Here is a 57,671-nt window from a genome sequence, read left to right as displayed (position 1 = left end):
AAGCAAGGTCTGCTCACCAAGATAATTGGCTTTCAGTTGTTTGAAGACATATATGGTTTCTATGGTATGTGGCTTGGCTACACCATCTATACCTTACCAATAGCCTTTTTACTGCTTAACAATACCTTTCAATATTTGGATAAGAAGTTCGTGATCGTATCAGAACTGATGGGCGATTCACGCTTACGCCAGATAGATATGACGGTCATTCGTCCCTTAATTGGTACTTTTGCAGCCGCTATCATTCAATGCTTCTTTTTGGCCTTTACTGACTTTGGTATTCCAGCCTCTATTGGTGGTCAGTATAAGGTTATAGCCACTGAGCTTTATACCCAAATACTGGGTGCATCTCCCTCGTTTGAAAAGGGCTCTGTGGTTGCCTTGTTCATGTTAATCCCCTCTGTCTTGAGTATTCTACTGCTTTGGTATGTGGCTCGATTTAATGTCAGGTATGACTCAGTAGAGCATTTTGACTTGCCTACCTCTAAAGTCAAAGACAGGATTCTTGGGGTATTGTCCAGTGGCATTTTGATTTCACTGTTATTCGTATTTGCTGTGATATTCATCATTCCATGGATTAAGACATGGCCTTACGAGATGGCGTTTAGTACAGACACCTTTACTAAGGTGATCGAGTCCTCGAACCTAATGCGAGTGTATAAGAACTCACTTATTGTCGCGACCTTAACGGCTGTTTTTGGCACTATTATTACCTATGTTGCCGCGTTGATATACGAGCGCTCAGGGTTATTCAAGATAGGGAAGTTAACGATCGAAAGCTCAGCATTAGTAACCAATACAGTTCCAGGTATGGTTATTGGTATTGCTTACCTGATGGTTTTCTCAGGCTCATCGATATCGAACACCATCTTCATTATTGTGATTAGTAATATCATTCATTACTTCTCGACACCTTATCTCATGAGTAAAAACGCACTATCAAAAATGAACCTAGGTTGGGAGACCACAGCTTCTTTACTTGGAGACTCATGGCTACAGTCTTTACGCCGAATTGTTGTACCCAACTCAATATTTACGCTTATCGAAGTAGCATCGTACTTCTTTATCAGTGCGATGGTCAGCATCAGTGCTGTGATATTTATTTCAGGTGCAAAGACGATGGTGCTTACTACAAAAATTGTTGAACTACAGCACTTCGCCCGCTTTGATGAGATTTTTATATTGTCGCTGATGGTACTACTCACAAATATCACGGCATTAATATTCTTCGCAGTGGCGCGATATCTTTATACCAGAAGCATTAATGGCACAACAAAAATAAAAGTGAAAAAAACCACAGTGACGACGGTCGCTTAGATATTTCAAAACAGTTTAGGCCTTAATGTGATGAAAACTAATTTAATTTTTAACTATTCAAATAATCAGGGAAAACAATGAATTTATTTAAAACGATAATAACGGGATTAACTTGTGGAGTTTTAGTAGCAGGTTGTGGGTCGCAAAGCTCGGGAGATACGGCTGGCGAGGAGGTGATTATTTATAGTAATGCTGATGAAGAGGCAGTCGAGGTTATTCAAGAGGTGCTTGATGAGGCAGGCTTTGAAGGACAATACATATTTCAATCATTCGGAACAGGTGAGCTTGGTGGACGACTATTAGCAGAAGGAAAAAATATTGAAGCTGATATGGTGACAATGAGCTCATTTTATATCGAAAGTGCTCAAGCAAAGAACCCAATGTTTAAAGCGTTAGCATTTACGGCAAATCCACAGATTGCGACGCCTAATTATTATGCACCGATCCTCAGCTTTACGGGTGCCATCTTACTCAATACCAAAGAGATGGAAGCCAATAATCTCCCCATACCTACCAGTGCCAAAGACTTAGCGAATCCTATTTATAAAAATCAAATTTCTATGGTTGATCCAAATGGTTCATCAACTGGTTGGTTGTTTGTACAAGACATTGCTGCTGAATATGGCACCGATGCTGAAGGTCAACAAATCATGAATGCTATTCGTGAAAATGCAGGACCTAATTTAGAGCTATCTGGCTCTGGTCCTCTTAAAAAGGTAATGGCAGGTGAGGTGCCTATCGGTTTCGGTCTACGTCATCAGGCAGTCGCTAATAAGGCAAAAGGTTTACCAATTGATTTTGTTGATCCTAGTGAAGGTAATTACACATTGACTGAATCGGTTGCTGTTATTGATAAAGGAGAGAAAACCAATCCTAAAGCAATGAAAATGGCTGAGTTAATTGTCACTAAAGCTCGCCCACGTTTATTAGAAATTTATCCAAATATTGTGTATGACGGTGAGACAGTAGCTGCTGAAAATCAGATTGATAACTCTAAGACCTATCCAGAGCCATTAACTGCCGAGCTGTTAGATAAGCACCGTGCTTTTTTCCATGGTGAGTAATTTTAGTTGAATCAAAATAATGCCCATTCATGCTTAGCTATATTAGTTCATAGGTTAAGCAAGTAGAGGGCTAATTAATAAAGATATATGGGAAGAGCAGGTATGACAATGAGCAAAATACTTTCTGATAAAACATACGATGTCGTTGTAGTAGGTGGGGGTATCGTTGGGCTGGCAAGCGCCTACGCCGCCGTTAAAAAGGGGCTGAGTGTTGCGGTTGTAGAACGCCAATCTCAGAACAAAGATGCTTCTGTTCGTAATTTTGGATTTGTGACCGTTAGTGGTCAGCGTCGAGGTGAGCATTGGCAACGCGCCATGCACTCTCGTAATGTTTGGGCCGATATTGCGCCAAAAGCAGGTATTCAGGTAGAGCATATCGGTCTGCATATGTTAATGCAGCGACCTGAAGCGGTAGATGTTGCACAAGCTTTTTTAAAGACAGAAATGGGTGAGGGGTGCCGACTACTGACACAGTCTGAAATTAATGAAGCCGCGCCTTATCTGAACAAGGGAAAAGGGGTGTTATATAGTCCTCATGAGCTTCGAGTGGAGTCTAATACTGCAGTCGCTAAGCTGGCTCATTGGTTACAAGAGACGCAGAGTGTGAATTTTTACAACCATACTACAGTGACTTCAGTGGAATTACCAAAAGTGCATACCAGTCGCGGTGTACTTAATGCTGAGCACTGTGTGGTCTGCCCCGGAGCGGACTTTACTGGCTTATATCCAAACGTGTTCACTAAGACAAAGGCTAAAATGTGCACGCTAAATATGATGCGAGTCATGCCCAAAAAAACATTTAAATTAAATGCTGCTGTCATGTCAGATTTAAGCTTTGCCCGTTATGATGGATTTGCTCAGTTACCTGAAGCTACGGTACTAAAAAGCTTACTTGACGATATTCAAAGTGTAGAGCGTCAAGCAGGTGTCCACCTAATTGTGGTTCAGTCTGAAGATGGCTCACTAATCATTGGCGATAGTCATGATTATAGTGATAGAGAACTACCGTTTAGAGACACTCAAATTGATGATCTAATCATTAATGAATTTAAGCAGGTGATGGATATTGGTGAGATGGATATTACTCAGCACTGGTTGGGTGTATATCCAAGTGCAGATGACGTGGTATTTAAGGCATCACCTGAAAAAGGCGTGGTGGTCGGTGCAGTCACCAGTGGTACAGGGGCATCAACAGGTTTCGCATTTGGCGAAGAGTTAATTGAATTGGTATTGGAATCAAAGTAATGAATACAGCAAATAATAATATAATGAGCAGCAGCTCACATGGTGATAGTTTAAACAGTATTAAAAACAAATTTTTTGATATTAAGCTCTGTGTGTTTGATATGGCTGGCACAACAGTAAATGAAGGTAACCTAGTCTATAAAACCGTATGTAATGCCATCAATGAAGCACTGAATAGCGCTGGCAAGTCAGATAAACAAGTGAGTCTTGAGTTATGTTTAGAATATGGTGCAGGGAAAGAAAAACGCAACGCCATCCGCGATATTTTAAACAGGTTAGATTTATCTGATGCTTGTATTGAGTTGTTAACGGATACTGCGTTTGCTACCTTTAAAAACAGTCTTGCAACTGCCTATAGCAAGGAGACCTTATCTGAGTTTGAAGGCATGTCAGAGTTGTTCGAGCAGTTAAAGGTGAGCGGTCGTAAAGTGGTATTAAATACAGGATATGATGCTAAGACTGCTAATAAAATTTTAACTATCTTAGGTTGGTCTGTGGGGGATCAAGTAGATGCATTAATAACAGCCGATGATGTAGACAATGGCCGTCCAGGCCCTGATATGATTACTCTTGCAATGAAACAGGTTAATATTGATAACTCACAGCAGGTGTTAAAAGCAGGGGATAGTGGTATCGATATTGAAGAAGGTAGGAATGCAGGGTGTGGGCTAGTTTTAGGTGTGCTATCTGGTGCACAAAATGAGCAGCAGCTGTTAAGATACTCACCTGATGCAGTTTTAGACAAGCTGACTGAATTAAAAGAGCTTATTTAGCTTAAAGCTAGGTCTAAGCTTCAAAATATAAAACAGAATAGTAAAGCCATAAAAGCAATGACTTTTATGGCTTTTTTAATTTGGATAAAATATCTCAGATTCTGTGTAATTGACGTTTAGGTTAAAGGCTTACTGATACAGTCATCAAACATAAAGCGATCTAAAACAGACGTCCAGTCACGGATTGAACCGCCCCGGAATTGTCGGAGACTCAACATTCTGAGAGAATACGACAATGAAAAAACAAACCTACACTCCTGAGATTAAAGAACGCGCCGTTCGCATGCTGATAGAAGCGTTGGGCGACTATCCCTCCACATGGTCAGCGATTCAAGCCATTGCCCCTAAGATTGGCTGTACGCCTGAAACCCTGCGGTCGTGGCATAAAAAACACATCGATCAAACTATTCCTGCATCGGTGCAAGCGCAAAGTGATAAAGAGCGCATCAAGGAGCTTGAACGCGAATGCAGAGAGCTCAAGCAAGCCAATGAGATCATACGTAAGGCTGCCGCTTTTTTCGCCCAGGCGGAGCTCGACCGCTGACTAAAATCATGATTCAATTCATCGACGATCATAAGAATAATTATGGGGTCGAGCTGATCTGTAGAGTATTACCGATTGCCCCATCAACCTATCACCGTGCTAAAGACTTGGAGAGCTACCCTGAAAAACGCTCACTGCGCAGTCAGCATGACGACTACTATCTCAGCGAGATTAAACGCATCTGGCAGGACAGCAAATGCCGTTACGGTGCGCGTAAAGTATGGCAGCAGATGAAAGCTGACGGGTTAAAGGTTGCTCGGTGTACCGTAGAGCGATTAATGAAGCAGTATGGCCTACAAGGCGTCTGGCGTGGCAAAGGCAAGATTACCACCAACAGCCGTGACGACCAAAAGCGCGCTGATGACTTAGTCAATCGTAACTTTAGCGCTTATCGTCCTAACCAGCTGTGGGTTGCAGATTTTACCTATATCAAGACGACAAGCGGCTGGGTCTATACCGCTTTTATTATTGATGTGTTTGCCCGTGCTATCGTTGGTTGGAAGGTATCTAATCGTATGAACACCGATATGGTGATGGCGGCTTTAAATCAAGCAATAGCAGATAGAAACCATCCCAAAGATATCATTCATCACAGTGATCGAGGGGTTCAGTACTTATCCATTCGCTATACTGATAAAATGACGGATTCTGGCGTGATTGTCTCTGTTGGTACAACAGGCGACTCTTATGACAACGCATTGGCTGAAACGGTCAATGGGCTTTATAAGTCTGAGGTGATTCATTATTTAAAGCAAAACTGGACTGGTGTGAACGATGTTGAACTGGCAACCCTTGAGTGGGTGGACTGGTTTAATAAAACACGACTGCATAGTACGATTGGTTATGTGTCACCTTTTGATTTTGAAAAGCGGTATTATGATAATTTAACCCTGTCAGGCATCGCTGCCTGACTCAAGTAAATCACTCTCCGATAAAGTCGGGGCGGTTCAGTTTCCTCAGCATAGCTCAGTGATTACTCAATATGGCATTAAAAAACCGAACGTCTGCTTTAAGGCGCGTTCGAATTACATTGATGACCATGTATGTCAGCAACCATTCAATCTAAATGACCGTTACACCGTTTCTTCAGCATAATTTACTTGTCGAATGACCCTTTTAAAAAATGCAAAGGCATCTTCAGCTCCTTTTAATGCTTGTTGGCGTTGTGTTAGTGTCAATTCTAAGCCATCTAATTGCTCTTTAAATTTACGCCAATGCACCATTCTGCCATCTTTATGTGCAGATAGGTGTTTTGCACCATGAGTACTTGTAAGTTCAATTTTTTGAGCTTCTTTATATAAAATTGCGGCGCCTAAATTTGAACCTTCAGAGCAATAAAGCCAACCAATAGATTCAAACTCACTTGGACTAGGTATAGCCTCATCGACTAACATAGTCTTAACGTGAAGGTCTTGCATGTCCATGGCTACTTGTTCTAAGCGTGATAGACTATTAAGTCCCTTAATCTTAAGGTTTAAGCTGGGATTCTCATAGATAGGTTTCAAAACTTCGTGAAAAGCATTTTGTGCTTGTAAAAATTTACTGTAATTTTCTATAGAGGCAAATGGTTCCATAGATAAAACGAGCATGTCAACACTATCATGTGTTTGGCGGGAGTGCTTTTTTAATGCTTCACTAAGAGGTAAGTTCATCACTGTTTCCTATATTTATTAATTTAAGGGGCGCTCTCCCATTTCATCCTATTTAGTTAGCTTTTTTTAGATTGAGCGCACGCCAAAATATTTTTGGGTTTTTATTGATAGTTTTTTATGTATTTTATCCAAGACATATGGGCTAAAATTCGTAGGTTAACCCTACTTTGTAATTTCTTCCTGGTGCCGTAAATCTTTCAATGCCAACCCCTTGGTCATCTACCATAGAGTTGACGTTTAATTCTGCTAACGAACGCAAGTTGTCCCATGGAACATATTTAGCATTAAATAAATTAAACACCCCTGCTGATAGTTTTAAATTAGAACCTAGTCTTTTACTGCCATAAACATCATATACATAAGCCGATTTAGACTTATCAATGTGCTTATAAGGAGCAATGACATTTTCATAAGGCATGTTATAACCATTTGATTCTAAGGTAGCTACTTTTGCGTCTTCAGCATGTTTTCTGCCTAAATACCTTAGATTCGCAGACAGTTGCCAATCCTTTTTAGGGGCTTCATAACCTAACCCGAATGTGACATTCAAAGGCTGAGTCGCAAGTAAGTTGGTTCCTTTATCAGTTTTATCTTTGGCATAACTTAAATTAGCAATTACTCGAATATCTCCTTCTAGGTCAGCAAGCTGTCCAACATCCCATACGCCTCCTAAACGCAATCCATAAGTCTCTGCGTCACCAATATTTTGGGCGCTGAGTATATTTATAGAAAGGGGTGAACAAACCGATTGGCCGGTCGAAAAATCTTCATAGCATCGTTGTTGTTCCTCTTGAGAATTCAACAAACTGATAAAGTCACTATATTTAGTATAGAAACCTATAGCTGTAAAACTTAAATCTTGAAACTGGCCAGACAAGCTAAGTTCATGATTGATAGATTTCTCAGGCTTAAGATGAACATTGGGCGTCAAACTGTTTCCCATCATCTCAAATGCTGAATACATTTGGCTGGTAGCGGGTGCCATGAATCCTGTAGATAGCTGATACTGGGTCTGTAAATATGGGCTAAGTTTGTAGTTTATGGAAAACATCCCTCCTATATTGTCCATTTTATTATTGTGATCAAACTCGCCATTCTCATAATCAATACGTACCGGATAATATTTGCTCGCCTTCTCGATGCCTTTTTTATTGATTTCATCCATATAGGGTTTGTAGTTATAATTGTCATACCGAAGTCCAATCGTCGTATCGAGCTTTTCCGTTAAATTTATTTTGTCTTGAATGGCCACATTGAAGATATCTTGCTTCACTGAGGGCCCAATAAAATCGTACCAAGAACTGGGGTTGCCTGAAGAAGGAATATAAGTTTCTTCTAAGGTCAATCTATGGTCCGTCTTTGCATATTTTGTATTAACTGACAAAGTATGAGAGCCTAGCTTCTCAGTTTCTAACGGTAAGCTTGTTGCCTCTATACTTAGTTGTATGGTTTTGTCCTCTTGAGGCCGATGCTTCACTCCATCTACCCTATAAGAGTCAGATCCCCATACTTGGCTATAAGTTTCTGTATTAGCCACTCCTGTAATTTTTTGCTGAGTTAAAGTGGTATTGACCTCATCTATGAACTCACTAGTAATAGGTAGGTATCTATGACTGATGCCATAACTTTCTAATTCTGCAGTATCCTTACCAATTCTTGAAGCAAAAGTCTGTCTGGTAAAGTTATTGGATACTCTATCCGTTTTTTGTTTAGTGGCATGAAAACCTAATCGGTTTTCTTCGTTCAAATGGAGGTATAACTTTGCTAACGTTGCCTCTGTTGTATAACTTAATGGGTCAGGTAATATTGCTGCTGTATTAGATCTGTATCCTGTAGAGGGATATTTATAGTCTGGATCATTGATAAAATCATAGGCAGGATCTAGTTTGTTTTTATCGAAATCTAACATTCGGTGATTTTTTGTTTCATGTCCTTCACGATGCACATAATTAATTATTGCCTCAACCTTATCGTTTTTCCCTGCTAAACCAAAAGCGTTACTAAATTCTTCATTGCTATTGCTATAACCTGTTTTGATATAACCACCAAGTTGACGATCAGGTCTTATTAAATCTTCTGGGTCTTTGGTCTTGAAACTAACAGACCCTCCCATTGCACCACTACCAGAATTAAAAGAGTCCGCCCCGACTTCAAACTCCACCTCTGACAGAAGCTCTACATCGGGTGAAAATCGACCCTCAAACATATATCCATAAGCTGAAAATATTTCATTGACTTGCTTATCTGGCAAGCTAACGCCATCTAAGTTTAAAGCTACCCTATTGCCATCTACCCCTCTGATGGCGTAGCCATTGCTACCATATCTTCCTGCATCTGCCACACTTATATCAGGGTTATAACGGACTAAATCTTTATCACTGTCAATTAGGTTGTCTGATATCGTCTTGGCCGTTTTAAGGTCGTCCCCTACATTTATAGGGGGCTGCTTATTAGCATAAACAGTTATCGTGTCCATATGTAACATCGGTAAGTTTTCTTCTTGGTGCTGAGTATCCGCAATGGCTGATTGATACATCAAAGTTCCAACAAGAATACTTAATAGGGTTTTAGACTTACCTTTAAGACTAGGTATATATATCGACTTCTTATAAGTTGAATCCTCGTGCATTCCAAATTTCCTATAGTAAAAATAAGCACAATTTTCTTCACATCAGCCTCGTCGTCAAAGGAAATAATATTAATTGTTAATAACATTGCTGATAGTTTCTTCATATAATAAAACAATATAGTTACATTGTAAACGATAATCATTAACAAATAGGAAAATATATTATCTTAGAGTATTTTACTTTTTGCAAAGGCTTAGCAAGGAGTCAGGAAAACGTCTTGTAATAGTAGGAAAAATTAAGCGTCCGGCAGTCGAGACATCCACACAGTAACAGTGATGCATATTGCGCATGTAACCCAAGCAAGCCACTGCAAACTATCAGAAAATCGGTAAAACAACATACCGCATGACATAGCCATCATTGACCAAGCCAAATATTTTGCCTTACGAGGAATAGCTCGATGCTGCTGCCAGTTCTTTACCATTTCACCGAACACTTTATGTTTGAGAAGCCACTGATTGAATTTATCAGACCCTTTAGCCCAGCATGCTGCCGTTAGTAAAATGAAAGGGGTGGTAGGTAATACTGGAAGAATAATACCGACTAAGCCTATGAAGAAGAAAAAACCGCCTAGCGCCATAAATAATATTCGTATTATGCGGTTATGATGAATTTGGTTGAGCATTACTTTTTTTTGTAAATTCGATGAATTTGTTGAAGGTTGCACATTGTTCATAAGAAAGTAGCTCGATAATTAAAGAGTAGCAGCCAGTTATTTAGCGAACTGCGAATATTTTTATTAGAGAATAAACTGTATTTGCAGGTAGTTTTTTACAGATTATTGTAAATGACAATCATTCAATTATCAAAATTATGATGTGTTACTACCCCAATCATTCCAATGAATGAGTGTTTTACGATTTATATTGAATATTTTTGATAAAAGTAGGGCAGTATTTTTTTATGTGAACTAATAGATACTTATATTACAGACCTATACTATCAATCCTGTAGAACTTGACTTAGGGGGTTTTATTTACGCAGTCTGATAATGAAAGTCAAACCACATTTTTCTTGGCGTTCTATAGCTTAAACGCTATTGAATCCTACTGCTAGCATAGCCACTATCTTGCCTCGGGGCGTAATACTGCTTCGCTTCCTCCTTCCTCATTTAAGAAGTCTCATTCATCCTGAGCTGCCTAGCTACTTTGCCGTTGTCGTTGTCATCTGCTAGTTTTTGACAGTTTCAGTCATAAAAGCGGCACTATGAGTCCTGGTTATCTTAGTCATGATAAACGCTCTATTAAGTCTTTAATTTACCAAAACGGGTTCTACAGTTTTTTCAGCATAGCTTAATCCCTGCTTGATACGCTCTCTACGCTTGTCGTTATCAAGCTTTGCCATCGTTGCTAACAAGTCGATCAGCATATGGTTAATCACTGTTAGGATATCACCTGTCATGCCCATACTTACCGTATGCGTGGTTGGTAGATCAGCCACCACCAATCGTAAGCCTTTATCTTTGATACGCTGCTTTAAGATCGCAAAATCATCTTGAGATAGCCGGCTTAATCTATCCACGCTTTCAACCAGCAGAATATCGCCTTCTTCAGCATCATTGAGTAACAGAGTGAGTGCTGGTCTATCAAGCTTCGTACCACTGAAATGCTCAACGTACTCAACATGGTTATCATCATAGCTTTGGCTAAAGCTAATCAAGTCAGACAACGCTCTCTTAGCGTCTTGATCCTTAGTACTGGCTCTCACATAAATACGAACGGTCATAACGCCCCCTCTATTACTTAGACTTAATCATTAATGTTTATTGATAATAGCAGGATATTACTATCATTTGATAATAGAAAAAAGTCTAATGATAGATAGATTATCATTTAAAGGTTTTATATTTTGGGTATAGGCTAATGATAGGAAAAAAGCACAGCAGCCAGTCTTATAATTCAAAAGTCTGTTATAGATAGTTCCATGCTAACAGTCTGCTTTGAATAGTCTGTCAATAGCTTTGAAGAGTGAAGTAGCTGGTTCCGCTAGGGTATACCCATTGAGATCATTTGTGCTGCAACCAAAGGTTCAAGTCTTTAACCAATCAAGTAATCAGTGATTTTATTGTCAATAAGCTATAGTAGGTAGTGTTTCTGCACATAGTGAACACATAACTCATAGAAAGCCTGAGCAGGCGGAGAAATAGATTTATCAGCGAGTTTAAAGATACCAATCTGCCTGTTTAAAGTGGGCTCAATTAAATCTATCCAAACTAGTTCCGGCTCATTCGCAGGGAAGGCAAGCTTAGGCAAGGTAGTGATACCCAGATCATTACGTAATAAAGAAAATAGCGAGGTGATGTTTTCTACTGTATATCTGGCCCTGCGATTGAGCGCTTCGGCTGGCGTGTTTTCGAGCAATCTGCAAGTGCCATTATAAATAAACGGCTGCGCCATGAGTTGCTGCCATGTTAGCCCTTGCGTTTGATTTAACTGGTTGTTCAGCTCATTGCTTTTCAGACAGACCACGCCAATCGGGTCTGATATGAGTAAAGTAAAATCGATGTTCGTTTGATCAATACTGGTGCAATTACCCAGTGCCAAATCAATTTCTCCGGCTAACAATCGATTGGCCACACCGACAGAGTTATCATCTATCAGTACAATCTCAATATCAGGATATTTTTTTGAGTATTCAACCAATACGCTAGGTAACAATTTAGTCACTAGCGACGGTACGCTTGCAATCCTAATCTTACCTTTTTCGCCAGACGCAGAAGCTTTTAGGTCGTCTTCTAGCGCCTGATAAACGCTAAGAAACTGCTCAATCTTTGGTAAGCAGGTTTCACCGAAAGGCGTGAGCAGGGCTTTGTTTCCTACTTCAAATAAACGCTGTCCTAAGGTTTTTTCTAACTCCTTTATCGATGCTGACAAAGCAGCTTGCGAGCGATTGGCACGATCAGCCGCCGCACGAAACCCTCCTTCTTCCACGACAAATAAGAAATGACGCAATTGCTGTAGCTTCATACTCAGACCATCCAAAACTATTCTTTAATAATCTATCCTAAATGATAGATTAAATCTATCAAAATCCAAATTTAATTAGTTAGATTTATCGTGCCTACTTGGGTAGGATACGTCTATACCAATTGCCGCCCAATCATAGATCAAAGGATATGACGACATGACGACTCACTCAACCAAACAAGCCATCAAAACCTCACTTTATGCGTCTAAAGCCCCTTTAGAATGGGCAGTTACCAGCAATGGTACATTGTACACTGCGCAGATTCCTATCGATGAAAATGGTGATGTGGTTGCAGGTGGTATTGAAGCGCAAACCCGTCAAACGTTAGACAATCTCAAGCACACACTAGAATGTGCCAATGTTGGCATGGATTCGGTGCTACAGGTCATGATCTATGTGACCGACCGCGACTACCTAAAAACCGTCAATCAAGTCTACGCCGAATATTTTGAAGCACCTTACCCAAATCGTGCAGCGCTCGTGATAGCAGGATTGGCTCGTGAAGAGATGCTGGTTGAGTTGGTCGTATATGCCGCTGTGCCTTAAATTTTGAATGTACTCTAGTCAATAAATCAAATATTTAATACTTTATCAAGGAAGCTCTTATGTCAGCTCACACCGCCCAACAGATATTACAGCAAGACCCAACCAAATCACTTTACATCAACGGTGAATGGCAGGCAGGCGTAAATACCATTGCCAATATTAACCCATCTGATATCACTGACACTATCGGTGAGTTCGCCCAAGCCAGTGGCGATCAAGTCAAAGACGCTATTGCTGCCGCCCGTCACGCTCAGCCAAAATGGGAAGCGACTCCTTTAGAAAAAAAGCAGTCTATCCTACAAGCAATTGGCGATGAAATGATTGCTCGCTGTGATGAGCTAGGTACGCTGTTGTCTCTTGAAGAAGGTAAGCCGTTTGCGGAAGGTCGCGGTGAGATTTATCGTGCGGGTCAGTTCTTCCATTACTATGCAGCGGAAGTATTGCGTCAAATGGGTGATACGGCTGATTCAGTGCGTCCTGGTGTCAAAGTCGAAGTCACCCGTGAAGCAGTTGGTGTGGTCGCGATTATCTCACCTTGGAACTTTCCAACGGCTACCGCTGTGTGGAAGATCGCGCCAGCGCTAGCGTTTGGTAACACAGTCATTTGGAAGCCTGCGAATTTAACACCAGCCAGCGCAGTGGCATTGGCCGAAATTATCCATCGTCAAGGCCTGCCAGAAGGCACATTTAACTTACTATTGGGTGGCGGCTCGTCAGTCGGTGATGCGCTCATCAATTCTACAGATATTGATGCCGTCAGCTTTACGGGCTCTGTACCAACAGGCCGCAAAGTTGCGGCTGCTACTGCGCCAAACTTTATCCGTTGTCAGCTTGAGATGGGCAGCAAAAACGCCTTGGTCATCGCTGACGATGCCGATTTGCAAGTTGCTATCGATGCAGCAGTGGCTGGTGCGTTTGGTGGTTCAGGGCAGAAATGTACGGCTTCTTCACGTCTTATCGTGATGGACGGTATTCACGATGCGTTTGTAGACGGTGTGATTGCCAAAATGAAAACTTTGAAGGTCGGCCATGCGCTTGAAGACGGCATATTCATGGGGCCTGTCGTCGATGATAAGCAGCTGGCATCAAACATGGATTGGATCGAAAAAGCCAAGCAGTCTGGAGCTCATTTAGCGTTTGGCGGTGAGCGTTTAGAGATGCCACATGACGGCTACTATATGTCGCCGACGTTGTTTACTGAGACGGACAACAGCTGGGATATCAATCAAGAAGAGGTGTTTGCACCGCTAGCGTGTGTCTTACGTGTCAAAAATCTAGAAGAAGCGATTGCGATGACCAATGATACGCGCTTTGGTCTGACGGGCGGCATCATCACTCAGAGCTTGCGTAGCAGTGCGATATTCAAAGAGCAAGTACAAGCAGGCTGTGTCATGGTCAATCTAGCAACTGCGGGTACGGACTATCATGTACCGTTTGGTGGCCGTAAACAGTCAAGCTTTGGCCCGCGTGAGCAAGGTCAATATGCCAAAGAGTTCTATACCATCGTCAAGACCGCTTATCAAAAAGCGTATTAGAAACCTTATTGATAAGCATGTTAGCCGCTATCGAAGCGACAGGGTGTAAACACGCACTCAATAGCAAATGATAGCGGTCACTTATAAAAGTATTAAAGGGAATTGATATGTACCAAGACCATATCGTCATTGACGGATTACAGTATAGCCATTGGGATCGCGATTATTTTAAGATGCTGCAAGCCAGTGGTATCAATGCGGTACATGCCACCTTGGTCTATCACGAAGACGCTCGCCAAACCACAACTCGCTTTGCTGAATGGCATGCACGCTTTGAGCAAAACTCAGATCTTATCTTGCCCGTGTACTCAGTTGCTGATATCAAGATGGCAAAAGATCAGGGTAAAGTTGGCATCTTCTTTGGTGCGCAGAATTGCTCACCAATCGACGATGAAATTGGTCTGATTAGCGTGATGCGGCGTTTAGGTCTATTGATTATGCAGCTGACTTACAACAACCAGAGCTTACTGGCGACAGGGTGTTATGAGCAGAATGACAGCGGCATTACCCGATTTGGTCAACAGGCCATCACTGAGATGAACCGTGTCGGTATGATTATTGACATGTCACACAGCGCAGAGCGTTCAACGCTTGAGGCGATAGAGGTATCATCGCGCCCGATATGTATCAGCCATGCCAATCCGACCACGGCTCATGAGGCCTTGCGTAATAAATCAGATACGGTCATCAGTGCCTTGACCCAAGCAGGCGGGTTGTTAGGGTTTAGTTTATATCCATTCCATTTGCCAAACGGTAGTGACTGTACGCTTGATGATTTCTGTACTATGATTGCTAATTGCGCTGATAAGTATGGCGTGGAGCATTTAGCGATTGGCAGTGATTTATGTCTTAATCAACCACAAGCTGTACTTGAGTGGATGCGTAATGGACGTTGGTCAAAAGCGATGGACTATGGCGAAGGCAATGCCAGTAATTCAGGTTGGCCAGATACTTTGCCATGGTTTGCAGGTAAAGACGGTATGGAAAACATCTATAACGGTCTGCTCAAGCATGGTTTTAACGAAAGCGATGCTGGAAAAGTCATCGGTCAAAACTGGTTTGATTTTTTAGAGCAAGGTTTAAAGCCTTTGGCTTAACTAGCTATTTAAAGAGTCATTTTAATCAATGGTTGCTCGAAATCGCTATAAGACGACAGTCGTGTTATAGCGCATATCCATTTGAAGTAGGTAATTTAAATTAGATAGGTATATATAGTGAGGTCGTTTGATCACATCCTCATTGCTACCACTCTGATCTAAAACGCAACGTTAGCATAGTATATGGAGCCACATCATGGCCGACTTAAAGGGATTTAATCAAAATGAGCAAGGACGCTCAACTCCTGTTAATCAAGGAACAAGTGAGTCCGAAGCCGCCACTATTTCTACCGACACATTAGGCCTTAAAAATCCTGCGTTTTGGTACAGTGGCGGATTCATTGTAGCCTTTGTTTTGATGGCAATTTTTGCAGAAGCGCGTTTGGCAAAAATAGTCGAAGTGGGCTTCTCGTGGTCCGTCAAAATATTTGGACCTTTTTGGCAAATATTGCTACTAGCGACCTTTGTTATTGCTTTGGCAGTCGGTGCTGGCCGTACAGGTCGCGTGATTTTAGGCAATCTACCCGTACCTGAGATAGACAGTTTCAAATGGATGGCTATTCTTTTCTGCACACTATTGGCTGGGGGCGGGGTTTTTTGGGCTGCCGCCGAGCCAATCGCGCATTTCGTTTCAGCACCTCCTTTATACGGTGAGTCAGCCGATCTACAGCAACGCGCTTTTAACGCATTGTCTCAATCATTTATGCATTGGGGGTTTTTGGCGTGGGCGATTGTAGGTAGTTTAACCGCGATTGTGATTATGCATCTGCATTATGACAAAGGCTTACCGTTGAAGCCTCGTACGCTTCTTTATCCTATGTTTGGTGAGCGTGTACTCACTGGCCAAACGGGCGCAATCATCGATGCTTGCTGTATCGTTGCAGTGGCTGCCGGTACTATCGGTCCTATTGGTTTTTTGGGATTGCAAACCAGCTATGCGCTGAATGAATTGTTCGGTATTCCCGATACGTTCACCACTCAGCTAATCATCATTGTCTTTGCCATCGTACTCTATACGTTGTCTGCGATCAGTGGCCTAACTCGTGGTATGCAGCTACTCAGCCGCTTTAACGTCATTTTGGCTTTTGCGCTGATGGTCTTTATTTTGATATTTGGACCGACCAATTTTATTGTCAACGGCTACATTCAGGGTGTGGGTACGATGATTGACAACTTCGTTCCAATGGCAACCTTTCGCGGTGATGAGGGTTGGCTGAGTTGGTGGACGGTATTCTTCTGGGGTTGGTTTTTAGGTTATGGTCCGATGATGGCGATATTTATCGCTCGCATCTCACGTGGTCGCACTATTCGTCAATTGATTACCACCGTCTGTATCATTGCGCCGCTTGTCACCTGCTTTTGGTTCACTGTCGTTGGTGGCTCTGGTCTAGCTTTTGAAATTGCCAACCCCGGTAGTGTCAGTAGCGCCTTTGAGGGTTTTAACTTGCCAGGTGCGCTATTAGCCGTCACGCAGCAACTGCCATTTCCTTTGATCACCTCGATATTATTCTTAATTTTAACTACAGTGTTTATCGTTACTACGGGCGATTCGATGACTTATACCATCAGTGTCGTCATCAGTGGCGAACGCGAACCAAACGCCATGATTCGTACCTTTTGGGGCATCATGATGGGTGTGACGGCGATTGTTTTAATCTCTCTAGGTTCGGGCGGTGTGACCGCGTTGCAGTCTTTTATCGTTATCACCGCAGTGCCAGTCTCTTTTGTATTGTTACCTTCGTTATGGAATGGGCCACAGATTGCTCAGAAAATGGCACGAGAGCAGGACTTGTATCGTCCTAATAAAGTAGAGGTAAGGCACAAAATCAGTGAAGAGAAACAGGCTAAGAAAAAATTGGCTGAAAAAGTTAATTGAAGCACTAAATCACTGAACGGTAAATAAGAAACTAGCCCTCATCTATACCGCTGACTTCTTATTTATCGATAGATATTATCATTGAGATTATTAACGAAGCTGCTGGCTCAGTATATTAGGTAAGGTAGTGAAATTATGAATATGGTTTATGCAAGTAACGAAAACATTAACCTCAAACAACCTTCGCTTAGTACGGGTTTTCGTACTCGTGACGTGATTATGAATGCTGAAAGGTTAGGCGCAATGCACCAGACTCGTATCAGCTTCGTGCGCACATTACTCCGTAAAGTTGACAAAGAAAAATGGACACTCAGCACGCACTTGTGGGATTTGGATGAACAAGGCTATGGCAAAGTTATCTATCGCCTAAATACCCCAGAGCACCTGTATCATCTGGTGGTGTTCTGCAATGAGTTGGCTGATGAAGAACGTAACGATAGAGTGATTGCCCGAAAGTGGGATGTGACATTTGGTCTGGTCTTTGGTGAGATAAGCGAAGTGTTGCTAGATAATTTGCAAGCTAATGTGCCGCTACAAGAAGCAGGTCGCAATTCTAATATGGTGATGGTGCTGGCACGAGCAAATAAGAGTGTACGAGTTTTTGATCATATCGTTAGCTCACTCGCCGTTGGTCGGCAACCAGATTTAGATGTATTAGCTCAAGTCGGCTACATCCTGCGTACCACTGCCGTCTATGGCAACGGTAAATTCGGTATTTATGACTTTAAACCGTTAGATCATAGTGCAGACTTTGATCAATCGTTTCGAGCGCAGATGTGTGCCGTGTATTTGCTACGTGAGTTTAGTTTAGATTGGGTTGATTATTTGGCACAGCAAAAAGGTGGCAGCAACGCAGTCAAGCTGCATCCAGAGATTAAGCGTTATTTGGGGATTGGTAATGCCACTGGTTTGGGTATGGCGCCGTATTTGATTAACCACCCTTGTGTGGTTGATCAATGGCTGACCACCCGTGAGGAAGCACTGCAAGCGACATTAACCTGTCAGATTGAACCCAAAGAAACGGCGCATTTTGCCAGTTTAATCAAACGTGCTATTCAGCACTTTGGCGAGATTGTCACCATCAATGAGCAGCAAATAGAACGCAATGAAACGGTCGTCACAGAATTAATGGTACTACAAAACAATTTGATGACTACTATCAATCACTATGTGACGTGGGCGGAGTTCTTGCAAGTGCACCATGATTTGAGTCTTGAGAGCCAAGAGGTCATCATTTCTTGCTTGATGGAGCTGTATCCTGAGCGTGTTGATGCGTTTCAAGAGAAAATAAATGCCGATGAAAGCTTGTCGTTACCGAAGGGCAAGGTGATTCAAGATTTGATTGATGTACTGGAGCGACACTATCAGTGGGCGATCAATATTGATTTTAGCCAGCCTGATAATAGTCATTGGTTTTGGTATCGTTCGGTGGATAAAGAAGAGCCACGCCTAGGTGTGCGTGGGCAAGAGGTAGGCGCAGATCGTGAGCTTGCACTAGACATCGCAAGGCAAGCAAACAAGCTGTACTTCGCGCTCAAACAAGTCAACGCTCAACAATTGATATCTGAATTTATTTTAAACCAACCAAAGTACCGCTCAATTGCGCGCCGTGTTTGGACAATGGGGCATAAACAGTTGGGTGATATTCAGATGAATGTCTTACATAAAGACGCGTTACCTATGCATCTGTTACGGTGTAAATTGTCTATGTTTGGTGCGACCAAGTTTGATCCGAGATCAGATCGCTGGGTCAGAATCACCTTGTTCCAAGGCGCACCTTTATTTGCAGAAGTGCATAGTGATGAATGGCTGTTTCCTCTATTACCCGATTTGTCGACAGAGCAGGGAGGTTTGACTCATGATCGTATCGCATAATGAAATCGTAGCAATGGTGTATAAAGCCTTTACTGGGATGCATCGAGAAGTTGGGGAGGCTGATGTAATCGCTACAATGGTTGCTGAATTACAGATGGCAGGCTTGGATGGCGTCAGACACTTTAACAATGCCAGTCCGTATATTTTAACCGAGAGCGATACGCCAATTGATATCGTCCATCAAGATGCTAAGGCGATGCGTTTAGATTTGCACGGTAGTAGCTTGGCGTGTCACTTACCGACGATCATCGATTACGCTCTTGAAAAAATGGGTGCTTCTGCACACTTTCATATTTACTTGCAGAACTGTCATAATCGCTGGCTGGCCTATAGTGAGCTGGTAGGGCTGGCGGCCAAAGGCTATGCTTGTTTGGCCAAATGGGATAACGGCTCTGTGCCCAAGCATACGTTATTTACGTTGAATCAAGGGTTTGTCTATCCTGACCTTTACTTTTTTGACAAGGCACAGTCAAATTACAATACCAATGATATGGTCATCGAGATTGCGACTCAAAACTTCGATATCGAACATGATATCCAGCATTTCGACCGTAAAATATCGACAGATGAGCTGTTTGAAACCCATCAGCGCGCATGGAAAGAGGGTATCTATGTCGATGACGAACAGTGGGCGATACTCAAAAAAACAGCAGCAGCTATATTAGTTGAAAATAGCGAAGCATCTAGTCGCGGCGCGGGTGGAGTATAGGTTATAGTGTGTCGCAACAAAGGTATAATTCTATGAATATCTAGCATTGCTCAGCCTCTTCACTCAAGAAGACGACACTCTTCACTCAATGGTGGCCAAGTAAATTCTTCATTATCACAATTCATTAAAATGGCATCGTTAGTAATCCCATCTATTGTACCCCTTAGCTCTTGTAGGCGTATTCTCAAAGAAGTAAGACTGCAGTGAGCATTTTGGTAGCTCTCTGATTCTAGACTAGATAAAGTTTGCTCGACATACTGATTGATGCCATCAATCATTTCGTTGGCATCTTTTTGCCATTCAAAGCTGTAGTCAGCATCAAGAGAATCCAGATCATCAATTTTTTTTAGATTGATTAAAGTATCCATAAGTCTGCGTAGGTTATTAAAATCTAGGCTCGATATAGAGGTTTGTGATTTACTGTTGTGCACCAAGGAAGCTCCTACGAATGTTATTGACTAATAAAAATAATATTTTTTGTGGTATCGCCATCAGGCAAATCTATAAGTCATTATGACAAAGGACGCTAGTACAAGAAGCTTAATTCGCAATAGATAATGTTTCATCTGTAATCAGCATCATATGCACAAAAAACCGTAGTAGTGGTGAGTATTGCCACTTGTTAGTCCGTTCCCTATGGTCTTGACTAGCAATACCGATATGGAGAGCATTTTTCGAATCATTAGATTGCTGCTTAATATCTCGATAGTCAGTAGATGACATAGTTTTCATCAATAAATCTTCGTTGCTACTCACTAGCCAACGCTTCAAAGGTAGCAGTTTCTCAGCAATACCAATGAACCGCTGCAACTCCTTCTCATCCTCTGTTCTAAATGGTAGGTATGCTCTGCTAACAGATAGTTTTTCACGACATATCTCAATAAACCAAGTCCAATCAGTCTCTGATTTTTCTCGTAGACGGTAAGCATTACTTAACAAAAGCGATAGCAATCTTAAGTCACTTTGGTATTGAATGTTCAGTGGACTCAGTACAGGGGTATTTGAATCTGATAGCTTAACAAAGCGAGGTTTGCCGCGTTTGGTAGTGATGTCGATAATCTCGCTGGCACGTTCTATTAGAACCTTTGCATCGTGAATAGAAATATTTGCTAACTGGGCTGCCTTACTTAATGGCATCTCTTTATCATAAGTCTGTAACAGCAGCTGTACTCGGTTTAGACCATAACGACCAAACAATTCATCAGCGGCTGGCGTATTGGTATTCAAGAGAAGTTGCTTATCACAGCTTTCGACCGTAAACTTCGGTGACTTGCGTTTGCCTTCTATAATATTTTTAAATAAGAGTGTACGAATACTAGGTATGCTGACGCTACTATTACGAACAGTCGCATTATTCTCCTTAAGCTTTTTGTTCGTAAAACCTGTTACGTTATACAGCGTCCGCTCTGGCAATGTTATATCTGCTTTACTAAGCGTATAGGTCGCCATCAGTGTGGCAAAATGGTTGTAATACTCAAAGCTCCGCTCAGGCGATAAGTGGCCCATAATACCTGAGAGAGCATACCAGCGATCTTGTGCATTGATATGCTCTCCGAGTATGCCTTGTTTGATGCGGAGTACGTCGCTTTCGTCATAATCGGTAAGGGCTTCTACGAGATCTGAATGGCCTACTAGCACCAGAGATAGGTTACTCACTGCCGTATGCCTAAACCCATGAAAAGTATGGTCTGTAACATTATCATCTACCGATATGTCTTTTAAGGTTCGTTTGAGTAACTTTAACGGAACATGGTCATCAATAGGGCGTTGCTCTGATGATAAGGTAAAGATAAATTTGCTTGAATTGCCGCCGATATTACTTTGCACAAAGTTAATAAAAAAACTCAGTTCATTAGGCTTTAATAGGGCAAATAAGGGAACGCGGCGAATACTACTTTGAGTCTTAGTTGGACGATAGCTATTGGGCCTGATCACCACTGAGGGTGTGGCTGCCTTTAGACCTTCGATGTCATTATACTTAAGTCCTAACAGCTCTTTTTTGCGCATCCCAGTACGATAGACTAAGATAAATAAAAGCGCGAACATCTCCCGCTCCAATATATCTACAGAACCCAGTATCTGCGTAATAATGGCTTGGTACGCTTGCGGTGATATCAGCTCCGCACGTACACGCCGACCATTTTTGGAATGTTGGAAGTTCACGGAGGGTAGGTTGTATTTGGCCTTAGCGAAATTGTGCATACTCTTCAATAAATTGGCAGAATATACAATGTCAGTATTATTACGTACGACAGCTTTGTACTCTAAAATATCTTCATAGAGCTCTTCAAAATCTTCCTCTGACCAAATATCAAGCGGCTGCGCTGTTGTGAAATATAACCATTCATAGCCTATAGCTCTAAGATATTTCAAAATAGTTACGTTGTTCGGTGGTCCTTTTCGGCTTAGCAAACTGAGTACCCAATCTAATAAAATCTTTTCACTTAAGTCATCGTATTGCTTATAACGTTTTTGTACTCTTTCGATAAGGGTAGGCGGCTTTTTACTGGTTTTTTGCTGTGTCTGTTTTTCATCCATTTTGAAGTCTTTAGTCAGATTTACAATCAAATCAGACTTTCTAACCTCTATCTTTTTGGTGGAAATGTTAGTTTTTTCTTTTTGATTAGTAGAGTTTTTGCTGATAGACAGCGTTAAAATATGTTCTAGATCATAAGGTTCATTTGTATGCTGATATTTCTGATTCAAAAACCGATAAAAGTCCTGCGTACTCAGTCCTGCAGTGTTATGCATACCTCGCAGTACCCCAACTGAGGCATGATCAATATCAGCGTCATCGAGACCCTCCCAGTAATAACTGGCGTAACGTAAAAACCTTAGAAAGGGAAGCAAGTCAATATTTAAAGGCTTGATCAAATCAGACAAAACCATGGTCAAGTATTGTTTGATCTTATCTTCTGACAGCTTGGCAATGATATGTGTGGTCTCTGCTGGACTGCTGCTTTTATGGTAATTCATCAACCAACACTGACTGACCATATCTACAACGATTTGCTTGGTGTTATAAAGCTTGTCACTACCTTCTTCGCGCTCGTTACCAAAGCGCTTTTGCACAAAGCGCGGCGAGACCATTATCCTTTCTTTGATAAATGGCTGATACTCTTTGGCGAGCAATGAGGTAAGCCACCATTGTAGCATTTGCACCTCATTGATACCGCCATATACAATTCCTGAGAATATCAGCCAGCCAATAATCTGATCTTGGCTATAATCGGCTGTTTGCTCCCAATTATGCTCTACTGCGCGAACAATTTTGACTAGCACCTTACCGTTTTTAACCCAGCTTTTATCAGTAATTAATGGGTTAAACTTTATAGGCTGTGGCGCGATTATCTTAGGATAGTGATGCTCAGCAAGCATATAGTGCTTATTTTGATAATCGATAAACTGACTAACGGTTTGCCATGCTTGTTTTAGTGTTTTGGTAGTTTTATAAGCTTGAGAAATTTTATTCTGAACAATCTCTTGAAACTTATCGAACCCTTCGCCCGATAAAGGCTTTAGCTTATTATTAAAATCACGCTGAAACTGACCTAGCATCTGGCTTTCTGGTAACCATAACTCATCAGCAAAACTTACAGGGTTCGGTATAGCTAAAAAGGTGCGACTATCTGGCCAAAGTACTTGTTCGTAGTGCCCGTAATATTTATTAAAAGATTGGACGAACCTAATGTTGCCAGGATGTATTTCAAGTAAGAGTTCCCACTGGGTCTGTAGATTTACTAATAGCTGTAATTCACGTTTTCTTGCAGGGTTACTATCGTTAAGTAGCGAAGGATATGGTACATAGCGCTTTTTTCTACCATCAAATTTTGCTAAGCCATCAATAATTTTTGGCAGCTGTATTTCATTTATTAGCATGGTCAACCTCTGCAGTGCTTGTGCCAACATGATTTGAATTAGGGTAATAATTGATTGTGACATCTGATAACCCAAGCTGTGCTGCGATTTTTTCAAACACGGACGCTACACGCTTAATATCTGCCTTACTACTTGATGAGAAACGTCCCAATATTTCTTGACGAGCTTTTTCATGACCAATAATGGTGTTGATGAGTGGAAGCTGAACGCCACGTTTCTCAAGCTGAGTACGTACAAAATGACGTGTCCAATAAGGGTTGGCGTCAATGATGTGCTTAGTCATATGATAAGCATCGCCACGCTTAATGTCTTTAAGAGTAGGGGAGTTAGCACTAGGAGCTCGCTCATATAACAGCTTTAATAGTGCTTCATCATTACCCAAACGGATATTGTCAATAATAGCGCTGATGTCATGATGACCTTGGTGCTTTGCCTGATAATTAATCAAATACGCTCTATAGTCTGTTAGATGGCGTATAAGTGTGGGGCATAGCGGAATGAGACGATCACTTTTGACCTTCTTGACAGGCTTGTCATTGATGAGCAGCCAACCCATATCAAGATCGATATCGTACATCTTGCCAAGACCGTTATTTGGTCGCACGCCCGTTAAAAGGCAAAAGACAAACCATACAAAAATACTGGTTCTATTAAAGTGCTCCTCATCGTTTGAACTTTGATCAGTCCAGTACTTCATCTCATTTACGATGTCGCAAACGGTTTCAATCGTTAGCGCAAACGCTGAGCCTACCTTATATTTATGCCAAGGGGTGATATAAGTTAAGTCAAAATCACTGTTGCTATTAAATATGCCCAGTACTGATTTATAGTGTGTCATAAGTGCTTCGCTGGTGTGGCTACTATAGTACATTGCAGGAGCATGGGACGCAGGCGTGCGACAGATGATATCGGCGATATGTGCATGACAATTAGGTGTATAACGAGAGAGCATGACATGTAGTGCGGTCTCTATACGATTGACGGACAGGTACGGCAATCCAAGGTTTCTACGCAAGTCGGCAAGATAGGCCGTAAAGTCTTCTTTTGATGGCAACTCGCTAGCAAGTAAATCATATACAAGCCACAATGGCAGTGGAACTTTGATGGTATCCAAAGTATTTTCATAACCCTTTTCGGGCAATGTTTGGCTTGTGGACCTTTTAGTAATACCTAAGCTATGTTTAATGTAATACTTTTTGCCTTCAAGATTGAAAATTCTAGGATGACCGATATAGCCGGGTATTAGTAAGGACTTAACTGGCAGCCCGGTAATCATAGATAACAGTAAAATACCCGCACACGTTTTATCAATCTCTGATTCTGGTAAGGTGCTTGCATCTTGGTTGAGCGCAGCAAATAACGCTTGGTATCCGGCAAGGGAGAGTAAGCGCGTGTTAGAGTTAAGCGCTAGATTGCGCTGAGACATGTAGTTTTGCTGTAGCGATAAATCTATAGTTTGGAGCGGTATAGAGTTTTTGATCAACGGGTTTGGATATTCGCCATAGCTGACATAGGGTGCTTCATAGTGGTCAATACGCTCTTCAAAACTAGTGGTTAACCCTTCATAGCTTTCAGTATTAGCGTCTAAAAATGCAAGATCTATGGCGATAGCGCTGTGTTCTATATCATCACGTGTGTTAACCCATGCATCATTGCTAGGCGTGGTATTCCAGTTGTGGCTCGTTGCAGTAGAGTCTAAGGGCAATCTCGATGTGTTATCTGCTAAGTTGATAGCTGTAATTTTAATATGTTTAGGTGGCTTCTTACGTTTGGGTCTACGCTTACGTAGTGTCTTCTTACGATCGGGTTTAGGCTTGCGTAACGTATGCGCATTTTGATAGGCAGTCGTTATTTTTTCTATTTGGCTCAGTTTGGCTTTTTCATCAGATTCATCTTTTTTTACTTTCTCACTTTTTTTCTGCTTTAATAGATCATTGAGGGTGTTAGATATGTACTCTACACTTATGGTCATCTGAGGTAAATCGGGTAGTTCACGCCAAATCCACGTTCGTCTTACAGAGCTTGAAAACTGAGCCTGTTTAAACTGCATTAATATATTATCAGTGTCAGTTTTTCTATTGTGAAAGATAAGTAGAGCTGCTGTGTGCATCGCTATGGATAACCAAACTAGTTGTTGCACTGCTTGACCTAACTGCCGTTTAATGACGATATCTTGCATTAGGATAAGCAGTTGCATCATCAATGGTTTTTGTGCCAAATCTTTACGATTGATTTGCATATACTGATCGTCAACTGGCCTTTTTTGTAGTGTTTGTATGACAGTTTCTGATAAATACTCAATCGCATCGTCATCTCGTTCATAACTACCATCTACTGTAGCAATAATGGTAGAGATAGCCTTTAAGACAGATTCTGGGTAAACAAGTGCTTTATTATTCTTTATATGAGCAATGGTCTGTGCCGACAGCAAGTGTTCTTCATTGGGAGAGGTATCATCATTCTCAGTCATAAAACAGCCTCAGAAGGTCGCTTGTAATAAGTTTGCTCACTTATGTTTATAAGCCGACAAAATGTAGTAATAGCAAAAATATTTTTGCCAAATAATTTTTGGTTTATCTCTTGATCCAAGCTCTCGTTTAGCTGCGTGTAAATGAGCTTGATATTTATTTTTTTGTTGTATTTTGCGATGAGATCAATAAGCTCGTAAAAACTGATGTCAAAATTAGACTGTTTCTTTGATATATATTTCACGGCTACTTCTTCTCTTAATAGATCAAAATCAATATAAGGGCTTTTTGCCATATGAAATAGCTCAAAGTTATTGAGCAAGAACCACTTTTCCTCCTCTTTTATAAAGCAGGTAAGTTTTAAGCAAGCATTACTTTGCTCAAGTTCGATAGCCTGGCTATTTAGAAGTGGTCTGATATGGCAGGTATAAATATCAAACAGACTAATGATTTCTGAATATACAAGCACATTGAGTGTTTGTAGCTTAGCAATCGATAGTGATTTCATGTCTTTCCCACTAAGATATCGAGTTGATGACTTGGTCGTTATATCCTGTGTATTGACCTCCACTAATAATTTACGAGTATTAGCAAACAATTGAAAGCCAATTTATGAGGTTTTAAGTCAAACACTTGAATTAAGCGACAGCAAATGACGTCTTGCTACGCTTTTAAGCTTTCATAGACAAAATTGATGACAATCCTATTTATAGACTGAAAGTCTTAATGTTAAGAATTTAGAAGGTGTTTATGATGAAATAAGAAAGCTAGGAGGTTTTACTAAACTGGTAAGAAAAGTGTGTTATATGGCTTTGAGACACCATGTGGCTTTGATTTTTGTGATGCTATTTTCCAGCTATCAAGCGATAGTGCGTGCTATTACTTATACTTATTGATAGAGCTTTATCGAAAAGAGCAGTTGTAGCTAAGACGTATGGTAAACGTCCATAGCTACATAGACAGGAAATCGCACTTTCTAAAAAGATCCGAATAGGGTACCGAGTATGATGACTAGAATGAGAGCAATTAAAGGAATGACCACAGCAGTAGCAAATATGTCTTTATAGGACTCTCTATGAGTCAAACCACAAATGGTTAGCATTGTTATTATTGCCCCATTATGTGGTAATGAATCCAAACCACCGGAAGCCAAAGAAGCAATACGATGCATTAATTCGGGGTCAATATTATATTGTTCTGCCAATTGCATATAGCTTGCGCCCATAATTTCTAACGCTATACCCAAACCACCTGAAGCTGACCCAGTAATACCTGCTAAAACGTTAACCATGATTGCTTCTGATATGAGAGGGTTTCCAGGTGAAATGCCCATGAGAGACTGTTTGATAATCGCGAAACCTGCAAGAGTTGCAATCACAGAACCATAGCCTACTTCTGAAGCTGTATTAAAAATAGGCAGTAAAGACCCGGTAGCACCTTTGTTTAAACTTTCTGCCACACTATCTATTCTTTTGAAACTCGAAGCAATAACAAACACACAAGCTAAAAACAACGATAAAATAATGGCCCAAATGCCAATAACTGAACTTAACGCTACACCACCAAACTTTTCGTCAGCTAAGTAACTGTTGTTCCATAGCGGTATTATAATTTTTGAAAAAACATAGTTGCCTATTATTACAATGAGAATAGGCGATAATGCGAGCCAAAAATTGGGTATGTCGATACCTGAATGAGGCTCTTTTTCATTTAGCGTATGATTTCCATAACCTTCATTATTTGCACTTGCAATGCGCGTTTGGCGATTCATCCACAACATACCTCCGCCTAGCATGATTATCGAGGCAATAATGCCTAAACCGGGAGCTGCAAATGCATCGGTTTCAAAATAAGGCATCGGTATAACATTATGAATGGCAGGTGAACCTGGCAATGCCGTCATGGTTAAGGTTAGGGCACCGATGCAAATGGCTCCAGGTATCAGTCTTTTAGGTATGTTCGTCTGCTTAAATAAGGCGGCAGCAATGGGGTATATTGCGAAAGTAACGACAAAGGCTGATACACCTCCATAAGTCAAGATTGAACAGGCTAAGACGACGGCTAACAAAGCATGTTTGTCACCCAGTTTATCCACGATGTTGCGTGCGATGCTATAGGCATAACCAGAATCTTCCATCAACTTGCCGAAAATCGCACCTAAGATAAATAGTGGGAAATATTTCACAGCAAATCCGCCAAGCCCCTGCATGAATACTTCAGTATAAATACCCATGGTTTGACTACTATCACCACTTAAAACAACAGCTAAAATAGCGAGTAAGGGCGCTAAGACTAATACACTGACACCTCTATAGGCAAAATATATTAAGAGTGATAAAGACAAAAAAATAGCAAAGATGCTCATAGTTTCAATTTCCTTCCATGGAAAAATACGCTGTAAAATTATACTTTGTGAACAAGATAATACTTCTGATAAACAGAATTTAGTCTAGTTATTACGTGATAAAAATTTCTAGGATCTTCTTCGTAGTTGCTATTTAGACGGGAACATGTCGTAGTGAGTAATGAATGGATGAAAATATCTTATGCCATAGCGTAAAGGGTTACTAATATCTAACTATTTCTTAGATAGAGCATTAGGGCTAATGCCTAGCATATTTATAGCGATATATATGACTCGAATTATTCTCGATATTAAAGCGTACTCATACATTAAACACACACTATTAGGGCTTTATAGCTTAAGTTAATACTATTTGATCGGTGCCTGAAGAAGTTTGGTTTATAAGAGTGAACTGATTGAATGGTTGTTCATAATTGCTATCCTTAGCAGGAATGAAATACGATTAATACAACTGTTATAACAATGTGATGTGCAAACACTGAAAGGTTTGCCATTGTTTAAACACAGTTATATATAAAACGATACATTATGTATCGAGTTAAAATCTAACAGAGATATAAACAAATATCAACTACTAGACCTTAGCAGTCATTAAATAGTCTCAGTGGTTTACTATGAAAAATAAGACGGTACTATATTGAAACGATCGTAGAGACAAATTTGATAAATTGATGATGAATGTGCTCTACTTGATTTGCTTGTAATAGGTCACTTTATAAGTCACCTATGCGGTGAGGAAGGGTTGACCTGGCAAAATCACTTCTTGATGGTCTTTCTAAGTCACCTATGCGGTGAGGAAGAACTGAGCGCGTTCTAAGTCCGTCAAATCATCTTTCTAAGTCACCTATGCGGTGAGGAAGCATTCAAATTTTGTTGCGCGTGAGCTGATAGTTTTCTAAGTCACCCATGCGATGAGGAAGCAAAAGCAACTACCAGTAACGGGTTTTATGATTTTCTAAGTCACCTATGCGGTGAGGAAGATTAATGCAAGACGCTGATTTGCACCGTGTTATTTCTAAGTCACCTATGCGGTGAGGAAGTAAACAGCCCAAGGTTTAATGCCCAGCCTGTATTTCTAAGTCACCTATGCGGTGAGGAAGAGTGCTCTGTAAACTGTATCGGCTGTCTTATATTTCTAAGTCACCTATGCGGTGAGGAAGTGAGCGATGATGACTATTCAGTGTGGCGATTATTTCTAAGTCACCTATGCGGTGAGGAAGTGCTAAGTAGAGGTTACTTCTTAAACATCATTTTTCTAAGTCACCTATGCGGTGAGGAAGCACTTCTGAAAGTGTCACCACCTGCACCTGTATTTCTAAGTCACCTATGCGGTGAGGAAGTATTTAGTAGGGTCTTCTGCTACATTCTTACATTTCTAAGTCACCTATGCGGTGAGGAAGTATTTTTACCGTACTCTTTAGTAACCCTACTATTTCTAAGTCACCTATGCGGTGAGGAAGGTGTGGCTGTTGTACTCAGTGTTGAATACAACTTTCTAAGTCACCTATGCGGTGAGGAAGTTTCATGACCGTTCTGCCTTGTGTCTGCCAATTTTCTAAGTCACCTATGCGGTGAGGAAGTTTGGCGTACATGGCAAGGGTAAAGGCATCAATTTCTAAGTCACCTATGCGGTGAGGAAGCCCTCGTGATGTGACACCACGCACAAAGAATATTTCTAAGTCACCTATGCGGTGAGGAAGTGGGCGGTATCGCTATTGAGTCGCGTCGATACTTTCTAAGTCACCTATGCGGTGAGGAAGAAGAAAGAGTTACCGAGTTAGTGTTATGTCTATTTCTAAGTCACCTATGCGGTGAGGAAGAATTACCTCGCTTGTTAAGTAAAGCCCTGTTTTTTCTAAGTCACCTATGCGGTGAGGAAGACCACCTGCGAATAACGCCATAGGGTCAAATGTTTCTAAGTCACCTATGCGGTGAGGAAGTTATGTTTGGCTCAACGTAAACAATTTCGTCATTTCTAAGTCACCTATGCGGTGAGGAAGCTAGTGTGCTGGCGCTAGGACTATCGTATTCATTTCTAAGTCACCTATGCGGTGAGGAAGACCCATGAATACACCGATCAACGCTTTTGCTATTTCTAAGTCACCTATGCGGTGAGGAAGCTAAGGTATTAGAAGCTGTAGGTTTAGCTGTATTTCTAAGTCACCTATGCGGTGAGGAAGCTAACGTCATAGACGGTGCATTTGAATACACATTTCTAAGTCACCTATGCGGTGAGGAAGCAATCTACAGCAGCTAGAGCAGTCTTTGCTATTTTCTAAGTCACCTATGCGGTGAGGAAGATAGACTAGATACTGAATCTTTAGCTATTTTATTTCTAAGTCACCTATGCGGTGAGGAAGCAAGCGATTACTTCGCTCGCGATTACGGTATGTTTCTAAGTCACCTATGCGGTGAGGAAGTTTTAAGCCTTGCGCGATAATGCCGCACTGTTTTTCTAAGTCACCTATGCGGTGAGGAAGTACTAATCCTGAACTAGATCAATGTAGTGGACTTTCTAAGTCACCTATGCGGTGAGGAAGGGTTAGTAAGAACGGAAAGCGGTTTAGGGCTATTTCTAAGTCACCTATGCGGTGAGGAAGCGCTTCATAACCTTGTATCTCTCTGAGTTTAGTTTCTAAGTCACCTATGCGGTGAGGAAGGGGGAAAGGCCAGTGCTATATTTTTTATCAAATTTCTAAGTCACCTATGCGGTGAGGAAGAAAGATGAACTAGGGAAGCCCCCAAAGCGCAAATTTCTAAGTCACCTATGCGGTGAGGAAGCTAAAGTACCTGTAATAGCTAACAGTGGTACGTTTCTAAGTCACCTATGCGGTGAGGAAGATAAGAAATCTAAAGAATGGTTCGATACTTTATTTCTAAGTCACCTATGCGGTGAGGAAGTCATCTTCTGAACTCTTAACATTAGCATTAAATTTCTAAGTCACCTATGCGGTGAGGAAGCTAGGGCAGAACTAGGTTATAAGCCTGTAGAATTTCTAAGTCACCTATGCGGTGAGGAAGGATGCAGATGTGGCTATTCAAGAGCTTTTTGATTTCTAAGTCACCTATGCGGTGAGGAAGTTCGCCACTGCCAAGCATCGAAGTATCGTTCATTTCTAAGTCACCTATGCGGTGAGGAAGTCCTATTTTGAGTTGGGTTGCAGCTGGCAGTTTTTCTAAGTCACCTATGCGGTGAGGAAGTTGCTGAAGACTCCTTCAGGTCGCCCATGTGATTTCTAAGTCACCTATGCGGTGAGGAAGTTTAGCTTCATCAACGCTGTTCAGCGTCTTGTTTTCTAAGTCACCTATGCGGTGAGGAAGGCTTGTGTAGTGCCGTCCCTGCTGCCATAGCATTTCTAAGTCACCTATGCGGTGAGGAAGTCGTTGATACTAGCTATCAATACATCATCTTTTTTCTAAGTCACCTATGCGGTGAGGAAGTACCCAATGTTTATCGAATCACAGCCAGCTATTTTCTAAGTCACCTATGCGGTGAGGAAGATGGTTTTTTGACAAAATACGATTTAGTTAGATTTCTAAGTCACCTATGCGGTGAGGAAGCAAGAGGTGGTGAACGGCGATGATAGTACACATTTCTAAGTCACCTATGCGGTGAGGAAGGCCTCATGTATTTTTCATCATAACCATACTTATTTCTAAGTCACCTATGCGGTGAGGAAGGACTCCGTGGACTAGCACCGCATTGGCAGCAATTTCTAAGTCACCTATGCGGTGAGGAAGTCGCTGTTATCATCATTAACCCATGCACCATATTTCTAAGTCACCTATGCGGTGAGGAAGGGGCACAAATCAGATGACATTGACAAACGTGAGTTTCTAAGTCACCTATGCGGTGAGGAAGGACTTGATAAGCGCACAGGGCGAGCAGTCAGATTTCTAAGTCACCTATGCGGTGAGGAAGACAATATTCATAGCCTTTCTTGACGCTCTGTTTTTCTAAGTCACCTATGCGGTGAGGAAGCGTAGACCGTAGGTTCGTACTGCGCTTTGTGCGTTTCTAAGTCACCTATGCGGTGAGGAAGTAAAGGGCGATACCGGCTTAAAGGGTGACAAATTTCTAAGTCACCTATGCGGTGAGGAAGTGCAACATTGGTGATTCAAGTAACGGTTCATCTTTCTAAGTCACCTATGCGGTGAGGAAGCGTAGACCGTAGGTTCGTACTGCGCTTTGTGCGTTTCTAAGTCACCTATGCGGTGAGGAAGTAAAGGGCGATACCGGCTTAAAGGGTGACAAATTTCTAAGTCACCTATGCGGTGAGGAAGTGCAACATTGGTGATTCAAGTAACGGTTCATCTTTCTAAGTCACCTATGCGGTGAGGAAGACCGGTGCGTTATAGACGATAATATCTTTGTCTTTCTAAGTCACCTATGCGGTGAGGAAGATCATTTTATAATTCCTCATCAATATACACATTTTCTAAGTCACCTATGCGGTGAGGAAGCAAAAAACCATACGGGGTTTGCTGTTGCTGTCTTTCTAAGTCACCTATGCGGTGAGGAAGGCTAACGAAATCACAGGGCTTGATGAAGTGCATTTCTAAGTCACCTATGCGGTGAGGAAGGTATGGCAAGTCAGCACCTCGGTATTGCCAACTTTCTAAGTCACCTATGCGGTGAGGAAGTGGATGGAGTTTTAAGGTTTGATATTGTCAAATTTCTAAGTCACCTATGCGGTGAGGAAGATTGCTATTAGATGCGAGTATTTAGACGACACTTTCTAAGTCACCTATGCGGTGAGGAAGATTAACAAGATGGTTTATCGCTTCTTTTATTTTTTCTAAGTCACCTATGCGGTGAGGAAGGCTCACGATACGAGCTATCTATTTATTAATGATTTCTAAGTCACCTATGCGGTGAGGAAGAGATTGATACAGGTATGCGCGTCATTTGGAAATTTCTAAGTCACCTATGCGGTGAGGAAGTTATGGTAGTCACGGTAACTGATGCAGCGCAATTTCTAAGTCACCTATGCGGTGAGGAAGAAGCGTTAAGGCAGGTGCGGCGAGCTACAAAATTTCTAAGTCACCTATGCGGTGAGGAAGAAGAACAGCAGTTGCTCAACGGTGATAATACATTTCTAAGTCACCTATGCGGTGAGGAAGTTCAACTGTTGCAAAGCCAGTGGCTGGTTCAGTTTCTAAGTCACCTATGCGGTGAGGAAGATGACTAACTTACGACGACTGCGGATTGACCATTTCTAAGTCACCTATGCGGTGAGGAAGCTATCAAACACCCAGCCGACTTCTTAGCACTATTTCTAAGTCACCTATGCGGTGAGGAAGGTCCATTTACATATGCTGATATATTTTCTTCATTTCTAAGTCACCTATGCGGTGAGGAAGGGCTATGAGCAGACGAACGTAGATTACTATAATTTCTAAGTCACCTATGCGGTGAGGAAGAGTCAGGCTTAACATACGGCTGCATCTTGTGATTTCTAAGTCACCTATGCGGTGAGGAAGTAGAAGTCACAGACTACGAGCCAAAGATTGAATTTCTAAGTCACCTATGCGGTGAGGAAGCATTGAACCAACACTGATACCACTTCATTGTTTTTCTAAGTCACCTATGCGGTGAGGAAGATGTCACAGCATGGCTCTGAGGCCTTATTTATTTTCTAAGTCACCTATGCGGTGAGGAAGGCATGGCTGTGATATCAATTGTTTGCATGGTATTTCTAAGTCACCTATGCGGTGAGGAAGGCGCTGATTGATATGCAACTAGCTCACAAGGTTTTCTAAGTCACCTATGCGGTGAGGAAGAGGAATTATACCTCAAAAAACTCAGTTACAATAAGGCGTGGAGAGTGAAATACCCTATCTTACCCTCCGTTTTTCGACCTAGTGTAACTGATTGATTTCATTATAAGTTTTTAAATAGCTCAAAAAAAGGGTTTTTTGTCCCAATTTTTGGGTAATTCGTCATTACCTTATAAGTAGCTTACCAATGGGGCACAGTAACCTTAGCTACCGCATTGTTAATGCCATAGCTGTTAAACGACCCTTGAGTTTCGTTATCTGCCATTTCTTGAATGATAGATAATGCGTAGGGTTGATTGTTGCTGATGCTCCTTAAGTTGATATACGGATAGGGCTTATTATCCTGCTTGTGTTTGGCGCAGTGTATCAGTGCCGCCTCCAGCGTAATGCCTTTGTGCTCAGCGAATGCTTCAGCTTGCTTAAGCACGTTTTTATGGCGGTAGCGTCTGATCATAACGTGACCTTTGGCTTTGTCACCAACCTCATTGATGCGCTTCACATGCACATAGTCCGTCAATCGCTCTAGCCATTTATTGAGATCTAAAGTCTCTAAATCCTCTTTACTGGGAGCAAAGACTCGAAGTTTTAGACCAAGCTTGGATGATTTACCCTTTTCGTCATAATGATAGTCAGGAAAGCTGACACCGACGGAGTCGATGCTGTGATCATTTTTCATCTCCGCTAATGCAATATGAAATTGGGTAAATAGTTTGCTCCAAATGAAGTGAGGGGCAATCTCAGGGTCAGGGATGATGGTGATTTCTTGGAAATGGGTCATCTGACTCATAAGTTACTCCTTGCCGCTGGCACCGAATACGCCGCCACGGATAAGTACGCCCATGACATAATGCTGCTGGTTTACGTCTGGCGATTCACCTTTTAATACCCAGTTATCAAACAGGCTGTAGAAGTCCATTTTATCTTTAGGTTGGCGAAACGCTGTACCCAAAGTCGTGACCGCACCATAAGGTTCGATAGCGATAGGGAACTCGGCTTCAGGATACCAGTCATCGATAGTGCGAATGGCATTGCTGACTTTTTGAGAGTGCATGCCTGCTTTGCCATTGATCTCATACAAGATTTTACTTTTGCTCTTGCCCGTATCGAGTACCAGTTCTTGCGAAGGATAAACTTCTTGACCATAACCCATTATGGCAGCGGCTTTGACGTATAAAATGATAAAAGTGTCGCCATTTAAGCCCTTTTCAATCAGCTTAGCCAATTCATTGATTTTGCTATCCTCTGTATGGAAGTCTTTTAGTGAAATGGACTTTGCATCAAATTCGAAGTCGTGTTCAGTGCCATCAATATCACATTTAACATTAACCTTAATGCTTTCAGCGCCTACACGATTGCGCCACAACCAGCGGGCATTGGCAATATTACTAGCGTAGCGATGAGCCAACTCATTAACGCCTTGGTTATCCAAATAATCCTGTACCGTTGAGACTAAGACCTGTTGATAATCTTGGTCGTTACAGACGCTTGGTTTACCGGTGAACGGCAACACCTTACAGCTCCACGTTACAATCAGAGTATCATTGGTTTCATCTAATGAGGCTGAATCTACCGTTTGTAGATTGGCTTTTTGAATCTCGGCATCGAGCTTGGCAGGGTCTTTAGCAATGGCGCTTTTTTGACGGTTGCTAATCGTACCTCTGACAGATTTTTCGTTAATGGTTACAGGACTAATTTTAGCGTTAGCAGTTTGGCTGTCTGTTTGTGCAAAGAAACCATCTGAGATATCAAGGTTACGCTCAAAGGCTAGGACGGATGCAGTTTTTAGGGCTGTTTTTGACATATTATTCTCCATGATTGTAAGAAATTAAAAGTTAATTGAACGGGTTATTGATTAGAACAAAGTAAAATTAAAACTCTCGATTTTGAGTGACTAAATAAAGTGATTCATCAGCATCATAAAGGTAATGCCAAAACGCATTAGCAATATCATTATCACCGCCGACACTATTTAGACGCTGCGGATAAACCCACCTACCAAGGCTATATATAGCTTCAACATATTGACTAGGATATTCAGGATTGCGCACGTTTTGCATCATGCCAGCGTCATATAAATCAGAGATACCTTGATAACCTATCGGCATAGGGACTAGCCAGCCATGTCCGCTTTTACGTGAGGTAGTTAGCCACTTTGTATCGCCGTTTTTTTGGGTTTCAGGAATATGATGTAGTGTACAAACATCTATCAAAGCGTCTAGTGGCGTCGCGTCTGGGTTGTCTGCTTGCACCTTATCGATAATCTCGGCAAAGTCGTCCTGCGCGTCCATTAGTACAAAAGCCGGCAGTAATTGCGCAGTAATAGAGCTGACGTCATCTTTATCAAAGAATTGCACGGGCTCAAACCTTGCCAAGCCTCTTACGCTACCACCAGCCATACGCTGCTGCTGTAGCCACTGCTTGGTTTTTTGCATGGCATAATCTTGCTGCTCATTAGTTAAGGTATCTGTACCTAATATCTCGACTACAAAGGTCATCACCAATCGGCATTTGCCTTCTTCAATTATAGAGGCGGTTTTGCCATCTTTTTTGATGGGATTGCGCGTTTGGTTAAAAGTGTAGTTGTTATAACTATTAGGACGATACATTTGTGGTTGGCAGTCGTGACAGGCAAGCAGTACACCGCCTAAACAGACATCAGAGAGCAGCTCATCATCTACCATTTTTCGTGACATCGCATGAAAGCTACCCAAAAACCCAGTGATAGCGGGGAAGCCATAAGTCAGCGGACTTGAGATAGTATTCGCTCCTTCAATGACGACCTTTTTAAACATCAAATAGCCAACCACACCAATACTATTGTCATCATCTATGCGGCTCATAAAAATACTCCTTTGCCTGCGCGCTCGTAGCGTTTTTTCATATCCTCAATCTCACGCTCCCATTCCAAATGCTCAGCATCACCAAAATCGCTGGCTATTTGCTTAAATTCAGCTTGCATTAAGGTATTGAGCCAACGCGCAAAACGATGAATAATTTGACTATGCCAAGCGTCATCTTCTTCACGTTCTGCTTTGAACTCAGCTTGACCATCAAGGTCGGCGCGTTTGGGATCGAGCCAAAGCTTCTCAATGTGGTCAAGCTCATAGTCTGTTGACCAGCCAGCATGTAGGGTATTGCGTATATCTTCTGCTGCGGCAAATATCTGATATAACACTTCATCGATAGCTCGTTTGCGCGCGTCTCTGACATCGACAATATTGCGCGTATCATTAATGGACTTAAAAATATTTTGGATGGCTTCGCGGGCATTATATTCCATGCCAGTGCTAAAGATACTATTGGCAAATTTAGACAACTTAAAAGCGCGGTCTTGTTTAATGATGGGAGGCAGAGAGGGGAGGAGGTAGTGAAAACCGCCTTGAACGTTATTTAATCTACTTACATTCTGTGCATTTTCTCCCCCTAATTTAATCACTGCTAAATTAAGAATATCTCTATAAGCTACGATTTTTCCCTTTTCATCCTTACTACTAAATCTAACTTTCCTTGCTTCTTTCGAAGCATTGGAATACTTTATTTCATTTATATTTTGATGCGTATAATGCGTTAAGGATGACGGGAACAAAGGAATGACACAATGATATAAGTTGTTTTCTATTGGAAATAAGGTTTGTTTATTTCTACCGTCTGTTATTGGTCGCTCAACTTTGAAGTTAAGCAAATTTACTAGGTAGTTAAAAAACTCCATGGTTAGTTTTTGTTCGAAAAAAACTTGTATATTAGGGTTTTTATCTTTAATTAATGAATAAAAACGTCCATCTAAAATTTCTATATTTAGAAAATTTATTATGATTTTGAGGTGTCCAGCATGACTACCTGTATTATTACTATTGGCATCTAGTTTAGGATTTGGTACACAATAAGAATTAACAAACCTAGAAGAAGTTGTAGCAGATTCTTCTAGTAGTAAGTTATCGCTTCTAACTGCTGAATGTATTCCCTTAGAGATATGTGTAGCCAGACTCAAGTCATGGTTTTGCATAAACTCTAGAGAGTCTTGTAATGATAGTAACCATAAGCGGTACTCAAAGTCTGGTTTGAGCTTAGCTCTTTTATTATCAATAGATTTTTGAGTGGGTATTTTATCTTTAAACGCTTTCATCGTTTCCAATTCGAGCTCATATTCAAGATATTTAACTATCGAGTTATGAATTTCTTCTTGGGTTGCCTCTGGGGGTATATCGTTCAAGATTAGCTCCTTTTATCATTTGCAAAGTTTAGTCATTTAAATTAGTAATCTGTGATGCTGTCTTTAGCTGAAGTATTTGTAATTATTAGCAAAAAATAGAAAGTATTTACTTAGAATCATGCTTTTTTCATGCCAATAACTCACTCCCGCACAAAACCAAAAAACTCATGAAATGTCCAGCCGCGACTGTTATTAGCTTTAATGCTATCAAGTGACACTGACGAGTAGGTAATGGCTAACGAACGCAAGCTCTTATCAGGCTGTGCCACTTGTAAGTCCTGCAAGACGTCATTCAATGAAGTGCTTAACCACGACTTTATTTGCGCGTGTTCAAAGTTAAAATCCAGCGGCTGAATGGTTTTATTATGAATGGTAGATTTAACTAAACCTTTTTCAAATACATCTTCTGCATAGTAAGCATCAAATCCTGTCGTTGGCACATCAGTTTCTTCATCATCATTAACCATGCGCGGAATTAATAACCAATCGTCTTGCGGAGTGCCCGCTCGAAAAGGACTGATTTGCTGTAGATGAGTATGCGTACGATTGGCTGTGGCTTTGCTGTCCCAGTAAGCATTAACGTAGTTGAGCTTAGGGTTGTTAAGTAGATGCCGCATAACTTGGTGTTCGAGGTCGCTCAGCGTTTCTACTGTTTTTTCATGAGCTGCTTTAATTCTAGGTCTGGCATCAACTTGTGCTAATTGTTCTGCTGTCATGAGCTCATTCAAATCGTAGCTTGGTGGTTTAAACAGCGTGGTCTCAAACCCTGGATGGGTAAAGATAGGGCGCTTGCCATTAGGGTGCTTAAAGTAGCGAATATTGTATTGCAGCAGCAGGATATTTGGCTCATTAGCAACCTTGTCAGGACGATGTCGCCAGACACGCCCAGCCAGCTGAATGATAGAGCGCATAGAGGAGGGTTCTACGATTGCCCAGTCATAATCATGGTCGCGCCCGACTTCTGCGACAGGAGTAGCCAGTACCATAAAGATATGATTTTTATTAGGGTTATTAGCAATGGCTTGCTTAATCTCAGAATGATCAAAAATGCCAACTTTACTATCGCTACGGTCTAAAATTCTATCTAGCTTATTCTCCAAAGCATTGCGCAGTAGTAAAAGCTGCTTAGCGTGATAGCACGCTACATGTATAACCGTGTCATCTGGCACCGTTATGCTGTCTGCTTTAAATAACTGCATAGCGATACTGGTAATGTTGTTAATATTGGCAACGCGAATGAGTCCAATGCTTACCCGCACATCTTTATCAGCTTGAAGCTTATTATCAGACACTTCATGATACTTATAGTGCAAGCCTATGGCAGCATCAACCAAAGTCTGCGCCAAAGTGCTATAAAACTGCGACGCTTTATCCTTTGTATAGTTAGCTGAAAAAGGCAGTATTTCTGCCTTACGTCTGATAGGTTGCTGGGCTAAATAGCTGGCACGTTTTTCACAAAATTGTTTATGACTGTTTTGAAAGCCGTTAACGTCGCTGCATTGTTCCGATAGCATCGCTTTGGGCTGTTCATCGAACCATGCGCAAACTACTTTTGGCGTAGGTTTATTCTGACTTTGATTAAATAGTTTTCGCCCCTCCATATAGGCTTCAAACAGTCCTGTCACCAAGTCAGGGGTCAAGGTTGCAGATGAAAGCAGCACTCGCGTACCAAAAAGTCCTGCTAGATGCACTAAACGCGACAACGCAGGCAAGTCCGCTTGATCAAAGTCATCAGGTTCATCGAGTATTAAGTCACTACTGAGCAGTCGCAGCATGGGGGCAATATATTTACCACCACGTTTGCACTCAGAGGCTTGGATAATATGGTCAACGGTGCAGGTCACGATAGGCGCAAATATTAAATCGCGTGCTTTAGGGCTAGCGATGACCGTATCGAGATTCAGCGCCTCATAATCTTGATAGTCAATGTCGCTATCGACGATTTCATCTAACAAATCTTCGCTGGACTCACTACCAAAAGTTTCAGACTCACTATCAGGCGCATCGTTCTTTTTGTATTCACCGATAATGTCAGTAATATCATTAGTCTTGTTATCGTATGCCAGCTCAAACAATTTTTTATTGGCGCTACTACCGACTAATATGGCTAACTGGTCACCTGCCAATTTTAAGTTTTTACGAAAGCTTAAACCGGTCTGCAAGGTTAGAATCCGCAGTCCTAAAGCGATAGTAAAGCGCGCTCCTTTTTTTGGGTCAGCTAGAGCGTACATGATACGTGCATTACCGATGGTTTTACCTGCACCTGTCGATGCCATATTAACTCCAAAAAACCCATGCTCGCGCGTGGCTTCTTGCAAACCATAAGTCATCTTGAAAGCTTGATTCTGCCATTTAAAACGTTCAATCCCAGTAGGTTTAGCTAATGGATCATGATTACGTAGTGTTGGCATTTCACTGGCAATGATAGGAAGTGCACGACAAAAATGTGCTGTAAAAGCTCCGACACCTAATAGATGCTCCTCAAGAGATTGCTTAACGGTTGGCATGCTGGCGGTTCGGTCGGTATTAGCGGCTAAATTTTTAAAGCTGCTGTCGACTGTGATACAGCGAGAGTCGTCTTCTTTGAGACTAGAATAATTATGGTCGCCTACCATCAAGCATAACCGTGATATATGCAGTAAGAATGGATCGCTAATGGCTTTGTTATCATCAACCGCTTGCTGGCTTAATTGGATTAAGGTCGGGTCATTCAAGGCTTTTTTAGACCAACGCTTGATATTCTTTTGCCAAGCTGGGCTATTAATGACTAAATGCTCAAATTGCCAAAAGTCCTTTAATTGCGCTTTGGTCATCTGCTCTAACGACTTAGGATTTTTTACCCAATAGTCGAACGGCTCAATTTTTCCATAAAACTGATTTAAGTCTCTTTTAATCTCTAACGTATTTTGAGGTAATTGCAAACGTTGAATATCTTTGTAAGGGTAAAAAACCTTTTTGATAGGTGGCAAGCGGTGATGAGTGACAATCAGCCAAGCAACCCACTGTGCTAGGGGCGGCATAGCTTTTATATTGACGACATCTTTATTAGCATTAGATAGTAGATTTTCTATATTGTTATTTTCTAACCATTTATTTAAATTCATTAAACGGTCAAGCCATGCTTCGTCAGTGCTGCAATCGCCAATCATCAGCTCAAACAGTTTTAATGATATCCATTCATGCCGATAAGAGTCGCCTTGTTTACTACCGACAAGGAGTTTCTTTTGAAAACCAACCGTTGATTTGCCAATGTCGTGGAGTAATGCAGCAAGTGTAGCGATAATTTGAATACTACTGGCATAACTCCATTCATTCTCCCACTCACTGTGCAGAATATTTCTTTTGGTACGGTTTACATGAACCACGCCAACCTCATTAAACCGCCGCTTATTACCCACAATCCATACCAACTCCGTCAGCTGACGAGTTTTATTACGATGACAGCTTACCGCTGTAGACTTGGTCGCTGACTTGCGCAGGAGCTGCTTAACCGTTTTTAGTCCTTCTTCTGTAATAGCCGTCTGCCAAACGTTATCACCAATACGACTAGCAAAGGAATCCAAGATACGTCGTGTGCGCTTGAGTGATTTCTTCTCACATTGAGAGACAAAGGTGACAATCATTTTCTACACCTTCCAGTCGCTAGTCATCGCCAACTGCTTTACCACCTCAAACTGATAATCTAGCGCTTTATGCTGAGTAAACATATTCAGGCATTCTTGCCGAAACTCTTGCTCACTCATGTTTTCGCTCGCGCAGATGAAGGCGAGGGGTAGCACCAACGCGTCCTTGATAATATCGGCAATATCGAACACTAATGCCCCGCGACGTGTCTTACCATGCATCACCGCAAAACCATGCGGAATTCCTAACGTCCATGCAGTTGTGGCACCGAGACCGTACGCCAAATAGTTGCCATGATTGAGAAAACCATTGGCTTTATCGATACCGTCGTGTTCGCGGGTAAAACCATCATAGCCCGTATTTTTGGCAGCTAGCTTATACAGCTGCTTGGTCAGGCGGGCTTCCAATTGCAATAAATGCATGACCTCTGTCTGCTTATCGATTTGCTGAATATTATCATTGAGCAATTTCTGTATCGCATCGATATTGCTGTCAAAACCCCAACGTTTAAGGTCGCTGTCTTTATTCCATACTGCTTGCAGATAAGCAACGCGAGCTATTTGCAACTGCTTGGCTGCAGCAAGGCGTTTATCATCATCCCACCACCAGCTCATCCAACCTTGAATATATTCAGTCGGTCGATACTCGCTTTGCGGAGTCATCCACTCAACATAGACCTCACGCTCTGTGCCCATAAATAACGGCATACCACCACCGCCGCAAAAGCCAACTAACACGCCTGCTTGTGATAGAAGACGCATCGCTGCCTGAGTAATAGACGTACCGGTTCCTAGTAGTATTGAGGTGGTATTAGCGATAGGGATGTTGTAATAGAGGTTGGCTTTGTCATCTTCAGTAAGATACAACACACGCCCGTCCTTTTGCATTACTCGGCAGTGCGAGAGGTAGTAGATATTGGCACGTTTGGAGTGCAAAATGGTTTTGAGATCTGAAGAGACAAAGCTATTATCGGTATAGGCATTATTGAGTTTCGCCATTATAGTTCCGTCTATTAACAGTGAGAAAAATCGAATATAAATTCACTTTAACGAAACTTTGTTTGTAAAACAACAGGTAGGGTTTTTAATACGACAACAAATGTCGTTAAAAATTTAAAAGGCAATAAAAACCAGACAACCTAAGTTGTCTGGTAATAAATTACTTCCAAAAACCTATCTGTCTACAATAAGCTGTCCACCAGAAAAGCTAATACACCCCTCACAAAACCAAGAGTTCAATCTCCTTGCATGAGGAATATCTGCTGGGACATCTAATTGGTAGGGACGACCACAGTACTCACAGTGTACGTCATCTAAATAAACCTGACATTTTGCAAGTGTAGCAAATAAAACATCAGTCTCCGTGTTGTGTTCATAACAAAGCAGTTCTAAATGCGCTATATAATCACTGGGCGACACATAGGACCAATACTCATGGCACAAACGCTTTGCTGTATCCTCTAGAGCTGAATCAAAGACGAAGTTCATGCTCATAATACCCTCCTTAGTATCCATAGCCAGTTTGAGGTAGAAGCTCGTAGAGCTCACTCTGTAGCTGAGTACACATATCATCAAAGACATAGTCGAGATTAGTTTCTAAGCGCTTCTGTATCCATATGCGCAGCGCCGTATGATTATCAAAGCAACTATCAATACTCAGGAACCTAGCCAAACCAGTACCTGACTGAATACAGAGCTCACAGATAAGGTAGTTAGCAATATTATCTGCACCATTACTGACATAGCCACTAGGTTTAAACGTCGCATGCAGCTTATCGTAATCAATCATCTTCATGGTGAGCCCCCTTATCGGTAGATACTTGAGCAATCTGACTGCGATTGACCAATGCTTCAAATGCACTACCATCCTGCCGAGTCATATTCGGTACGTAACGGCTATACGTATTAAACAGCATCTTAGTTGTAGAGTGTCCCATTTGACTGGCAATCCACTCAGGACTTTCGCCAGCAGCCAACCATAGCGTTGCTGCGGTATGACGAGTCTGATAAGCATTACGCTTCTTCAGACCTAAAATCTTAAGAGTTGGGTGCCAAACGCGTTTGTTCACATTGTTATAATCAAGTGGCTCACCGGTATGCGCGCAAAATACATAGTCAGATCGCTTATAAGTGACGGTCTGCTGTTGCTTCAGAGCATCGTAGACCCAAGGTGACATTTGAATTGCACGGTAAGACTCTTGAGTCTTAGGAGGAACAATTTTGCCTTTGACATAAGCTTGTTTGATCACAATCTCACGTCGATTAAAGTCAATGTTCTCCCACGTCAACCCATCAATCTCACTCGTACGCATCCCTGTAAAAAAACGTACCAGATAATAATTGCGATAGTCTGCTCTTACACCATTAATAAATGTCCAAACCTCATCTAGTGTGAATGGTTGAATATCCGTTTTAGGCTGTTTGAGCGCATTGATATCGTAGTAAGGATTATCAAATTTATAGCGTTTAGCTGATTCTTTTAGTATCATACCTAAAGGTACCATTATCGAATTGATGCGTGCCGCTGACAGATGTTTGTTAGCTTTTCCGTAAGTCACTTTGGCGAGGGATGAACGGAAGGCTAATACATCTGTCTTTTTTATAAGATGAATGGGTTTAGTCCCAAACTTAGCAATCAAGTACATATCAATAATCTCCTTTATTTTGCGCTTATAAGTATCACGCCATTCAATTTCTTTTTCAGAAAACCATAATTTTGCAAACTGCTCAAAGGAAGGTGTATTAGTGTTGATACATTCCTTGCGATCGTTCAACGCTACCATCTGTGCCGCTTTATCACTTTTTGGAAAGTACTTAGCGTAGTTGAATAAACCTAGGATGATTTCTGCTTCCATTTTCTCAATCACCTTCTCAAGCTTCTTGCGATTCGCTGGCGTGTCTGTTAAGTTTGTCGTCTCCCGACAGCGTATACCCATATAGTAAAAATCTACAATCAGCTTGCCGTATCTACTTCTGATACTAGCCATTCTATTTCTCCTTATTGAAGTGCCATGGCATTGACGCTACCAGCTATACCAGTGCGCATATCTTTTTCAATTTCTTCCCAAATGTACAAAATCTTACGACCACCGAACGGGCGTATGTAATGAATACCCTCGATAAGCACACTATCCTTGAGCTCATTACGGATAGTACGAGGGTTGTATTTGATGAGTTCAGAAAGCTCTTGGGTAGTTAGGTAGGTATGTGACATAATATGTTCCTTATATAAAGTTTAACCATAATGGTACTTTTAAACACCATAGTTGTAATTTATCATAAATTTATAACTATGCAAGTACTTTTTATAATTATAATTGGAGTTTGTAAGATGATAGTTAACCATCTCCCAACTTTACTAGCTGAAAGAAGGCTAAAAGTAGCGGATGCCGTACGAGCAACAGGGGTAAGCAAGACGACATTACATAAGATATATAACGATCAATCATCTAGAATTGATTTTGATACTATAGATAAGCTTTGTGAGTATTTAGAAGTAGAGGTGGGGGATATTTTTGAATATGTAAAAGAGGATAAAGAGAAAAATACTCAGAAATAGGTTTTAGCTTACAGTTTAAAGTAGAGGTCAAAGAGAGGGTTTTAATTTTAATGGTTCTTAAGGGTCGGTCACGTTTTGGTCACCATTTGGTCACCCTCGCTTTTTTAAATGATTTAAATCTGATTGTATAATCATGACTATGAGTCGATGCAAGCAAGAATTTTCCCCTACAGCCCATATTTCACGGACAAAAAAAAGCCCCAATCTTAAGATTGGGGCTTTTCGAATCTGGTAGGCGTAATCGGATTCGAACCAACGACCTCTACCATGTCAAGGTAGCGCTCTAACCAACTGAGCTATACGCCTATTTAGGTTGAGCATTTTAGCAAGTTTCCCAGACTTTGCAAGTCTTTTTTAGCATAAACCTCTTTTATTATCATAATATCTGCTATTCAGGCTTATATTAGTTATTTAGATATATTCTTGTGTATATTTACTAAATACTGAATTTAATAGGTTTAGTTTTTATTGTTAATAAACAGGGTAACGTTAATGATTAAACCTTTATAACTGATATGATATCTCTCTAAACAACGTAATGGTCATGATAATAATGACTTCAAGTCAGTCATGTTGACTAAGCGTTAAACAAATATTAAAAACAGTTGGAGAATAACATGGGTCTCTTGGTAGACGGGCAGTGGCAAGACAAGTGGTATGAGACAAAAGAGAGAGGCGGCCGCTTTCAGCGTGAAGATGCTGGTTTTAGAAACTGGGTAACGGTAGATGGTAGCGCAGGGCCAACAGGTATTGAGGGCTTTAAAGCCGAACCTGACCGCTATCATTTATACGTGTCGCTAGCCTGTCCTTGGGCACACCGTACCCTTATCTACCGCAAGCTTAAAGGCTTAGAAGACATCATTCCGTTGTCTGTAGTACATCCATATATGGGTGAGTATGGTTGGACGTTTGCAGAAGGTGCAGGCGTCGTTGCTGATCCAGTTATCAATGCAGACTATGCCTATGAGCTGTATACCAAGGCCAAGCCAGACTATACAGGCCGTGTCACCGTACCTATCTTGTGGGATAAAAAAACAAACACAATCGTGAGTAATGAATCATCTGAAATCATTCGGATGTTTAACTCTGCCTTTGATGAGGTTGGGGCGCTAGCAGGTAATTTTGTGCCAGCAGAGTTATTGCAAGAAATCGATGACATCAATACCTTCGTCTATTCAACTATCAACAATGGCGTGTATAAGACAGGGTTCTCTACCACACAGGAGGCTTACGAAGAGGCTGTGATTGAGCTATTTGCAGCATTAGATACACTTGAGACGCGCTTAGCACATCAGCGTTATCTCACAGGAAGCACTATAACTGAGGCAGATTGGCGACTGTTTACGACGTTGGTTCGTTTTGATGCTGTCTATGTTGGGCATTTCAAATGCAATCTGCGCCGTATCGTTGACTATCCAAACCTTTGGGGCTATCTGCGTGATTTATATCAAGTACCTGGTATCGCAGAGACGGTAAATATGGACCATATCAAGCAGCATTATTACACCAGTCATGCCAATATCAATCCTACTCGTATTGTCCCTGCTGGCCCAGTGCTTGATTTTAATGAGCCACATGACCGTGCGCGTCTATAGTTTTATTGATCAGAAAATATTCAAAAAAAGCCCCAGCTACTTATTAGTAGCTGGGGTTTTTACATTATAAAAGGTAGTACAACTACTATTAGGCATTGTTTAGCTGACGAGCCGCTTCTAGAGCAAAGTAGGTCAAGATACCATCAGCACCAGCACGGCGGAAACCAATCAGTGACTCTAAAATCACCGCATCACTTAACCAGCCGTTCTGAATGGCAGCCATATGCATGGCATATTCGCCAGATACTTGATACGCAAAGGTTGGTACGCCAAAGGTGTCTTTGACTTCACGAATCAAATCAAGATAAGGCTGACCTGGTTTGATCATGACCATATCTGCGCCTTCGTTGATATCCATAGCCACTTCATGTAACGCCTCAGCACGATTGCCAAAGTCCATCTGATACTGTTTCTTATGGCCACCTTTTAGGTTGCCAGCACTGCCGACGGCATCACGGAATGGGCCGTAGTAAGCAGAAGCATATTTGGCTGAATAAGCCATGATAGCCGTATTCACAAAACCTTCTGCTTCAAACGCATCACGCATGGCCTTGATACGCCCATCCATCATGTCACTAGGAGAGATGATATCTGCACCGGCACGCGCATGTACCAGTGCTTGCTTGACCAGTACTTCGATGGTTGCATCATTGATGACATAACCGCTGTCATCAAGTAGACCATCTTGACCATGTGAGGTATAAGGGTCTAGCGCTACATCAGTCATGACGACCATCTCTGGCACAGCGTCTTTGACCGCTTTTATCGTACGTGCAGTCAGGGCGTTTTCGTCATAAGCGGCGCTACCGTCTGGTGTTTTCAAAGCGTTATCGATCACAGGGAAAAGGTCGATGGTTGTGACACCTTCTGCTAATAACTCTTTGGCATAGTTGATTAGCAAATCAATCGATAAGCGTTCAACGCCCGGCATACTAGCGATGGTTTCGCGCTGGTTTTCGCCTTCTAATACAAAGACAGGGGCGATAAAGTGCTTAGGATGCAGCTCCACTTCACGAATCATTGAACGTACATTGTCGTTATAGCGCAGGCGACGTAAGCGAGTGGCAGGGTATTGACGGTTAAAGGTATAACTCATAATAATTCCTTATGATTGTTTTAATAGTTATCATGTTACATGGTTAAAATAATATCGCTATAAGCGGTATTTTATAGAATTAGTTTATCAAAATCTGTGCTTTATAAGTGGCTGTATATAAAGCGACCTCATATAAAGAGAGCTTACATAAAGTGAGCCTACTATAACCAAAAGACGTCAATAAAAGCAAAAAGCCCCACCACGTTAAGTCGGTAGGGCTGATAGTACGTATCGACTGTCAATGTGATGATAGAGCTGCGTCATCAGATTAAGGCTGGGTCATTTAAGGCTCAACAATCTGGGTCACAGGAACTTGTTCAACACTATCGTTATTAAAGCGAGTCTCTTCAGTGACCACGCCGACAGCGGCATCTTTCTTACCATCATCATTAACATCAACGATAGCAGTCGGTTTGAAAGTAGTCGTTTCTACCGCTTGCGACTGCTTAATGGCGACAGCTTCTTGCGGCGTAGTCACACGCGCTGAACCAGCTGCTTTGATGGCATTTGTCGCTTTGGTTTTTGCACTAGTAGCAGTTCCAGTGACAATCTGCGCCAAGTTAGTATGCTGCGGTACAGGAATGACAGATGGTACATCAAGGTTCGCACCGCCACCAAGCGCTTGGTACAACTCAATCTGGCTAACGATTTTCTGTAGCTCTAAATCTAGAATACCTTGCTGAGTAGAGAATAGTGAACGCTGCGCATCAAGTACGTCCAGATAGTTTGAGATACCTGCTTTAAAGCGCGCATCTGCTATCTGATATGTCTGCTCAAAATTATCCTGCAGACGATACTGCGCCTCTAACTGCTCACCGAGCGTCGCACGTGTAGCAAGTACATCTGACACTTCGCGGAATGCCGTTTGAATAGAGCTCTCATAACTAGCAAGCGTTTGCTCACGTTCGATTTGAGCCACATCATAGTTGGCATCTAAACGGCCTGCATCAAATATAGGGACGCTCACGCTAGGTCCAAATGACCAGCCAACGGCACCATTTTTAAACAAGTCATTTAGGCTGCCGCTACTGACGCCCACACTACTGGTCAAGCTAATAGATGGGAAGTAAGAGGCACGGGCCACTTCGATATTCGCACCAGCAGCTTTTAGGTTATATTCTGCTTGTAGGACGTCAGGACGATAACGTAGTAATTCACTTGGTAGACCAGCATTAAATATCTGCTGGCTGGTGATATTACTGACAGCAGGTGTTGGGATAAGCTCATTTGGAATAGCGCCACCAACCAAGTACTGCAATGCATTGCGTGATTGGAGAACGCTGGTCTGTGCACGTAATACGGCAAGCTTGGCATTCTCTAACGAGGCAGAAGACTGTAGTGAAGGTAGCTTAGGATCGATACCTGCTTCAAAACGTTTATCCGCGATAAAGAGCGAACGCTCACGACTCTCAACTGTGGCTTCAGCCAGTTTTAATTGCGCCAAGCTGTAGCTTAGGTTGGCGTAGCTTTGTGCGATATTACTAATCAAGCTGATTTGGGTCGCATCTTTGGCTGCTGTGGTCGCCAAGAAATTCTGCAATGCTTGATCTTTTAAGCTTGAGATTTTACCCCAAAAGTCGAGCTCATAATTAGCAAGACCTAAGTTGACACTGTAGCTACTACTAGCGTTTCGATCAGTACGATTCTGTGCTGAGCGAGTATAACCAGCACTGCCGTTGATAGCTGGCAAGTCATTAATATCGGTAATCTGATACTGTGCACGTGCTTTTTCAATAGCTAGGCGCGCACTCTCAAAGTCTTTGTTGTTTTCAAGACCGAGAGCAATCAGACCCTTTAGGCGCTCATCGCTATAAAAATTCTGCCAGCGCTGACTAGCAATGCTTGCTTGGTCAGCACTACTGACAGTCTCTTTATCAAATGCACCGTAAGATTGCTGCATAGGAATATTTGGCTCTGCTAGCACAGGACGCATATCCGCTTTTGGAATGGTGTTACAAGCGGCCATGCTGATTGCCAATGCAGTCAGCCCTAACAGGCGGCCACTGTTTTTGCGCAAACGAGATAGTGCTGGCTGCGCATCGATAGCTGTAATAGCTACCGATGACGAGTTGATGATAGGTGTTTTTTGAGCACTCATTGTGTATTGTCTCCAAGACTTGCAGGCTGATAACTCTCAGAAGGTGTTGGGTTATGCGAGTTAGGCGTACCATTGCCACCATCTTTATCATTGGGTGTATTGTTCTCATATTTATGCGGGAACGCACTACGCACCCAGATATAGAACATTGGGATAAAGAAGATACCTAAGAGGGTTGCTGTGATTACCCCACCAACAACACTAGTACCAATAGCGTTTTGACTGCCTGAACCTGGCCCATTCGCCAAGAATAATGGCACAACACCCAGTCCAAAGGCAAGCGAGGTCATGATAATCGGACGCAAACGTTGGCGTGCTGCGGTCATGACGGCTTCTCTGAGACTGTAACCTTCTTCTTGGTGTTCTTTCGCAAATTCGATAATCAAAATGGCGTTTTTGGCGGATAGACCAACGACAGTCAGTAGACCAACTTGCAAGTAGATATCATTGGCAAAACCACGTAGCCAGGTAAATATCACTGCACCCAATACCCCAAGTGGAATCACTAGTAGCACAGAGACAGGAATAGACCAGCTCTCATACAACGCTGCCAAACATAAGAATACAACTAGAATTGAAAGCGCATAAAGCATCGGCGCTTGTGCACCTGACTTTTGCTCTTCCAACGACATGCCTGTCCACTCATAACTGATGCCCTCAGGTAGCTTGTCTATCATCGCTTCCATTGAGCTCATTGCTTCACCAGTACTTAGACCTGGTGCGGCGCTACCTTGGATGTTCATTGACGGTAGGCTGTTGTAACGAGTAAGACGCGGTGAGCCTGACTGCCACTCACTACTAGAGAATGCATCAAACGAAATCATATCGTTCATGTCATTTCGTACATACCATTTACCAATATCATCAGGGTTGGTACGGCTGCTGGCTTCACCTTGTACATAGACGCGTTTGATACGGCCACGATCGATAAAGTCATTAACGTAGCTTGAGCCCCACGCTGTTGAGATGACACTGTTGATATTACTTAGTGACAAGCCATAAGCTGCCGCTTGTTCTTGATTGATATTTACTTTAAGTTGTGGCGAATCTTCTTGACCGTTAGGACGTACGCCAGCCACTTGCTCGTTCTGTGCGGCCATACCTAAGAGCATATTTCGGGCTTCAAGTAGCCCATCATGTCCGAGGTTACCACTGTCCTGAATCATTAAGTCAAAACCACTGGCATTACCAAGCTCGGTAATTGCTGGTGGGACGATGGCAAATACTTGTGCTTCGTTCAGCTGAGTAAAGAAGTACCCCATTGCTCGACCAGCGACAGCTTGAGCGGTGTTTTCATCGCCCGAGCGTTCCTCCCAGTCTGATAAGCGCACAAACGCCAGACCCATATTCTGACCTTGACCCGCAAAGCTAAAGCCTGCAATGGTAAAGACCGAAGCGATATTATCGGTTTCTTGAGTATCGTAATAGTTTCTAACTTTATCCAATACGTCTTGCGTCTCATCTAACGTAGAGCCAGCTGGAAGCTGTACCAAGGTAAACATAATGCCTTGATCTTCTTCTGGTAAAAACGAGCCTGGAATACGTAAGAATACGACCGCCATGATACCGATAATGGCTGCGTAGCCAATCATGTATAACCATTTAAAACGAATACTTTTGCCGACAAAGTTTTCGTACGAACGGCTAAGTTTGAAGAAGCCGCGGTTGAACCAACCAAAGAAGCCTTTTTGCTTTTCGGTACTGCCTTTTTCATGACTTTTGCCACGTTTTAGCAAGGTTACACATAGGGCAGGGGTGAATACAAGCGCGACCATGGCAGAGAGCACCATGCTGGTAATCAGCGTGATAGAGAACTGACGATAAATCACACCTGTTGAACCACCAAAGAAGGCCATCGGTACGAATACTGCAGACAAGATAAGCGCAATACCAATAACGATTTTACTGATTTCACCCATCGACTGGATAGTTGCATCTTTGATAGAGATGTGAGGATCTTCTTCTAGTATTCGCTCGACGTTCTCTACGACGACGATCGCATCATCGACCAACAGACCGATGGACAATACCATGGCAAACATGGTCAAGACGTTGATACTAAAGCCTGCAATATACAACACTGCAAAGGTACCCAAGAGTACGACAGGTACGGCAAGGGTCGGGATAATGGTGGCACGCCAGTTCTGTAAGAAAATGAACATAACGATAAATACCAACACAATCGCTTCAATGAGGGTCATAACGACTTGTTCGATAGACAAGCGTACAAATGGTGTGGTGTCATAAGGAACGACTGAGGCTAGACCAATTGGGAAGTTTTTTTCCAGCTCAGCCATACGTGCGCCGACGGCTTCACGAGTCTCAAGGGCGTTTGCGCCACCAGCGAGTGAAATACCTAAACCGGCTGCTTCTTGACCATTGTAGAGAGAGACAACGCTATAGTTCTCACTACCGATTTCAACATCTGCTACATCACCCAAGCGCACTTGTGCACCAGAAGTATCCGTTTTTAGTAGAATGTTTTTAAATTCTTCAGGCGTTTGTAGATAACTTTGTACAGTAACAGTGGCGTTGATAACTTGTTTGTCTGTGTCGGCAGGTGCTTGACCCAATTGACCAGCAGATACCTGAGCATTCTGTGCTCGTATCGCATTGACGACATCTGAAGGTATCATGTTGTAGCTACGTAGGCGTGATGGGTCTAACCAAACACGCATCGCATAAGTAGAACCAAAGACCTGAACTTCACCCACACCCTCTACACGACTGATCGAATCGACGACATTAGAGTTAATATAATCGGCAATATCTGCCCGATCCATGGTGCCATCTTCAGAAATAAATGCTTGCACCATCAAAAAGCTGCTAGACGATTTATTGACGTTGACACCTTGACGCTGAACAGACTCAGGCAAGGAGCTCATCGCTGCTTGCAGTTTGTTCTGTACTTGTACTTGAGCTGTGTCAGGATCTGTGCCGTTTTCAAAGGTAAGCGTCACTGAAGCACTACCATTTGACGAGCTCGATGACGACATATACATCAGACCATCGAGGCCTTTCATACGCTGCTCAATGATCTGTACGACTGAGTTTTCTACGGTTTGCGCATTAGCACCAGGATAGCTTGCACTGACCGAAATAGTCGGCGGTGCAATACGTGGATATTGTTCAATCGGTAGATTGATAACGGATATTACCCCGATGAGCATGACCAAAACAGCCAGCACCCATGCAAAAATAGGGCGATTAATAAAAAAACGTGACATAGTATATCCCTAAGTCTTCCTGTCTTGAATGGAATTAGTTGGCAGCGGCTTCTGTTGGTTTTTTGGTAGAAGTCTCATCGCCAGCTGGCTTTTTATCCATCGTTTTTGCGGCTTGCTGCGGCGTTTTGGTATTAGGCGCACTTTGTGCAGCTGGTGCTGGATTTGCACTTTCTAATGGTTTAGCGACCACTTCTTGGTCAGGCTTGACCTTAGCACCACCAATCACAACCACTTTGTCACCTGCTTTCAAGCCTTCAGTAACGACCCATTGTCCATCGTAAGTACCATTAATGGTGACCGGACGTACTTGGATTTTATTATTTTCGTCAACGATATAGACTTGCGTCTCACTCTTCGGCGTACGAGTGACTGCACTTTGCGGGACAAGGGCTGCGTTGGTAATAACACTCTGTGTCAAACGTGCCGTGACATACATACCTGGTAGCAGGATGTTATTGCTGTTTGGGAAAATAGCACGCAAGGTGACAGCGCCTGTTGACTCGTCAACTTTGGCTTCAGACAGTGCAAGCTTACCGCGTACTGGATAGACAGAACCATCTTCTAGTACCAATTCAACTGAGTTCATACCTGGCTGAGCAGTACCATCTGCTATCTGCTGACGAAGCTTTAGCAACTCAGAAGAAGACTGGCTGATATCAACGTAGATAGGGTCTAAGCGTGAAATAGTTACCAATGGATCTGCTTGACCAGCACTGACTAGAGTACCAGCAGTGACGCTAGAGCGATCAGTACGGCCAGTAAGCGGTGCGCGTACGATTGTACGGTTTAGATCTAAGGTACTGGCTTCTAAACCTGCTTTTGCGGTCTGAATGCCTGCTTTTGCACTCTCAATACCTGCTTGAGTTTGACCGACAGCGGCGGCGGCACTTTGTACAGCTGCTTGTGCCGTACGTACGGCTGTTTGTGCTTGATCGTACTGCTGCTTTGAGATGGCATCAATACTGACCAGACCTTGCAGACGTTGTAAGTCGTTTTGTGCTTGTGCTAATGACGCTTGACGACTGACCAACTCAGCTTTTGCATTGGCATTGTTTGCCACAGCAGTTTGATAGTTAGCCTGTGATTGCTGTACGGCGGCTTGGCCACTCGTTACAGATGAGGCATAGTTGTCGGTGTTGATGCGATATAGTGGCTGACCTTTTTTGACGTTACTTCCTTCACGGAATAGTACTTCGTCAATCACACCGTTGACCTGTGGGCGGACGTCAGCAGTTTGATAAGCTGCAGTACGTCCAGAAAAAGTTTGTACTTGAGGGACGGTATCGAGAGTGACTGTCTGAACGTTGACAACCGCAGGCGGCATTTGCTGCTGTGCGGCTTGCTCACCAGCGGCGTCCTCGTTTTTGTCACAGCCAACCAGTACAGCTCCAGATAGTACAGATGCTATTACAAGCGCAAGATAAGAGTGCTTCATCAATGTCCTCGGCAATATATATAAATAGTGACAGTATAAAAATCGATCAATAAGTTTGGCGTACTGAATATAAGGGTCTTGCTAATGCTAAATAACTTACTAATGCTAAATAAAAAGAATAAATAGCCTAAGCTAGCATTATTTATTCCAGTTTCAGATTATTCCGTCAGTGAAATACGACTAATAGAAAATCTGACATCGATATGGATTAAGTATCGAAAGGATTATTTAGCATTAATTGTTTAAGCAAACCACAGAATGGATTAATAAATTTAATGAGTCATTATAAACTATTGGGGTAACCCCACAGTCAAGTAGTTTCAGATATGAGCTGGACCGAAAAGCGGTAATATTACAGTTTACGAATTAATAGATTGCCGTCATAGTAAGCGTCGTCTCTATTAACAGCTAATAGAACCATGCACAACCTAGTATCAAAATATATTGTAAACTTTTGTTATAAATCTAAAACCCTATAGTAACTAAGGTTTTTAAACGATAGAAAATCGACTTTGTCAACAAAATGACAATTTTAGCAACCCCTAATTACAGTCATAAAAAATAACTATCAGTATCTCTCTACCTAGCGTTATCAAACTTTAACCGACTGTCAAAAAGCCTTATACGATTATAGTACTGCAAGAATGTATGAAACTTAAAGAAAGGTAACGATTTGGCTGACATGCTAGTTTTTAAGAGGGTGATTTCTAATTTATGTGCTTTTTATTTATCAATTGCTGAAGGAGTTTGCTAAAAAGCCATGCTAAAAAATCCTGTCAAAAAAAAGAGTCGCCTTAATTAGTTAATAACACAGACGACTCAGCGTTAATTATACTAATCGGGCGCTAGCGAGTTCAGTCAATTGATATAAGCCTGTACGATAACGGTTGTCTGGTAACGTACTAAGGGCATCTTGTGCCAGTTTAGTTTCTTCTAGAGCGCGCTGCTTACAATAAGCCAATGAGCCAGAACTACGTACCAATTCAATAAGCTGTTCAGCATTTGGTGTCTTACCTGTCTGAACGGCAATACGTAACTGCTCATAGCCTTCAGTGTCGCTGTCTTTGAGTAGCTCGAGTGCTTTGATAGTCGGTAGGGTAGGTTTGCCTTCAGCAAGATCATCGCCTAAGTTTTTGCCCATCACTTCACTGTCGCCACTATAGTCGAGCACATCATCGATAATTTGGAACGCATTACCAAAATGCTGTCCGAAATCGCCCAATGCCGTCATATATTCTGTCTTGTCTTGCAAGATAGCAGCACCTTGGGTCGCCATCATGAACAGGCGTGATGTTTTGCCATCGATAATGCGTAAGTAATCTTCCTCTGTTGCGGCAGGGTTATGCTGGTGCTGTAGCTGTAATACTTCGCCTTCGGCAATGTCACAAGTCCCATCTGAGAACACTTGTAACAACGGCAAGCTCTGAAAACCAACCAAAAGGTTAAAGGCGCGAGCAATCAAATAATCACCGACCAACACAGCAGTGGCATTATCCCACGTCGCGTTTGCCGTCGGTTTTCCACGGCGTTGCCCTGACTCATCGATGACATCGTCATGGACTAGGGTAGCGGTATGTAGCATTTCAGTGATAGCTGCTAGATGCATGGCCTTTTCTGAAGGATTGTCATCAAACATACGTGCGCAAAGCAATGTAATCAGCGGACGCATACGCTTGCCACCAGCATTTATCACGTGTTGCGAGACGCTCATAACGAGTTGTACTTTTGAGTTCAAACTGCCAAACACTTGCTTGTCCATTACCTCAAAGTCGTTGGCTACAATACTTTGAATATCAGCATAGCTAGGCGTCGATTGAGAGGCAGGCACGGTATTATTTAAAGAGGTACTAGTCATAATAAATAGTCATATTAATAAGAGTAAAGAGAGTTGGTATAACCTTGACTTTATCTATCTATAGGTAAGGTATTATTTCGCTTATGATAGCATAGCTATCTGCTTAAATTGTTGGTTAAAGTATATAGTACAAGTAGGTAAAGCGTATGATATATAGGGCTTACTATGCCTATTGAATAGGATAAAAACGATAAGAAATGTCTTGTGTTTTACAGATATATCTTCTAGCGCATTTTAAGCTTATTGGTCACATAAATGATTCATAAAAGGCTGTAAGTAACTGATTGCATAAGTTATAATGGCCGCTGTTGGGCTTAATCTATCACTTATCTTTACTATTTCTCATGTTTATATTCGTATTGTCGTTTATGGACTTTCTTTGATGAGCAGCCGTTATAGCTAAATGAGAGATGGTCATTAGTGTAACCACCTTGCAAAAACAAGAGGCGCGGCTTGCTTTTATGAGCAAAAAGCCGTAAAATCTTGCCTTTAATTTTTCCCTGTCGTGTTCGTCGTAAAAGCGTTGGTATAACATCAGCCACGGCACACGGGTTAAACGGAGTCATACAATGTACGCAGTAATCAAAACTGGTGGTAAACAGCACCGTGTAGTCGTCGATGAGTTGCTTAAAGTTGAACTACTAAAAGCA

General features: G+C 42.0%; 38 protein-coding genes, 1 tRNA gene, 1 pseudogene, 1 CRISPR repeat array and 1 other annotated feature (2 of these 42 only partly in view). Of the genes and pseudogenes, 14 read left to right on the top strand and 26 right to left on the bottom strand.

Annotated elements, in window-relative coordinates:
• The 5 genes from HCZ91_RS04515 to HCZ91_RS04495 form a co-directional block, all read left to right on the top strand.
• Positions 1 to 1,317, top strand: partial view of an iron ABC transporter permease gene (locus HCZ91_RS04515; protein WP_179798453.1) — the 3' portion only. Its footprint begins 366 nt before the window's first position; 1,317 of the gene's 1,683 nt are visible here — the last part of the coding sequence; its start codon lies off the left edge, out of view; it ends in the stop codon at positions 1,315 to 1,317.
• Positions 1,318 to 1,394: 77 nt separating this feature from the next.
• Positions 1,395 to 2,381 (top strand): ABC transporter substrate-binding protein, encoded by a 987-nt coding sequence (locus HCZ91_RS04510; RefSeq protein WP_179798452.1) that lies wholly within the window; start codon positions 1,395 to 1,397, stop codon positions 2,379 to 2,381.
• A 108-nt stretch (positions 2,382 to 2,489) separates the two neighbouring features.
• Positions 2,490 to 3,626 carry a TIGR03364 family FAD-dependent oxidoreductase gene (locus HCZ91_RS04505; RefSeq protein ID WP_238050880.1) on the top strand — a complete coding sequence of 379 codons (1,137 nt, stop codon included), beginning with the start codon at positions 2,490 to 2,492 and terminating at the stop codon, positions 3,624 to 3,626.
• On the top strand, positions 3,626 to 4,399 hold the full coding sequence (locus tag HCZ91_RS04500; protein ID WP_179798450.1) for a phosphonatase-like hydrolase: 774 nt from the start codon (positions 3,626 to 3,628) through the stop codon (positions 4,397 to 4,399). The genes HCZ91_RS04505 and HCZ91_RS04500 overlap by 1 nt, the downstream gene beginning before the upstream one ends.
• 235 nt (positions 4,400 to 4,634) lie before the next feature.
• Positions 4,635 to 5,854 (top strand): IS3 family transposase gene (locus tag HCZ91_RS04495; protein WP_179798449.1). Its coding sequence is split into 2 segments (ribosomal slippage): positions 4,635 to 4,920 and positions 4,920 to 5,854, totalling 1,221 coding nucleotides; the frame shifts between segments, so codons are not numbered across the junction.
• Positions 4,910 to 5,026: a sequence feature (AL1L pseudoknot), on the top strand. It overlaps the preceding gene by 117 nt.
• Before the next feature lie 162 nt (positions 5,855 to 6,016).
• On the opposite strand, the gene HCZ91_RS04490 is transcribed toward HCZ91_RS04495, so the two are convergent.
• The 5 genes and pseudogenes from HCZ91_RS04490 to HCZ91_RS04470 all read right to left on the bottom strand — a co-directional run bounded on the left by HCZ91_RS04490 (position 6,017) and on the right by HCZ91_RS04470 (position 12,191).
• On the bottom strand, positions 6,017 to 6,595 hold the full coding sequence (locus HCZ91_RS04490) for a biliverdin-producing heme oxygenase (protein WP_179798448.1): 579 nt from the start codon (positions 6,593 to 6,595) through the stop codon (positions 6,017 to 6,019).
• A 142-nt stretch (positions 6,596 to 6,737) separates the two neighbouring features.
• A complete protein-coding gene (locus HCZ91_RS04485; RefSeq protein WP_238050877.1) occupies positions 6,738 to 9,224 on the bottom strand; it encodes a TonB-dependent hemoglobin/transferrin/lactoferrin family receptor in 2,487 nt (828 codons plus the stop codon).
• A 236-nt stretch (positions 9,225 to 9,460) separates the two neighbouring features.
• A complete protein-coding gene (locus HCZ91_RS04480) occupies positions 9,461 to 9,901 on the bottom strand; it encodes a YbaN family protein (protein ID WP_045456021.1) in 441 nt (146 codons plus the stop codon).
• Between the two features lie 614 nt (positions 9,902 to 10,515).
• A pseudogene (locus HCZ91_RS04475) lies at positions 10,516 to 10,950 on the bottom strand (recombinase family protein); the annotation flags it as partial.
• A 350-nt stretch (positions 10,951 to 11,300) separates the two neighbouring features.
• Positions 11,301 to 12,191 carry a LysR family transcriptional regulator gene (locus tag HCZ91_RS04470; RefSeq protein ID WP_218870039.1) on the bottom strand — a complete coding sequence of 297 codons (891 nt, stop codon included), beginning with the start codon at positions 12,189 to 12,191 and terminating at the stop codon, positions 11,301 to 11,303.
• 157 nt (positions 12,192 to 12,348) lie between these two features.
• On the opposite strand from HCZ91_RS04470, the gene HCZ91_RS04465 reads away from it, so the two are divergent.
• The 6 genes from HCZ91_RS04465 to HCZ91_RS04440 all read left to right on the top strand — a co-directional run bounded on the left by HCZ91_RS04465 (position 12,349) and on the right by HCZ91_RS04440 (position 19,830).
• Entirely contained in the window at positions 12,349 to 12,738 is a 390-nt protein-coding gene (locus HCZ91_RS04465; protein WP_179798446.1) for a RidA family protein, read from the top strand.
• Positions 12,739 to 12,797: 59 nt separating this feature from the next.
• Positions 12,798 to 14,273, top strand: a complete 1,476-nt coding sequence (locus HCZ91_RS04460) for an aldehyde dehydrogenase family protein (RefSeq protein WP_179798444.1) — start codon at positions 12,798 to 12,800, stop codon at positions 14,271 to 14,273.
• Positions 14,274 to 14,380: 107 nt separating this feature from the next.
• Positions 14,381 to 15,370, top strand: coding sequence for a membrane dipeptidase (locus HCZ91_RS04455; RefSeq protein WP_179798442.1), 990 nt, complete (start codon positions 14,381 to 14,383; stop codon positions 15,368 to 15,370).
• Between the two features lie 196 nt (positions 15,371 to 15,566).
• Positions 15,567 to 17,246, top strand: a complete 1,680-nt coding sequence (locus HCZ91_RS04450) for a BCCT family transporter (protein ID WP_179798440.1) — start codon at positions 15,567 to 15,569, stop codon at positions 17,244 to 17,246.
• A gap of 135 nt (positions 17,247 to 17,381) precedes the next feature.
• Positions 17,382 to 19,121, top strand: a complete 1,740-nt coding sequence (locus tag HCZ91_RS04445) for a hypothetical protein (RefSeq protein WP_257019967.1) — start codon at positions 17,382 to 17,384, stop codon at positions 19,119 to 19,121.
• Positions 19,105 to 19,830 carry a DUF3726 domain-containing protein gene (locus tag HCZ91_RS04440; RefSeq protein WP_179798438.1) on the top strand — a complete coding sequence of 242 codons (726 nt, stop codon included), beginning with the start codon at positions 19,105 to 19,107 and terminating at the stop codon, positions 19,828 to 19,830. Before HCZ91_RS04445 ends, HCZ91_RS04440 begins: the two co-directional genes overlap by 17 nt.
• Positions 19,831 to 19,889: 59 nt before the next feature.
• Here HCZ91_RS04440 and HCZ91_RS04435 read toward each other — a convergent pair whose 3' ends face one another.
• The 15 genes from HCZ91_RS04435 to HCZ91_RS04365 form a co-directional block, all read right to left on the bottom strand.
• Positions 19,890 to 20,198 carry a hypothetical protein gene (locus tag HCZ91_RS04435; RefSeq protein WP_179798436.1) on the bottom strand — a complete coding sequence of 103 codons (309 nt, stop codon included), beginning with the start codon at positions 20,196 to 20,198 and terminating at the stop codon, positions 19,890 to 19,892.
• 172 nt (positions 20,199 to 20,370) lie between these two features.
• Positions 20,371 to 23,772, bottom strand: coding sequence for a tyrosine-type recombinase/integrase (locus HCZ91_RS04430; RefSeq protein ID WP_179798434.1), 3,402 nt, complete (start codon positions 23,770 to 23,772; stop codon positions 20,371 to 20,373).
• Positions 23,696 to 26,179 carry a hypothetical protein gene (locus HCZ91_RS04425; protein ID WP_179798432.1) on the bottom strand — a complete coding sequence of 828 codons (2,484 nt, stop codon included), beginning with the start codon at positions 26,177 to 26,179 and terminating at the stop codon, positions 23,696 to 23,698. Before HCZ91_RS04425 ends, HCZ91_RS04430 begins: the two co-directional genes overlap by 77 nt.
• Positions 26,176 to 26,685, bottom strand: a complete 510-nt coding sequence (locus HCZ91_RS04420) for a hypothetical protein (protein ID WP_179798430.1) — start codon at positions 26,683 to 26,685, stop codon at positions 26,176 to 26,178. Before HCZ91_RS04420 ends, HCZ91_RS04425 begins: the two co-directional genes overlap by 4 nt.
• Before the next feature lie 468 nt (positions 26,686 to 27,153).
• Positions 27,154 to 28,542 carry a GntP family permease gene (locus tag HCZ91_RS04415; protein WP_179798428.1) on the bottom strand — a complete coding sequence of 463 codons (1,389 nt, stop codon included), beginning with the start codon at positions 28,540 to 28,542 and terminating at the stop codon, positions 27,154 to 27,156.
• Between the two features lie 710 nt (positions 28,543 to 29,252).
• A CRISPR array of direct repeats spans positions 29,253 to 34,326; the repeat unit is 28 nt; unit sequence TTTCTAAGTCACCTATGCGGTGAGGAAG.
• Between the two features lie 178 nt (positions 34,327 to 34,504).
• Positions 34,505 to 35,110, bottom strand: a complete 606-nt coding sequence (gene cas6f / locus HCZ91_RS04410; protein WP_257019966.1) for a type I-F CRISPR-associated endoribonuclease Cas6/Csy4 — start codon at positions 35,108 to 35,110, stop codon at positions 34,505 to 34,507.
• Between the two features lie 3 nt (positions 35,111 to 35,113).
• Positions 35,114 to 36,124: a type I-F CRISPR-associated protein Csy3 gene (gene csy3 / locus HCZ91_RS04405; RefSeq protein ID WP_179798426.1), complete on the bottom strand. Its 1,011-nt coding sequence runs from the start codon at positions 36,122 to 36,124 to the stop codon at positions 35,114 to 35,116.
• A gap of 67 nt (positions 36,125 to 36,191) precedes the next feature.
• Positions 36,192 to 37,163: a type I-F CRISPR-associated protein Csy2 gene (csy2, locus tag HCZ91_RS04400; RefSeq protein WP_179798424.1), complete on the bottom strand. Its 972-nt coding sequence runs from the start codon at positions 37,161 to 37,163 to the stop codon at positions 36,192 to 36,194.
• Positions 37,160 to 38,533 carry a type I-F CRISPR-associated protein Csy1 gene (gene csy1, locus HCZ91_RS04395; RefSeq protein WP_179798422.1) on the bottom strand — a complete coding sequence of 458 codons (1,374 nt, stop codon included), beginning with the start codon at positions 38,531 to 38,533 and terminating at the stop codon, positions 37,160 to 37,162. The genes csy2 and csy1 overlap by 4 nt, the downstream gene beginning before the upstream one ends.
• A 140-nt stretch (positions 38,534 to 38,673) precedes the next feature.
• Positions 38,674 to 42,156 carry a type I-F CRISPR-associated helicase Cas3f gene (cas3f, locus tag HCZ91_RS04390; protein WP_179798420.1) on the bottom strand — a complete coding sequence of 1,161 codons (3,483 nt, stop codon included), beginning with the start codon at positions 42,154 to 42,156 and terminating at the stop codon, positions 38,674 to 38,676.
• A 3-nt stretch (positions 42,157 to 42,159) separates the two neighbouring features.
• Positions 42,160 to 43,155 carry a type I-F CRISPR-associated endonuclease Cas1f gene (cas1f, locus tag HCZ91_RS04385; RefSeq protein WP_179798418.1) on the bottom strand — a complete coding sequence of 332 codons (996 nt, stop codon included), beginning with the start codon at positions 43,153 to 43,155 and terminating at the stop codon, positions 42,160 to 42,162.
• A 174-nt stretch (positions 43,156 to 43,329) separates the two neighbouring features.
• Positions 43,330 to 43,650 (bottom strand): hypothetical protein, encoded by a 321-nt coding sequence (locus HCZ91_RS04380; RefSeq protein ID WP_179798416.1) that lies wholly within the window; start codon positions 43,648 to 43,650, stop codon positions 43,330 to 43,332.
• A gap of 10 nt (positions 43,651 to 43,660) precedes the next feature.
• A complete protein-coding gene (locus HCZ91_RS04375; protein ID WP_179798414.1) occupies positions 43,661 to 43,951 on the bottom strand; it encodes a hypothetical protein in 291 nt (96 codons plus the stop codon).
• Entirely contained in the window at positions 43,938 to 45,143 is a 1,206-nt protein-coding gene (locus HCZ91_RS04370; protein WP_179798413.1) for a DUF3596 domain-containing protein, read from the bottom strand. Before HCZ91_RS04370 ends, HCZ91_RS04375 begins: the two co-directional genes overlap by 14 nt.
• A gap of 11 nt (positions 45,144 to 45,154) precedes the next feature.
• Entirely contained in the window at positions 45,155 to 45,370 is a 216-nt protein-coding gene (locus HCZ91_RS04365; RefSeq protein ID WP_075107543.1) for a hypothetical protein, read from the bottom strand.
• 117 nt (positions 45,371 to 45,487) lie between these two features.
• Here HCZ91_RS04365 and HCZ91_RS04360 point away from each other — a divergent pair, with 117 nt between their 5' ends.
• Positions 45,488 to 45,715, top strand: a complete 228-nt coding sequence (locus HCZ91_RS04360) for a helix-turn-helix transcriptional regulator (RefSeq protein WP_075107579.1) — start codon at positions 45,488 to 45,490, stop codon at positions 45,713 to 45,715.
• 229 nt (positions 45,716 to 45,944) lie between these two features.
• On the opposite strand, the gene HCZ91_RS04355 is transcribed toward HCZ91_RS04360, so the two are convergent.
• A tRNA-Val gene (locus HCZ91_RS04355) sits at positions 45,945 to 46,021 on the bottom strand.
• A 311-nt stretch (positions 46,022 to 46,332) separates the two neighbouring features.
• Between HCZ91_RS04355 and HCZ91_RS04350 the strand changes: the two genes are divergently transcribed.
• Positions 46,333 to 47,310, top strand: coding sequence for a glutathione S-transferase family protein (locus tag HCZ91_RS04350; RefSeq protein WP_179798411.1), 978 nt, complete (start codon positions 46,333 to 46,335; stop codon positions 47,308 to 47,310).
• Between the two features lie 88 nt (positions 47,311 to 47,398).
• Here HCZ91_RS04350 and hemB read toward each other — a convergent pair whose 3' ends face one another.
• The 5 genes from hemB to HCZ91_RS04325 form a co-directional block, all read right to left on the bottom strand.
• A complete protein-coding gene (gene hemB / locus HCZ91_RS04345) occupies positions 47,399 to 48,406 on the bottom strand; it encodes a porphobilinogen synthase (RefSeq protein WP_101206356.1) in 1,008 nt (335 codons plus the stop codon).
• 283 nt (positions 48,407 to 48,689) lie between these two features.
• Positions 48,690 to 50,504 (bottom strand): efflux transporter outer membrane subunit, encoded by a 1,815-nt coding sequence (locus tag HCZ91_RS04340; protein WP_179798409.1) that lies wholly within the window; start codon positions 50,502 to 50,504, stop codon positions 48,690 to 48,692.
• Entirely contained in the window at positions 50,501 to 53,731 is a 3,231-nt protein-coding gene (locus HCZ91_RS04335; RefSeq protein WP_179798407.1) for an efflux RND transporter permease subunit, read from the bottom strand. The genes HCZ91_RS04340 and HCZ91_RS04335 overlap by 4 nt, the downstream gene beginning before the upstream one ends.
• A 34-nt stretch (positions 53,732 to 53,765) precedes the next feature.
• Positions 53,766 to 55,166, bottom strand: coding sequence for an efflux RND transporter periplasmic adaptor subunit (locus HCZ91_RS04330; protein ID WP_179798404.1), 1,401 nt, complete (start codon positions 55,164 to 55,166; stop codon positions 53,766 to 53,768).
• Between the two features lie 829 nt (positions 55,167 to 55,995).
• The gene (locus HCZ91_RS04325; RefSeq protein ID WP_179798402.1) at positions 55,996 to 57,021 is read right to left on the bottom strand and encodes a polyprenyl synthetase family protein; all 1,026 of its coding nucleotides are present in this window, start codon (positions 57,019 to 57,021) and stop codon (positions 55,996 to 55,998) included.
• Between the two features lie 569 nt (positions 57,022 to 57,590).
• On the opposite strand from HCZ91_RS04325, the gene rplU reads away from it, so the two are divergent.
• Positions 57,591 to 57,671: the 5' portion of a 50S ribosomal protein L21 gene (gene rplU / locus HCZ91_RS04320; protein ID WP_057761012.1), read on the top strand. 231 nt of this gene lie beyond the right edge of the window; 81 of the gene's 312 nt are visible here — the first part of the coding sequence; it begins with the start codon at positions 57,591 to 57,593; the stop codon falls past the right edge of the window.

It is taken from the genome of Psychrobacter sp. BI730, assembly GCF_013414195.1.
GTDB lineage: Bacteria > Pseudomonadota > Gammaproteobacteria > Pseudomonadales > Moraxellaceae > Psychrobacter.
The sequence above is the reverse complement of the archived record's forward strand: the minus strand, read 5'-3'. Positions and strand labels throughout refer to the sequence as shown.

Excerpts from the sequence above, each read along its gene's own strand:
- HCZ91_RS04430 (WP_179798434.1), bottom strand. The coding sequence starts at position 23,772 with ATGTCACAATCAATTATTACCCTAATTCAAATCATGTTGGCACAAGCA.
- HCZ91_RS04360 (WP_075107579.1), top strand. The coding sequence starts at position 45,488 with ATGATAGTTAACCATCTCCCAACTTTACTAGCTGAAAGAAGGCTAAAA.
- hemB (WP_101206356.1), bottom strand. The coding sequence starts at position 48,406 with ATGAGTTATACCTTTAACCGTCAATACCCTGCCACTCGCTTACGTCGC.
- HCZ91_RS04450 (WP_179798440.1), top strand. The coding sequence starts at position 15,567 with ATGGCCGACTTAAAGGGATTTAATCAAAATGAGCAAGGACGCTCAACT.
- HCZ91_RS04490 (WP_179798448.1), bottom strand. The coding sequence starts at position 6,595 with ATGAACTTACCTCTTAGTGAAGCATTAAAAAAGCACTCCCGCCAAACA.
- HCZ91_RS04510 (WP_179798452.1), top strand. The coding sequence starts at position 1,395 with ATGAATTTATTTAAAACGATAATAACGGGATTAACTTGTGGAGTTTTA.
- HCZ91_RS04420 (WP_179798430.1), bottom strand. The coding sequence starts at position 26,685 with ATGAAATCACTATCGATTGCTAAGCTACAAACACTCAATGTGCTTGTA.
- HCZ91_RS04350 (WP_179798411.1), top strand. The coding sequence starts at position 46,333 with ATGGGTCTCTTGGTAGACGGGCAGTGGCAAGACAAGTGGTATGAGACA.
- cas3f (WP_179798420.1), bottom strand. The coding sequence starts at position 42,156 with ATGATTGTCACCTTTGTCTCTCAATGTGAGAAGAAATCACTCAAGCGC.
- cas6f (WP_257019966.1), bottom strand. The coding sequence starts at position 35,110 with ATGAGTCAGATGACCCATTTCCAAGAAATCACCATCATCCCTGACCCT.
- HCZ91_RS04330 (WP_179798404.1), bottom strand. The coding sequence starts at position 55,166 with ATGAAGCACTCTTATCTTGCGCTTGTAATAGCATCTGTACTATCTGGA.
- HCZ91_RS04370 (WP_179798413.1), bottom strand. The coding sequence starts at position 45,143 with ATGGCTAGTATCAGAAGTAGATACGGCAAGCTGATTGTAGATTTTTAC.
- HCZ91_RS04480 (WP_045456021.1), bottom strand. The coding sequence starts at position 9,901 with ATGAACAATGTGCAACCTTCAACAAATTCATCGAATTTACAAAAAAAA.
- HCZ91_RS04335 (WP_179798407.1), bottom strand. The coding sequence starts at position 53,731 with ATGTCACGTTTTTTTATTAATCGCCCTATTTTTGCATGGGTGCTGGCT.
- HCZ91_RS04465 (WP_179798446.1), top strand. The coding sequence starts at position 12,349 with ATGACGACTCACTCAACCAAACAAGCCATCAAAACCTCACTTTATGCG.
- HCZ91_RS04485 (WP_238050877.1), bottom strand. The coding sequence starts at position 9,224 with ATGCACGAGGATTCAACTTATAAGAAGTCGATATATATACCTAGTCTT.
- HCZ91_RS04445 (WP_257019967.1), top strand. The coding sequence starts at position 17,382 with ATGAATATGGTTTATGCAAGTAACGAAAACATTAACCTCAAACAACCT.
- HCZ91_RS04375 (WP_179798414.1), bottom strand. The coding sequence starts at position 43,951 with ATGAAGATGATTGATTACGATAAGCTGCATGCGACGTTTAAACCTAGT.
- HCZ91_RS04505 (WP_238050880.1), top strand. The coding sequence starts at position 2,490 with ATGAGCAAAATACTTTCTGATAAAACATACGATGTCGTTGTAGTAGGT.
- csy3 (WP_179798426.1), bottom strand. The coding sequence starts at position 36,124 with ATGTCAAAAACAGCCCTAAAAACTGCATCCGTCCTAGCCTTTGAGCGT.
- csy2 (WP_179798424.1), bottom strand. The coding sequence starts at position 37,163 with ATGAGCCGCATAGATGATGACAATAGTATTGGTGTGGTTGGCTATTTG.
- HCZ91_RS04365 (WP_075107543.1), bottom strand. The coding sequence starts at position 45,370 with ATGTCACATACCTACCTAACTACCCAAGAGCTTTCTGAACTCATCAAA.
- HCZ91_RS04380 (WP_179798416.1), bottom strand. The coding sequence starts at position 43,650 with ATGAGCATGAACTTCGTCTTTGATTCAGCTCTAGAGGATACAGCAAAG.
- HCZ91_RS04470 (WP_218870039.1), bottom strand. The coding sequence starts at position 12,191 with ATGAAGCTACAGCAATTGCGTCATTTCTTATTTGTCGTGGAAGAAGGA.
- cas1f (WP_179798418.1), bottom strand. The coding sequence starts at position 43,155 with ATGGCGAAACTCAATAATGCCTATACCGATAATAGCTTTGTCTCTTCA.
- HCZ91_RS04340 (WP_179798409.1), bottom strand. The coding sequence starts at position 50,504 with ATGAGTGCTCAAAAAACACCTATCATCAACTCGTCATCGGTAGCTATT.
- HCZ91_RS04500 (WP_179798450.1), top strand. The coding sequence starts at position 3,626 with ATGAATACAGCAAATAATAATATAATGAGCAGCAGCTCACATGGTGAT.
- HCZ91_RS04455 (WP_179798442.1), top strand. The coding sequence starts at position 14,381 with ATGTACCAAGACCATATCGTCATTGACGGATTACAGTATAGCCATTGG.
- HCZ91_RS04435 (WP_179798436.1), bottom strand. The coding sequence starts at position 20,198 with ATGGATACTTTAATCAATCTAAAAAAAATTGATGATCTGGATTCTCTT.
- HCZ91_RS04425 (WP_179798432.1), bottom strand. The coding sequence starts at position 26,179 with ATGACTGAGAATGATGATACCTCTCCCAATGAAGAACACTTGCTGTCG.
- HCZ91_RS04415 (WP_179798428.1), bottom strand. The coding sequence starts at position 28,542 with ATGAGCATCTTTGCTATTTTTTTGTCTTTATCACTCTTAATATATTTT.
- HCZ91_RS04325 (WP_179798402.1), bottom strand. The coding sequence starts at position 57,021 with ATGACTAGTACCTCTTTAAATAATACCGTGCCTGCCTCTCAATCGACG.
- HCZ91_RS04460 (WP_179798444.1), top strand. The coding sequence starts at position 12,798 with ATGTCAGCTCACACCGCCCAACAGATATTACAGCAAGACCCAACCAAA.
- HCZ91_RS04440 (WP_179798438.1), top strand. The coding sequence starts at position 19,105 with ATGATCGTATCGCATAATGAAATCGTAGCAATGGTGTATAAAGCCTTT.